This window comes from Citrobacter sp. Cpo032, assembly GCF_030332975.1.
GTDB classification, from domain to species: Bacteria; Pseudomonadota; Gammaproteobacteria; order Enterobacterales; family Enterobacteriaceae; genus Citrobacter; species Citrobacter portucalensis.
Genome location: NZ_JAOWGU010000049.1, coordinates 225,517 through 279,485 on the forward strand (window position 1 = coordinate 225,517; position 53,969 = coordinate 279,485).

General features: G+C 49.2%; 70 protein-coding genes and 3 pseudogenes (2 of these 73 only partly in view). 50 read left to right on the top strand and 23 right to left on the bottom strand.

Annotated elements, in window-relative coordinates:
• Nucleotides 1-218 carry the end of a DUF968 domain-containing protein gene (locus OGY33_RS19555; protein WP_046670521.1) on the top strand. Its footprint begins 823 nt before the window's first position, so the window shows 218 of its 1,041 coding nt (coding positions 824-1,041); the start codon falls outside the window, past its left edge; its stop codon occupies nt 216-218.
• Between the two features lie 13 nt (nt 219-231).
• Nucleotides 232-846, top strand: a complete 615-nt coding sequence (locus OGY33_RS19560) for a hypothetical protein (protein WP_044700635.1) — start codon at nt 232-234, stop codon at nt 844-846.
• A gap of 752 nt (nt 847-1,598) precedes the next feature.
• On the opposite strand, the gene OGY33_RS19565 is transcribed toward OGY33_RS19560, so the two are convergent.
• Nucleotides 1,599-1,973 (bottom strand): FlxA-like family protein, encoded by a 375-nt coding sequence (locus OGY33_RS19565; protein ID WP_044700589.1) that lies wholly within the window; start codon nt 1,971-1,973, stop codon nt 1,599-1,601.
• Nucleotides 1,974-2,117: 144 nt separating this feature from the next.
• On the opposite strand from OGY33_RS19565, the gene OGY33_RS19570 reads away from it, so the two are divergent.
• The 5 genes from OGY33_RS19570 to OGY33_RS19590 all read left to right on the top strand — a co-directional run bounded on the left by OGY33_RS19570 (nt 2,118) and on the right by OGY33_RS19590 (nt 3,997).
• Nucleotides 2,118-2,306, top strand: a complete 189-nt coding sequence (locus OGY33_RS19570) for a hypothetical protein (protein ID WP_044700587.1) — start codon at nt 2,118-2,120, stop codon at nt 2,304-2,306.
• A 153-nt stretch (nt 2,307-2,459) separates the two neighbouring features.
• Entirely contained in the window at nt 2,460-2,738 is a 279-nt protein-coding gene (locus OGY33_RS19575; protein ID WP_003832349.1) for a phage holin, read from the top strand.
• Entirely contained in the window at nt 2,710-3,258 is a 549-nt protein-coding gene (locus OGY33_RS19580) for a lysozyme (RefSeq protein WP_046670524.1), read from the top strand. Before OGY33_RS19575 ends, OGY33_RS19580 begins: the two co-directional genes overlap by 29 nt.
• Nucleotides 3,255-3,770 (top strand): DUF2514 domain-containing protein, encoded by a 516-nt coding sequence (locus OGY33_RS19585; RefSeq protein ID WP_044700581.1) that lies wholly within the window; start codon nt 3,255-3,257, stop codon nt 3,768-3,770. The genes OGY33_RS19580 and OGY33_RS19585 overlap by 4 nt, the downstream gene beginning before the upstream one ends.
• The gene (locus OGY33_RS19590; RefSeq protein ID WP_000990801.1) at nt 3,767-3,997 is read left to right on the top strand and encodes a hypothetical protein; all 231 of its coding nucleotides are present in this window, start codon (nt 3,767-3,769) and stop codon (nt 3,995-3,997) included. Before OGY33_RS19585 ends, OGY33_RS19590 begins: the two co-directional genes overlap by 4 nt.
• Nucleotides 3,998-4,072: 75 nt before the next feature.
• On the opposite strand, the gene OGY33_RS19595 is transcribed toward OGY33_RS19590, so the two are convergent.
• A complete protein-coding gene (locus OGY33_RS19595; protein ID WP_213083834.1) occupies nt 4,073-4,246 on the bottom strand; it encodes a YnfU family zinc-binding protein in 174 nt (57 codons plus the stop codon).
• Between the two features lie 141 nt (nt 4,247-4,387).
• On the opposite strand from OGY33_RS19595, the gene OGY33_RS19600 reads away from it, so the two are divergent.
• The 6 genes and pseudogenes from OGY33_RS19600 to OGY33_RS19625 all read left to right on the top strand — a co-directional run bounded on the left by OGY33_RS19600 (nt 4,388) and on the right by OGY33_RS19625 (nt 6,250).
• Nucleotides 4,388-4,585, top strand: coding sequence for a hypothetical protein (locus OGY33_RS19600; protein ID WP_044700634.1), 198 nt, complete (start codon nt 4,388-4,390; stop codon nt 4,583-4,585).
• Nucleotides 4,586-4,613: 28 nt separating this feature from the next.
• A pseudogene (locus OGY33_RS19605) lies at nt 4,614-4,778 on the top strand (DUF2514 family protein); the annotation flags it as partial.
• A gap of 378 nt (nt 4,779-5,156) precedes the next feature.
• Nucleotides 5,157-5,369 carry a cold shock protein CspG gene (gene cspG, locus OGY33_RS19610; protein WP_000066494.1) on the top strand — a complete coding sequence of 71 codons (213 nt, stop codon included), beginning with the start codon at nt 5,157-5,159 and terminating at the stop codon, nt 5,367-5,369.
• Between the two features lie 10 nt (nt 5,370-5,379).
• Entirely contained in the window at nt 5,380-5,568 is a 189-nt protein-coding gene (ymcF, locus tag OGY33_RS19615) for a cold shock small protein YmcF (RefSeq protein ID WP_057069020.1), read from the top strand.
• A gap of 73 nt (nt 5,569-5,641) precedes the next feature.
• Nucleotides 5,642-5,872, top strand: a complete 231-nt coding sequence (locus tag OGY33_RS19620) for a hypothetical protein (RefSeq protein WP_000756041.1) — start codon at nt 5,642-5,644, stop codon at nt 5,870-5,872.
• Nucleotides 5,873-6,076: 204 nt separating this feature from the next.
• Nucleotides 6,077-6,250, top strand: coding sequence for a GnsA/GnsB family addiction module toxin (locus tag OGY33_RS19625; protein ID WP_001100119.1), 174 nt, complete (start codon nt 6,077-6,079; stop codon nt 6,248-6,250).
• A gap of 372 nt (nt 6,251-6,622) precedes the next feature.
• Here the strand turns inward: OGY33_RS19625 and OGY33_RS19630 are convergent, their stop codons facing one another.
• Complete coding sequence (locus OGY33_RS19630; RefSeq protein WP_044700576.1) at nt 6,623-7,162, bottom strand: cytochrome b; 540 nt, start codon at nt 7,160-7,162, stop codon at nt 6,623-6,625.
• Between the two features lie 275 nt (nt 7,163-7,437).
• On the opposite strand from OGY33_RS19630, the gene OGY33_RS19635 reads away from it, so the two are divergent.
• From OGY33_RS19635 to OGY33_RS19715, 17 genes are all read left to right on the top strand, one after another.
• On the top strand, nt 7,438-7,800 hold the full coding sequence (locus OGY33_RS19635) for an HNH endonuclease (protein ID WP_047715729.1): 363 nt from the start codon (nt 7,438-7,440) through the stop codon (nt 7,798-7,800).
• A 233-nt stretch (nt 7,801-8,033) separates the two neighbouring features.
• Nucleotides 8,034-8,531, top strand: coding sequence for a phage terminase small subunit P27 family (locus tag OGY33_RS19640; RefSeq protein ID WP_003832359.1), 498 nt, complete (start codon nt 8,034-8,036; stop codon nt 8,529-8,531).
• Nucleotides 8,528-9,340, top strand: coding sequence for a phage major capsid protein (locus tag OGY33_RS19645; protein ID WP_286572176.1), 813 nt, complete (start codon nt 8,528-8,530; stop codon nt 9,338-9,340). Before OGY33_RS19640 ends, OGY33_RS19645 begins: the two co-directional genes overlap by 4 nt.
• 97 nt (nt 9,341-9,437) lie before the next feature.
• Nucleotides 9,438-9,749 (top strand): hypothetical protein, encoded by a 312-nt coding sequence (locus OGY33_RS19650; protein WP_286572178.1) that lies wholly within the window; start codon nt 9,438-9,440, stop codon nt 9,747-9,749.
• On the top strand, nt 9,737-9,889 hold the full coding sequence (locus OGY33_RS19655; RefSeq protein WP_286572180.1) for a hypothetical protein: 153 nt from the start codon (nt 9,737-9,739) through the stop codon (nt 9,887-9,889). The genes OGY33_RS19650 and OGY33_RS19655 overlap by 13 nt, the downstream gene beginning before the upstream one ends.
• A gap of 907 nt (nt 9,890-10,796) precedes the next feature.
• Nucleotides 10,797-11,381, top strand: a complete 585-nt coding sequence (locus OGY33_RS19660) for a DUF4376 domain-containing protein (RefSeq protein ID WP_044700540.1) — start codon at nt 10,797-10,799, stop codon at nt 11,379-11,381.
• Nucleotides 11,382-11,616: 235 nt separating this feature from the next.
• Nucleotides 11,617-12,345: a MerR family transcriptional regulator gene (locus tag OGY33_RS19665; protein ID WP_044700539.1), complete on the top strand. Its 729-nt coding sequence runs from the start codon at nt 11,617-11,619 to the stop codon at nt 12,343-12,345.
• 203 nt (nt 12,346-12,548) lie between these two features.
• A complete protein-coding gene (locus OGY33_RS19670) occupies nt 12,549-12,983 on the top strand; it encodes a nuclear transport factor 2 family protein (RefSeq protein ID WP_044700535.1) in 435 nt (144 codons plus the stop codon).
• Nucleotides 12,980-13,699: an SDR family NAD(P)-dependent oxidoreductase gene (locus OGY33_RS19675; protein ID WP_191238608.1), complete on the top strand. Its 720-nt coding sequence runs from the start codon at nt 12,980-12,982 to the stop codon at nt 13,697-13,699. The genes OGY33_RS19670 and OGY33_RS19675 overlap by 4 nt, the downstream gene beginning before the upstream one ends.
• Nucleotides 13,696-14,952, top strand: coding sequence for an NAD(P)/FAD-dependent oxidoreductase (locus OGY33_RS24615; protein WP_044700531.1), 1,257 nt, complete (start codon nt 13,696-13,698; stop codon nt 14,950-14,952). Before OGY33_RS19675 ends, OGY33_RS24615 begins: the two co-directional genes overlap by 4 nt.
• A gap of 1 nt (nt 14,953) precedes the next feature.
• Complete coding sequence (locus OGY33_RS19685) at nt 14,954-15,676, top strand: DUF1365 domain-containing protein (protein ID WP_044700528.1); 723 nt, start codon at nt 14,954-14,956, stop codon at nt 15,674-15,676.
• Nucleotides 15,673-16,893: an SAM-dependent methyltransferase gene (locus tag OGY33_RS19690; RefSeq protein ID WP_044700526.1), complete on the top strand. Its 1,221-nt coding sequence runs from the start codon at nt 15,673-15,675 to the stop codon at nt 16,891-16,893. Before OGY33_RS19685 ends, OGY33_RS19690 begins: the two co-directional genes overlap by 4 nt.
• On the top strand, nt 16,890-17,375 hold the full coding sequence (locus OGY33_RS19695) for a DUF2878 domain-containing protein (RefSeq protein WP_044700524.1): 486 nt from the start codon (nt 16,890-16,892) through the stop codon (nt 17,373-17,375). The genes OGY33_RS19690 and OGY33_RS19695 overlap by 4 nt, the downstream gene beginning before the upstream one ends.
• Nucleotides 17,372-17,899, top strand: a complete 528-nt coding sequence (locus tag OGY33_RS19700) for a chalcone isomerase family protein (RefSeq protein WP_044700522.1) — start codon at nt 17,372-17,374, stop codon at nt 17,897-17,899. The genes OGY33_RS19695 and OGY33_RS19700 overlap by 4 nt, the downstream gene beginning before the upstream one ends.
• Nucleotides 17,896-18,426 (top strand): DUF3833 domain-containing protein, encoded by a 531-nt coding sequence (locus OGY33_RS19705; protein ID WP_044700520.1) that lies wholly within the window; start codon nt 17,896-17,898, stop codon nt 18,424-18,426. Before OGY33_RS19700 ends, OGY33_RS19705 begins: the two co-directional genes overlap by 4 nt.
• A gap of 13 nt (nt 18,427-18,439) precedes the next feature.
• Nucleotides 18,440-19,399, top strand: a complete 960-nt coding sequence (locus OGY33_RS19710) for a YbgA family protein (RefSeq protein WP_046670535.1) — start codon at nt 18,440-18,442, stop codon at nt 19,397-19,399.
• A gap of 182 nt (nt 19,400-19,581) precedes the next feature.
• On the top strand, nt 19,582-19,818 hold the full coding sequence (locus OGY33_RS19715; protein WP_044702835.1) for a hypothetical protein: 237 nt from the start codon (nt 19,582-19,584) through the stop codon (nt 19,816-19,818).
• A gap of 304 nt (nt 19,819-20,122) precedes the next feature.
• Here the strand turns inward: OGY33_RS19715 and OGY33_RS19720 are convergent, their stop codons facing one another.
• From OGY33_RS19720 to rluE, 7 genes are all read right to left on the bottom strand, one after another.
• Complete coding sequence (locus OGY33_RS19720; protein ID WP_044702837.1) at nt 20,123-20,791, bottom strand: SOS response-associated peptidase; 669 nt, start codon at nt 20,789-20,791, stop codon at nt 20,123-20,125.
• 467 nt (nt 20,792-21,258) lie between these two features.
• Nucleotides 21,259-22,629, bottom strand: coding sequence for an adenylosuccinate lyase (gene purB / locus OGY33_RS19725; RefSeq protein ID WP_003832400.1), 1,371 nt, complete (start codon nt 22,627-22,629; stop codon nt 21,259-21,261).
• Between the two features lie 3 nt (nt 22,630-22,632).
• Nucleotides 22,633-23,274, bottom strand: a complete 642-nt coding sequence (gene hflD, locus OGY33_RS19730; RefSeq protein ID WP_191238607.1) for a high frequency lysogenization protein HflD — start codon at nt 23,272-23,274, stop codon at nt 22,633-22,635.
• A gap of 34 nt (nt 23,275-23,308) precedes the next feature.
• On the bottom strand, nt 23,309-24,415 hold the full coding sequence (gene mnmA, locus OGY33_RS19735) for a tRNA 2-thiouridine(34) synthase MnmA (RefSeq protein WP_003832402.1): 1,107 nt from the start codon (nt 24,413-24,415) through the stop codon (nt 23,309-23,311).
• A 53-nt stretch (nt 24,416-24,468) separates the two neighbouring features.
• Nucleotides 24,469-24,930, bottom strand: a complete 462-nt coding sequence (locus OGY33_RS19740) for an NUDIX hydrolase (RefSeq protein ID WP_008784446.1) — start codon at nt 24,928-24,930, stop codon at nt 24,469-24,471.
• 9 nt (nt 24,931-24,939) lie between these two features.
• On the bottom strand, nt 24,940-25,869 hold the full coding sequence (locus tag OGY33_RS19745; RefSeq protein WP_149608228.1) for a hypothetical protein: 930 nt from the start codon (nt 25,867-25,869) through the stop codon (nt 24,940-24,942).
• Nucleotides 25,870-25,913: 44 nt separating this feature from the next.
• On the bottom strand, nt 25,914-26,537 hold the full coding sequence (gene rluE, locus OGY33_RS19750) for a 23S rRNA pseudouridine(2457) synthase RluE (RefSeq protein WP_003832405.1): 624 nt from the start codon (nt 26,535-26,537) through the stop codon (nt 25,914-25,916).
• Between the two features lie 202 nt (nt 26,538-26,739).
• Between rluE and icd the strand changes: the two genes are divergently transcribed.
• From icd to OGY33_RS19765, 3 genes are all read left to right on the top strand, one after another.
• On the top strand, nt 26,740-27,990 hold the full coding sequence (gene icd, locus OGY33_RS19755; RefSeq protein WP_088902426.1) for an NADP-dependent isocitrate dehydrogenase: 1,251 nt from the start codon (nt 26,740-26,742) through the stop codon (nt 27,988-27,990).
• Nucleotides 27,991-28,511: 521 nt separating this feature from the next.
• On the top strand, nt 28,512-28,997 hold the full coding sequence (locus tag OGY33_RS19760) for an outer membrane beta-barrel protein (protein ID WP_262411182.1): 486 nt from the start codon (nt 28,512-28,514) through the stop codon (nt 28,995-28,997).
• 10 nt (nt 28,998-29,007) lie between these two features.
• Nucleotides 29,008-29,262, top strand: a complete 255-nt coding sequence (locus OGY33_RS19765) for a hypothetical protein (protein WP_003832408.1) — start codon at nt 29,008-29,010, stop codon at nt 29,260-29,262.
• A 60-nt stretch (nt 29,263-29,322) separates the two neighbouring features.
• Here the strand turns inward: OGY33_RS19765 and OGY33_RS19770 are convergent.
• Nucleotides 29,323-29,442 (bottom strand): annotated as a pseudogene (locus OGY33_RS19770) (cytochrome b); the annotation flags it as partial.
• Nucleotides 29,443-29,530: 88 nt separating this feature from the next.
• The gene (locus tag OGY33_RS19775) at nt 29,531-29,803 is read right to left on the bottom strand and encodes a hypothetical protein (RefSeq protein ID WP_003832409.1); all 273 of its coding nucleotides are present in this window, start codon (nt 29,801-29,803) and stop codon (nt 29,531-29,533) included.
• A gap of 240 nt (nt 29,804-30,043) precedes the next feature.
• On the opposite strand from OGY33_RS19775, the gene pdeG reads away from it, so the two are divergent.
• Together pdeG and OGY33_RS19785 are read left to right on the top strand one after the other, a co-directional pair.
• Complete coding sequence (gene pdeG, locus OGY33_RS19780; protein WP_191238605.1) at nt 30,044-31,567, top strand: cyclic di-3',5'-guanosine monophosphate phosphodiesterase PdeG; 1,524 nt, start codon at nt 30,044-30,046, stop codon at nt 31,565-31,567.
• Between the two features lie 169 nt (nt 31,568-31,736).
• A complete protein-coding gene (locus OGY33_RS19785; protein ID WP_191238604.1) occupies nt 31,737-31,934 on the top strand; it encodes a hypothetical protein in 198 nt (65 codons plus the stop codon).
• Nucleotides 31,935-31,965: 31 nt separating this feature from the next.
• Here the strand turns inward: OGY33_RS19785 and waaZ are convergent, their stop codons facing one another.
• Together waaZ and OGY33_RS19795 are read right to left on the bottom strand one after the other, a co-directional pair.
• Nucleotides 31,966-32,742 carry a 3-deoxy-D-manno-oct-2-ulosonate III transferase WaaZ gene (gene waaZ / locus OGY33_RS19790; RefSeq protein ID WP_191238603.1) on the bottom strand — a complete coding sequence of 259 codons (777 nt, stop codon included), beginning with the start codon at nt 32,740-32,742 and terminating at the stop codon, nt 31,966-31,968.
• A 359-nt stretch (nt 32,743-33,101) separates the two neighbouring features.
• Nucleotides 33,102-35,189: a TonB-dependent receptor gene (locus tag OGY33_RS19795; RefSeq protein ID WP_191238602.1), complete on the bottom strand. Its 2,088-nt coding sequence runs from the start codon at nt 35,187-35,189 to the stop codon at nt 33,102-33,104.
• A 396-nt stretch (nt 35,190-35,585) separates the two neighbouring features.
• On the opposite strand from OGY33_RS19795, the gene OGY33_RS19800 reads away from it, so the two are divergent.
• The 11 genes from OGY33_RS19800 (at nt 35,586) to OGY33_RS19850 (ending at nt 43,981) form a co-directional block, all read left to right on the top strand.
• Complete coding sequence (locus OGY33_RS19800) at nt 35,586-37,208, top strand: ABC transporter substrate-binding protein (RefSeq protein WP_191238601.1); 1,623 nt, start codon at nt 35,586-35,588, stop codon at nt 37,206-37,208.
• Nucleotides 37,208-38,182: an ABC transporter permease gene (locus OGY33_RS19805; protein WP_103014571.1), complete on the top strand. Its 975-nt coding sequence runs from the start codon at nt 37,208-37,210 to the stop codon at nt 38,180-38,182. Before OGY33_RS19800 ends, OGY33_RS19805 begins: the two co-directional genes overlap by 1 nt.
• On the top strand, nt 38,172-38,984 hold the full coding sequence (locus tag OGY33_RS19810) for an ABC transporter permease (RefSeq protein ID WP_048214386.1): 813 nt from the start codon (nt 38,172-38,174) through the stop codon (nt 38,982-38,984). Before OGY33_RS19805 ends, OGY33_RS19810 begins: the two co-directional genes overlap by 11 nt.
• A complete protein-coding gene (locus OGY33_RS19815; RefSeq protein ID WP_103014572.1) occupies nt 38,978-39,772 on the top strand; it encodes an ATP-binding cassette domain-containing protein in 795 nt (264 codons plus the stop codon). The genes OGY33_RS19810 and OGY33_RS19815 overlap by 7 nt, the downstream gene beginning before the upstream one ends.
• Complete coding sequence (locus OGY33_RS19820; RefSeq protein ID WP_048214384.1) at nt 39,756-40,343, top strand: ATP-binding cassette domain-containing protein; 588 nt, start codon at nt 39,756-39,758, stop codon at nt 40,341-40,343. The genes OGY33_RS19815 and OGY33_RS19820 overlap by 17 nt, the downstream gene beginning before the upstream one ends.
• Nucleotides 40,344-40,374: 31 nt before the next feature.
• Nucleotides 40,375-40,890 carry a phospholipase D family nuclease gene (locus OGY33_RS19825; RefSeq protein WP_048226834.1) on the top strand — a complete coding sequence of 172 codons (516 nt, stop codon included), beginning with the start codon at nt 40,375-40,377 and terminating at the stop codon, nt 40,888-40,890.
• Between the two features lie 77 nt (nt 40,891-40,967).
• On the top strand, nt 40,968-41,618 hold the full coding sequence (gene zinT, locus OGY33_RS19830; RefSeq protein ID WP_048226832.1) for a metal-binding protein ZinT: 651 nt from the start codon (nt 40,968-40,970) through the stop codon (nt 41,616-41,618).
• A 139-nt stretch (nt 41,619-41,757) separates the two neighbouring features.
• Complete coding sequence (leuE, locus tag OGY33_RS19835; protein WP_048227040.1) at nt 41,758-42,396, top strand: leucine efflux protein LeuE; 639 nt, start codon at nt 41,758-41,760, stop codon at nt 42,394-42,396.
• A 173-nt stretch (nt 42,397-42,569) separates the two neighbouring features.
• Nucleotides 42,570-42,932, top strand: coding sequence for a DUF1971 domain-containing protein YeaR (yeaR, locus tag OGY33_RS19840; RefSeq protein WP_003030735.1), 363 nt, complete (start codon nt 42,570-42,572; stop codon nt 42,930-42,932).
• Between the two features lie 3 nt (nt 42,933-42,935).
• On the top strand, nt 42,936-43,118 hold the full coding sequence (locus OGY33_RS19845) for a DUF1869 domain-containing protein (protein ID WP_003832433.1): 183 nt from the start codon (nt 42,936-42,938) through the stop codon (nt 43,116-43,118).
• Nucleotides 43,119-43,336: 218 nt separating this feature from the next.
• A complete protein-coding gene (locus OGY33_RS19850; protein WP_191238600.1) occupies nt 43,337-43,981 on the top strand; it encodes a hypothetical protein in 645 nt (214 codons plus the stop codon).
• Between the two features lie 52 nt (nt 43,982-44,033).
• On the opposite strand, the gene fdhF is transcribed toward OGY33_RS19850, so the two are convergent.
• The gene (fdhF, locus tag OGY33_RS19855) at nt 44,034-46,181 is read right to left on the bottom strand and encodes a formate dehydrogenase subunit alpha (RefSeq protein ID WP_191238599.1); all 2,148 of its coding nucleotides are present in this window, start codon (nt 46,179-46,181) and stop codon (nt 44,034-44,036) included.
• 361 nt (nt 46,182-46,542) lie between these two features.
• Here fdhF and OGY33_RS19860 point away from each other — a divergent pair, with 361 nt between their 5' ends.
• Nucleotides 46,543-46,791: a GlsB/YeaQ/YmgE family stress response membrane protein gene (locus tag OGY33_RS19860; protein WP_003832440.1), complete on the top strand. Its 249-nt coding sequence runs from the start codon at nt 46,543-46,545 to the stop codon at nt 46,789-46,791.
• A 48-nt stretch (nt 46,792-46,839) separates the two neighbouring features.
• On the opposite strand, the gene yoaJ is transcribed toward OGY33_RS19860, so the two are convergent.
• The 3 genes from yoaJ to OGY33_RS19875 are packed head-to-tail and all read right to left on the bottom strand — an operon-like array spanning nt 46,840 to nt 48,088.
• A complete protein-coding gene (gene yoaJ / locus OGY33_RS19865; protein WP_095533175.1) occupies nt 46,840-46,914 on the bottom strand; it encodes a protein YoaJ in 75 nt (24 codons plus the stop codon).
• A gap of 2 nt (nt 46,915-46,916) precedes the next feature.
• A complete protein-coding gene (locus OGY33_RS19870) occupies nt 46,917-47,015 on the bottom strand; it encodes a YoaK family small membrane protein (protein WP_032941789.1) in 99 nt (32 codons plus the stop codon).
• 47 nt (nt 47,016-47,062) lie between these two features.
• A complete protein-coding gene (locus OGY33_RS19875) occupies nt 47,063-48,088 on the bottom strand; it encodes a sensor domain-containing diguanylate cyclase (protein WP_136391771.1) in 1,026 nt (341 codons plus the stop codon).
• 186 nt (nt 48,089-48,274) lie between these two features.
• Here OGY33_RS19875 and OGY33_RS19880 point away from each other — a divergent pair, with 186 nt between their 5' ends.
• Nucleotides 48,275-48,523: a putative hemolysin gene (locus tag OGY33_RS19880; RefSeq protein ID WP_048214378.1), complete on the top strand. Its 249-nt coding sequence runs from the start codon at nt 48,275-48,277 to the stop codon at nt 48,521-48,523.
• Between the two features lie 7 nt (nt 48,524-48,530).
• On the opposite strand, the gene OGY33_RS19885 is transcribed toward OGY33_RS19880, so the two are convergent.
• A complete protein-coding gene (locus OGY33_RS19885; RefSeq protein ID WP_008784512.1) occupies nt 48,531-48,878 on the bottom strand; it encodes a DUF488 domain-containing protein in 348 nt (115 codons plus the stop codon).
• Between the two features lie 198 nt (nt 48,879-49,076).
• Between OGY33_RS19885 and OGY33_RS19890 the strand changes: the two genes are divergently transcribed.
• A complete protein-coding gene (locus tag OGY33_RS19890) occupies nt 49,077-49,784 on the top strand; it encodes a CTP synthase C-terminal region-related (seleno)protein (RefSeq protein WP_048214377.1) in 708 nt (235 codons plus the stop codon).
• Nucleotides 49,785-49,821: 37 nt separating this feature from the next.
• On the opposite strand, the gene OGY33_RS19895 is transcribed toward OGY33_RS19890, so the two are convergent.
• Nucleotides 49,822-51,009 carry a CynX/NimT family MFS transporter gene (locus OGY33_RS19895; protein WP_048214376.1) on the bottom strand — a complete coding sequence of 396 codons (1,188 nt, stop codon included), beginning with the start codon at nt 51,007-51,009 and terminating at the stop codon, nt 49,822-49,824.
• Nucleotides 51,010-51,108: 99 nt separating this feature from the next.
• Here OGY33_RS19895 and OGY33_RS19900 point away from each other — a divergent pair.
• A pseudogene (locus tag OGY33_RS19900) lies at nt 51,109-51,907 on the top strand (AraC family transcriptional regulator).
• Here OGY33_RS19900 and OGY33_RS19905 read toward each other — a convergent pair.
• The 3 genes from OGY33_RS19905 to dgcJ all read right to left on the bottom strand — a co-directional run.
• Nucleotides 51,884-52,330, bottom strand: a complete 447-nt coding sequence (locus OGY33_RS19905; protein ID WP_003832453.1) for a DUF441 domain-containing protein — start codon at nt 52,328-52,330, stop codon at nt 51,884-51,886. The pseudogene OGY33_RS19900 and the gene OGY33_RS19905 overlap by 24 nt on opposite strands.
• A gap of 137 nt (nt 52,331-52,467) precedes the next feature.
• Nucleotides 52,468-52,971 carry a YbaK/prolyl-tRNA synthetase associated domain-containing protein gene (locus tag OGY33_RS19910; protein ID WP_191238598.1) on the bottom strand — a complete coding sequence of 168 codons (504 nt, stop codon included), beginning with the start codon at nt 52,969-52,971 and terminating at the stop codon, nt 52,468-52,470.
• Nucleotides 52,972-53,015: 44 nt separating this feature from the next.
• A protein-coding gene (gene dgcJ / locus OGY33_RS19915) for a diguanylate cyclase DgcJ (protein ID WP_103014578.1) crosses the window boundary here: on the bottom strand, nt 53,016-53,969 show its 3' portion. The gene runs 537 nt beyond the window's last position; only the last 954 of its 1,491 coding nucleotides appear in the window; the start codon falls outside the window, past its right edge; the stop codon is at nt 53,016-53,018.

The following is a 53,969-nucleotide window of genomic DNA, read 5'->3' on the forward strand; positions in this document are numbered from 1 at the left end:
GCTGCGGTAAACCATCAGATGACCCACACCATTTAATTGGCTGGGGGCAGGGAGGAATGGCAACAAAGGCGCATGATATTTTTGCGATCCCCCTGTGCCGCCAGTGCCATACAGAACTACATAACGACCCGGTGAAGTTTGAGCAAAAAAATGTTCCTCAGCCGGTAATGATAATCAGAGTGCTGGATCGGGCTTATGGGCTCGGCGTTCTGGCGTAAGGAGATGAACAGGATGACACCACGTCAACGCCGCAATCATTTTGAAGCACTTGGTAAAGCCGCATCAGCGCCGCGTAAAAGCTGGCTGGGTAAATGTATCCTTCTTACGGGGATCCAGTCCGGATGGATTAAATCCTTGCTCACTACCTGGGGGGAAGGGGTGGGAGGAAAAACAGCACCACGTATGCCGCGAGGACACGCGTGCTGGAATGTGCTTAAGGGACGGAACTGGTCAGATAAGGCGTTAGAACGCTTCACCGCAGCGTTGAACCAGGCTCGTGAAGAGGGATTCCGTGGACAGCAGGCGATGAACAGGGCACATAGCATTCTCTGGCCACAGTCAACTGCCAGTGTGATTGATGAAGCTCTGCATAATGATGATGTCGATTTTGTTGAACAATGCGTATTGCAGGCGCTGGATATAAACGATCCGGTTTATGTTGTTGGTCTTCAGTATTACACCACCCGAAAAAAAATATCAGACATAACCCGGGAGCTGCAGGCGATTGCGCCATGGTTAACCGACGGGGAGGCGAGAAAGCGTGTGCGATGGTGCCTGGAAATATTCAGAGCAAAAACATTCCTTGCGGTTCGTAACCAGATGAGAGCTGGGTTAGAGGATGGTTAGTCATACCAAAAGAGGAGCTGACCGGGAGACTAATGAGTCTGTAATTCGAAACAAAAACCCCGGTCAGTAGCCGGGGGAACTGGCTATTACTGACGATTCTGTTTAAACCGCTCATAAATCTTAATACAGATAATAGCAACGGCGTAGAAGGGCCACAGAATGGAGGTTATCACCGTATCAGCCAGGTCAAATTCGAGGCCGTGTACTCTATCCCCACGAACTAACAAAGCAAACATTGCGATGAAACCCGCGATATATATGGCCAAGTAGTGATAAAGGCTCATGATAATTCCATTTATTAGGTTTTGCCCTGAGTCTACGTGCGATAACCACACAATTAAAATTGGTATTACAGATCAATTTTCATTTATCGATCGTTCAAAACGATCGTTTTGCAACAAGTAGCTCATTGATTGAACGATATTTGTACAAAATGGCAGCGGGAATTAGCTATAAGTGCTTTATGACGTAAAAACGTTTGAAAACGGGCCAACAAAGTGAATAATTAATTCATGCTTGGCAGAGCTGCGCCACGATGGCAGCGACGAAAAGCGAACAATTTGAATATAACGAAAACCCCGCCAGCGCGGGGTTTTTGCTTTCCGGCGATACGACAGGGGTATTCGCGAGGTGTATTACACCAGTACCCCTGTCATATCGCCGAGCTGAAATCGTTAACTTGAAAACAAGTTCTCACAATGCTCAATGCTTTGTCGTTTCTAGCTCAGAGGAAAAATGAGAGGGGGCAACTGCTAAACGTAGACATCAATATTTTTAGTATTATTCCCTGCAACGTTCGAACTTGATTTGTCACTTACCGTAGGTAATGCTTCCGATACCATTTGGTTTTTTTCTGCTTCTTGTTTTTGTAATTGAGCAATTTTTGCGTATATAGACTCGATTTGCCTTTGAATCATCTCCATCTGCTGTTTAAGCAGTTTTGCCTCATCTTCGGAGGTTACTTCATTTATTTTTGAACCCATGGCGCTGAGTTCTTTTGTCAACTCTCCAATTTGTTTTTTCAGGTTTTGAATTTGTTGTGAAACAGAGTTGCCAGTACTTGAAGATGTTTGTTTTACTGTGCTTTGCAGTATGTCCTGACCCAAAGTGCTAACGGTCATGCTCATGGTGGTTCCTCCGGCCTTACATTTATTACCCATTATCGTCATCTTTCGAAATTACTTTATTAGCAAAGGTTAAGTTGTGGTTTCCTGCACCACAGCATTATTTGTGCCGCTCTATACTATCTGCTGAGTATCGCGGAGGAGCTTATGAAAGAGGGCTATTACTGGATTCAGCATGTTGGCATTGTACAGGTGGCGTACTACACGAATGACACTGTTGATGATCTGGAGACGGGTAAAACAATCACAGGTGTCTGGCATCTGACCAGAGGCGATGACATTTGCCATAACGGTGAAGCAGAGGTGTTAGAAGGTCCTCTCTCTCCACCATTGTAAACAACTGTACTTACTTCGAGGCTGCCGCATGGCGGCCTTTTTCATTTCAGGCTCACGGGAATCATCCGCTACGTGCTTTGTTGATAAATCCAGCCCGTGAAGCCTGACCCTTTAATCACACACAGCGCCATCCGAAGAATCGGAGGTGAGGCTATGACCAGAATGAGCACCATTTACAGCAGACTTTCATATGGAACAGGAACCACGCTGACCGGTTGCGGTGTATCAGCGAAGGCATATGCCGAAACAGCTAAAACAGCAAAAGAGGTGTCCTGGATGTTGGCCGACAGAATTGCAGGGTTAAGCCTGAGTGACTGGGCAATTATTGTCGGTATTGCATGCACCGTTATCACCTGTGCTGTGAACTGGTATTACAGGAAAAAGGAAAGGGAGGACCGGCTTAATGGCAATGTCACCAAAGCTGAAGAATAAACTGAGCGCAGCGGTCGTTGGTCTGATTCTTGCGGGAGCCTCCGCGCCAGTTATTCTCGATCAGTTTCTGGATGAGAAAGAGGGTAATAGTCTGACGGCGTATCGCGACGGCGGAGGGCTCTGGACGATTTGCCGTGGCGCCACGATGGTTGATGGTAAGCCAGTAGTTCAGGACATGAGGCTTTCTGCTGAGAAATGTGCCCAGGTAAACGCCATAGAACGCGACAAGGCGCTGGCATGGGTTGAACGAAATATAAAAGTTCCGTTGAGTGAGCAGCAGAAGGCAGGTATCGCTTCTTTCTGTCCTTACAACATTGGTCCAGGCAAATGCTTCCCGTCAACGTTCTACCAGCGTATCAACGCCGGAGATACAAAAGGGGCATGTGAGGCGATCCGCTGGTGGATTAAAGACGGTGGCCGCGATTGTCGTCTGACCAAAGGCCAGAAGAATGGTTGCTATGGACAGGTTGAACGACGAGACCAGGAAAGTGCACTGGCGTGCTGGGGGATAGACCAGTGAGCCTGCGCTATCAGTTTATTGCCATTTCTCTGCTGGTGGCCATCGCATTCATCGCGGGTAGTGTATGGAGCAGCCGCGGCTGGGAAAAAAAGTGGGCGGAACGTGACAGCGCGGAATCATCGCGAACAGCGAACGCGCAGACCGCCGCCCGCATGATTGAGCAAGGGCGCATAATTGCCCGTGATGAGGCTGTAAAAGATGCACAAGCACAAGCCGCTAAATCTGCTGCCACTGCTGCTGGCCTGTCTGCCACTGTTAACCAGCTGCGTACCGAAGCAACAAAGCTTGCCACCCGCCTGGACGCCGCAAAGCACACCGCAGATCTTGCCACTGCCGTCAGAAGCAAAACAGCCGGAGCCGACGCCGCAGTGCTCGCCGACATGCTCGGACGCCTTGCAGAAGAAGCTCGATATTATGCTGAGCGATCTGACGAAAGCTACCGGGCAGGAATGACGTGTGAGCGCATTTACGACTCAGTGAGGCAGTCAAACAACAACAGGGTTAGAAGATGAACGCAGAAAACCTAAGTGAAGCGTATTACCTCAATAACGATATAAAAGAACTACAACTTCAGAAAAGCATACTGGAAAGTGGTGCCGGACTTGGTGTGACAATCCAGTCTACCTATCAGGATAACGCCTTTCTTGATGCCATACGCCCGCATGCAGTGGCTGAACTTGATCGCCGCATTGTGGAGAAGAAAAAAAACCTCTCCACTCTGGGTGTTACATTCTCTTAAATGAGAACAACAATAAAAGGTTATGTCTGCTTTGCCACATTCTGAGAGTATGAGTTTTATTTGGTAGTCAATCAGTTACTTTATTGGTTTGCTTTCCGATGGAAGATAGATGTTTCCACAGAAGGGGCAAATTAACGTTATATTGTTTTTTATTCTCGACAGACTGTGCTTTGACTGGCGGGAGCAATGAGGACAAGTACTTTTCACATGGCGTAAAGTACGCATCTTGATATCTTTGAGTATCGACATGTTTATTGTCCTGGTGGGCGGTTAACAACCATACACCACATGTTGGCTAATAGCTTCTTTTATAACCGTTACGATGTAGTCGTTAGCCATAATCAATCAAGCCTCGCAATAGCGGGGCTTTTTAACAACTGAGGAATGAGCATTACAGTAGTTCTTACAGCTAAGCAGATTGAAGACCTGGCTGCCTTCGCAAAAGAAGATGGCCAGCCACAATACACCATCACTACCGGAACAATCCCTGAGTTCGAAGCGGATGATGGCGAGGTTATCCCTGAGTACACCGGGCTGATTGCCTATTCCAAGTCGCTAGAGCATAGCGTTCTACAGCTCGATAACTAACGAATCAACAAAACTTTCCATCCGCCATGACACCACAATGCTCGTAGACATGCCAGGAAGCCTGACAGAAGAAGCTCGATACCATGCTGAACGCGCTGATGAAAACTACCGGGCAGGAATGACATGTGAGCGGATTTATGAGTCCGTAAAAATACTAACAATGAACCGTAGAGGAAAAATAATAGCTCTATAAATTAAGATGTTGACGGTTTTCGTGGATAAAATTGTGAATTTTTACTATGAAGGAAATACGACTCTTCCTTGAGTCAAAATCCCTGACAACTTAGGGTGATAGATAAAGGTCTTACGCAGCATGACATAATTTTCGATTTAAGCTATTTAAATTAATTTTTATGATCAAAACCCACTGAGATTTACTTACAAAACTAAACCTTGCTATGTTTGGTTAATCATGCGTTAATGAATGTCTGGTTTGTAACGAATTTATCTGAAGCAGTCGCTGTAATAATTTTATTCCTTGTTCCTGTTGAGATTTCCTTGTTAGCTTTTCTCTCTAATAATTTTTTTCGGACCATTCTGCCCAAGGGCTTACTCAATAAAGGTAATGTTTATGTCTAATAAAATGACTGGTTTAGTTAAATGGTTTAATCCTGAAAAAGGTTTTGGTTTTATCACTCCAAAAGATGGTAGTAAAGATGTGTTTGTTCACTTCTCTGCTATCCAGAGTAATGATTTCAAGACGCTGAATGAGAATCAGGAAGTTGAATTTAGTGTTGAACAGGGACCTAAAGGCCCCACGGCAGTTAATGTCGTGGCTGTATAAGGTAACTGTTATTACTAATAATATTCACTTCAGATGTCCGTGTTGCCACGGATCTCAGTACCGAACGTCAAACTTTGATGTTACTGAAAAAAATCCTTTCGGAGCAAAATGTATTTTTTGCAAATCAACAATGATTACATTTGATAATATTGCACTGTACATTCGTTCTGGTCAGTCTTCGTTAGAATTCAGAAAATAAATTTCAGGCTCCTTATGGAGCCTTTTTTGTATGCTGAACCGACAATCTCTGTAAGAGACATCACGGTAAAATTATGAAAAAAGTCATCGTTTTTTTTAATGCAGAACCTGCAGTTGTTGTAACCGTAATGAAAGGTATTACTACGATAATGCGTGAGTTTCCCAATGGGGAAAAAGCACACCTACCCGTGATGTCAGCGGGATTTCCATCTCTGACAGGAGACCATAAAATAGTTTATGTAGCCTCTGATCGTGATGTCAGTTCAGAAGAGATCCTCGAGGCAGCATCGAAGCTTTTGAAATGAGATCTGGTTGTTTCGTGACCGACCCGGATTTTAGTACAGTGGTTTGTGTGGTCGCGAGCTCTTTTGTATGAAGATTGTACTGCAAACTATTGATAATTGAGTCTTTCTATTCTATCTTTTAAACATATCAGCGCTTATACAAGTGCTCTACGGGGAATGTAACATGCTTGGCGTTGATACGTTAGAGATCAAGAGAGGTAAACAATGAACGTCGAAGATTTAAAAAGAAAAACTGAAGCGGATATTTCTGAATTCATCACAAAAAAAATTATTGAACTCAAAAAAAAGACAGGAAAAGAAGTTTCCGATATCCAGTTTAATGCTCGTGAAAAAATGACTGGGCTTGAAAGCTATGATATTAAAATCACATTAATCTAATTGTTATAAGATTCAGTTCGAGTGAAAAAGCATTATCTTGAAAGGTAATGCTTTTTTATTTCTGTCATAAAATTTAGAACGTTGTCAAAGCCTTCACTTCTAACCACAGATTTTCTGCTTACCTTTTAACGGGTCCTCCTTGACGATTCTGACCATCGAGGGGCAGCAGCGGCGCGGGATTTGGAGCATTTTTGATTCTTCACGCAACCATTTCAGCATTTGATGCTGATGACGGAACACTATCCCCGAATACACTGGGTTTGTTGCATTCTCTGATTCAAAAGAACACGGTGTGCTTCAACTTGGCTGAGCAGGCATTACAGCAGACATTCACTGAGTGCCTGCTGTAATGTTAAACATTAAAATTTGTATTTATTTCTTATCGTTACAATCAGGGATCATCCTCAAAAGAGTGTTATCTTTCTGGACGTAGTGATGGAATAACGCTGCACCAGCATGCGCTGCGATTAAAAAATATCCGATGTTTGCCAGTGTTTCGTGAGTATCTTTGATAAGTGATTTTGTTTCCCCGTCAGGAGTAACGAACGATGCAACGTTAAAACCTAATAAACTCCAGTCCTTTCCACCGTAAGCCATAATTGCAATACCTAATAATGGTAGAGCCAAAAAAGAAATGTACAGCAGGATATGCATTATTTTAGCAGCCATCATCTGCCAGGCTGGTGGGGGGGGAGTGATAGCTGGATCATGATACTTATGTTTAATAATTAATCGTATTATCATTAAAAACCAGACAAACACCCCAACATTGTAATGTGTTTCTTTCATGAGAAGGTAGGTGTTACTGCCTTTGGGAAACCAGCCACGAAGCTCCATAGCTGCATAGGTTATCGCTATTAATATCAGGGTTAGCCAGTGTAAGCGAATCTGAAGTTTTGAGAATTTGACCATTATTCTTGCCTCAAACGGTGTATTACATCGACCATAAATCATGAAGCTTAACAAATCCTTATTTTTGTTGAGAGATTAAGAGTTTGTTATTCCAGCGATCTCACTTGAATGTTTTGATAATAATTCTCATTTTTATTTCTTTCTGATAATCCTTGATGTTACGGGGCAAGAACCACGCTGATTCTCGCTATTTATGAGAACTTTCAATCAACTACTGGTTCATTTTTACTTTCCGCCTATTACACAATTTGTATCCAACAAACAGGACTATGCCGATGCCAGCACGTGCTAAACGCCCATGCCGACACAAAGGGTGTGCGGCAATCACCAACGATGTCAGCGGATATTGTGACCAACACCGAAAGCAGCATGCTGGTGACGGCTGGCGGAATTATCAGTCAGGAAAGAGCAGACAAGAACGTGGATATGGGCGGCTCTGGGAAATTAAACGAGCGCGTATCCTTCAGCGTGATAAATACCTGTGTCAGAACCATCGCCGGCAGAAGATAGCGAAGAAAGCGGAAAGCGTTGACCACATCATTCCAAAAGCTCATGGCGGTACTGATGACGATTCCAACCTTGAGTCGTTGTGCTGGGAATGCCACAGAGCAAAGACAGCAAGAGATCGTATTCGATGAGTTATGCCCATTACATATACTGTGGGCTGAGTGGCTATTTTTCGAATTCCTGTTCGCACAATGCGAGCAGTTGTAGTCGCCGCAATCTGAATTACGATTTTCATCTCGATTAAATCAGACGGATGTCTGGGGAAGGGGGGATCAAATCCCTGACTCCTTTCGCACTTCAGGACTGCCCGCTTCCTCGCATTTTTATACCCGCGAAAAATGAAATTTAACCAGGAGTGTCGCTTATGGCTGGAACGGCGGGGCGTTCCGGGCGTCGCCCCAAGCCAACGGCGCGCAAGGAGCTGGCAGGGAACCCCGGCAAACGAGCCCTGAATAAAGAGGAACCTGTATTCACACCGATTAAAGGTGTGGCACCACCTGACTGGTTTTCTGAGGATGATGGTCTGCCAATGGCGGCCGTCATGTGGGAACTGACCACGAAAGAATTATGTGGACAGGGATTACTGTGTGTTACCGATCTTGCCGTACTTGAGCGCTGGTGTGTTGCATATGAGTTCTGGCGCAGGGCGGTTAAAAATATCGCCAGAGAAGGGCTGACTATTACTGGTGCTATGGGGGGGAAGATAAAAAACCCTGAGCTAACCGCAAAGAAAGAGCAGGAATCGGAGATGAGCTCTACCGGCTCCATGCTTGGCCTTGATCCCAGCAGTCGACAACGCCTAATCGGCCTTGCCGGACAGAAGAAAACCTCTAACCCATTCCTGAAGATGATCAACTCATGAGCCGGAAATCGTACCCCAACGTAAACGCCGCGAATCAATACGCCCGCAACGTTGTGCGGGGGAAAATTCCGGCGTGCCAGTTTGTCATTCAGGCCTGCCAGCGTCATATCGATGACATGGCGGCTGAAAAGAGTAAGAAATTTCGTTACCGCTTCGATAAAGACATGGCAGAAAAGGCCGCGAAATTTATCCAGTTGTTGCCACATACAAAAGGAGAGTGGGCATTCAAGCGGATGCCGATCACTCTGGAGGCATGGCAACTGTTTATTGTGTGCTGCGCCTTTGGCTGGGTCCAGAAAGGGTCGAAGCTTCGACGATTTCGCGAGGTTTACACGGAGATACCGCGTAAAAATGGGAAATCAGCTATTTCGGCAGGTGTGGCGCTGTACTGTTTTACCTGTGATAACGAGTTTGGCGCTGAAGTATATTCCGGGGCCACAACTGAAAAACAGGCGTGGGAAGTATTCAGACCAGCTCGTCTGATGTGTAACGGTAACAAGGTCTACCCGGAAATGGCCCAGGGGATCCTGAAGGGATTTCAGATTCAGCGTACCAGCGCTATCCCGGCAAACCTCGGTGACGCAGGCAAAGAGTCGGAAATTTACTTCGCTGACTTTAATGATGTGGTTATCGGTGAAGACGGCAACATGAAGGTGTCGTTCTCGCAGGAAGCCTCCTACCAGGACGGGGATGGCAATCTGGTTTCCGCGTTCTCCCGTAACCAGTCGTTGATCCGCGTGGTGACGGAGCACGATATCGGCTTCCGTCATCCGGAAGGTCTTGTTCTCGGGACAAAAGTGCTGTTTTAACCGGTCCTGCACTCTGTGCGACCACGGTCGCACAGCGTAAAAGCACGTAATTCCCCAGGCCCGCAGCAGCGGGTTTTTTCTTTTCAGGAGCAAAACGATGACGACGAAAGCGGCAAAAGCAGCGGCAGCGGCGGCTGCAGCCGGTGATGTGAAAAAGCCGGATGAACTGACGCCGGAAAATACAGTGGACGGGGATGGCGGTCAGAATACTGCAGCGGGTTCAGGTGATACAGGTGTTGATCTGACCGGAAGTGAAACAAACGGGGCCACGGGCCTGACGGGAGCAGAAGTGGCGCGGAAAGCGGTTTTTTTCCTGGGACCCTATCATCGTTATTCACGCGGTGATACGGCCTGTTTTGATGCTGAGTATCCATCCTGGTGCAGAACCGCGAGAAGGTGGAGTCGCTGACCGCCGCCCTGACCGGTACGCAGACCGCGCATGAGCAGGCCGAAATCAGGGTAAATAACCTGAACGGCGATCTTCTCAGCCTGACTTCGGCTTTTGAAGGTCTGATTATTAAGGTAGGACAGAGCGGAAAGACGCCCTGAATGCCCGGAACAGCGCACAGGCTGCTGCTGCCAGTGAGAAAGAAAGTGGACAGGCAAGGGATGAAGCACAGCTCCTTGCTGAACAGGCAAGGAGTGCAGCCTCAAAAGCCGCCGCTGAGACCATTAAAGAGATACAGGAAAGTGAAGACCTCAGTGGTCCGCCAGGCCCGCAGGGGCCAGAAGGTGCAAAAGGTGAAAAGGGTGATACCGGATTAACGGGGGCAACAGGACCAACTGGCCCTGTGGGTCCGCAGGGACCGGCAGGCGCAAAAGGCGAAAAAGGGGACAAGGGTGATTCCGGGTTAACGGGGGCAACAGGACCAACTGGCCCTGTAGGTCCGCAGGGGCCGGCAGGGGCAAAAGGTGACAAGGGTGATACCGGATTAACGGGACCCACAGGACCAACTGGCCCTGTGGGTCCGCAGGGACTGGCAGGCGCAAAAGGCGAAAAAGGGGACAAGGGAGATATCGGATTAACGGGGGCAACAGGACCAACTGGACCTGTAGGTCCACAGGGGCCGGCGGGTGCAAAAGGTGACAAGGGTGATATCGGGTTAACGGGAGCAACAGGACCAACTGGCCCTGTAGGGCCTCAGGGACCAGCAGGCGTACCAGCAGGTGCTCTTCATGCTGTAGGTACGTTTGCGCTGGCATATATGCCAGCGCCTGGAGGGAGAGGTACTAATCCAGGTACAAGTTATTCGGGGGGAAGTTTAATAGCGTGTGGAATTATCAGCAACAGCGACGCTAAAGCGTCGTTTTGTATTACGGGTAGTAGTGGCAAATATACTTTGCCGGGTACATGGCGTTCGTGTGGAATTGCATCGAGTTCTTCTGAAGGTCTGGCTGGGACTAATTTGGGTTACTATGCAGGCATTTTTCAGCGAATCTCATAAAAGGAGATTGTATGAACATTGAGGTCATTCAGGCTCCTGAGTGGGCGAATAAAGAACATACAGCGATTAATTGTAGTGTTAAATTTGCAGAGTTTGATGAGTTTCTGCCGTTCACTGCATGCCCGAATGATTTTGAGGAGCATGGGCGCCGTATCTACAGCGAGCTTGAATCAGGAAAGTATGGACCTGTCGCCCCTTTTATTGTGACTGACAAGATGGTGGAGGATTTACGAAATCAGAAACTGGCTGAAATCAGCAACTGGCGGGACGTTCAGGAAAACGCCAACATTATTTTTGAACTGGACAATCGCCGGTGGGATGGAGGCAAAGTATCGCAGGAGCGTCTTGCACCCGTGGTTATGGCTGGTAGAACAGGAAAGTTACCTGAGGGATTTTTCTGGACCGATGCGGATAACCACGACGTTCCCGTAAATTTTGCGTTCCTGCAACAACTGGAGGCAGCGATGATGCAGGCAATGGTAGTGCACGGCTTCAGTATTCACGAACGGCAGAGGCAGATGAAATCGGAGGTAGCGTTACTTACAGATGTTAATGCCATTGCTGAATATCCAGTTGGCTGGAGTGAGAGGAAGTAATGTGCTGGTTCACCTTTCTAAATGTCTAAATTGTATTAACTTAGATCTGACATGACACAGCTATGGCACAGACCTGAACCTAGTCTGATAGGCAGGTCTGTGCCAGAAGCGGACCTGTCGTGGTTTGAAAAGCCTCCTCGTGAAGTGGCCAGCTTTTATCGACCATTTCAGTTAGAGTTTATTCCGGCGTAGTTCGTAGTATATTGAGAGTATTCTTTGTTATCAGGTGTTCTGTATGTCCTATTCCATCGGTGAATTTGCGCGGGTTTGCGGAATAACCCCCACGACGCTGCGTGCCTGGCAACGTCGTTATGGACTTCTCAAACCACAGCGTACAGATGGTGGGCACCGGCTGTATAGCGATGACGATATCCAGCTGGCGCTTAAAATTCTCGACTGGGTGAAAAAAGGTGTACCGATAAGCCAGGTAAAACCGCTGCTGGCCCGCCCTGATGCGCGGCGAACGAATAACTGGCTATCTCTGCAAGAGAGTATGCTGCAGCGCCTGAACGAAGGGAAAATTGAATCTCTGCGCCAGCTTATTTATGACGCTGGCCGCGAGTATCCTCGCCCTGAACTGGTGAGTGAGGTATTGCGCCCTCTGCGAAGCCAGGTCTCGGCCAACGTGCCGGCTATCATGACGCTGCGTGAAATCCTCGATGGTATTATCATCTCTTACACCTCGTTTTGCCTGGAAAGGGATAAGCGTGCGCCGGGTGATAACTACCTGATTACAGGCTGGCATCTTACCGACCCCTGCGAGATCTGGCTTGAAGCGCTTGGTCGCACTGGACAAGGACATCGCATTGATGTGCTTCCTGTAGCGCCCGCGATGCTCGCGCCTGAAATTTTCCCCGAGCGAAAATGGCTGTTGGTTACGTCCGGCAAACTCACCGCAGCACGTAAAAAACAGATAGACCTCTGGCAACAACAGGTCAACTTCCTCGAAGTGATCCCGCTTTAATCTTCAGTCATTACCGTTCCTGTGAGTCGATTAGCCACTGCCTTAGTGGATCCCAGATAATCTCGCTCAAAAAAATAAAACTTAATTCATTGAATTAAATGTGTTTATAAAAATTACCCAGCCAAAACTTGGACAAAACAAAGTGTTTGTGTAAGTTTTAATTATGCCACATACGTGTTGTGGTCCACATAAGGGTAAGAGCTATGCGCGCGCAGCCATCCGTTATTAACAGGTTTGTGGATTACTACGCCAGTCTGGATCGCCAGCCCGCCGCCGCACTTGCCGGGTTGTACGACGAGCACGCGGTACTTGTCGATCCCTTCGGGGAACATAACGGGCTGTTTGCCATCCAGCGCTATTTCTCGCATCTGCTGGGGAATGTGAACACCTGCCGTTTTGCCATTGGTCCTCCGCTGTGTGAGAGCGGACGGTTTGCCGTGACGTGGACCATGTACTGGTCGCATCCGCGTATTGCTGGCGGAGAATTACGATCCTTGCCGGGATGTTCAATGGTCGGGACGCATAACGAGAAGATTGTTCGCCAGCGTGATTATTACGATGCCGGAGAGATGCTTTATGAGCATCTGCCGCTGTTGGGCTGGGCCGTCCGCGGCGTTAAAAGGAGGGTGCGCGCATGATGACAGTCCTCATTACTGGCGCAAGTTCCGGGATTGGTGCCGGGCTCGCAAAGTCATGGGCCGATGACGGCTGTCACGTGATTGCCTGTGGCCGCAATCCAGAAAGGCTGGAACAGCTGCGCCAATCCCACGCCAATGTCACAGTACGCCTGTTCGATATGACAGACAAAGACGCCTGTCGCCAGGAGCTGGCGGACTGCAAACCCGAACTGGTTATTCTCTGCGCCGGAACCTGCGAATATCTCGACCACGGCAGGATAGATGCCGAGAAGGTTGAACGGGTGATGGCGACGAATTATCTGGGCCCCATCAACTGCCTGGAAGCGCTTCAGACGCAGCTAACCTCCGGTAGCCGCGTGGTGCTGGTCAGTTCGATGGCCCACTGGATGCCGTTTCCTCGGGCTGAAGCCTATGGCGCGTCTAAAGCGGCGCTAACCTGGTTTGCTAACAGTTTGCGTCTGGACTGGGAGCCGAAAGGTGTCGCCGTGACTGTCGTTTCGCCAGGATTTGTCGATACCCCGCTTACCCGTAAAAACGATTTTCCTATGCCCGGTCAGGTAAGTGTAGAGCAGGCGGTGAAGGCGATTCGTCATGGCCTGGCGAAAGGGAAAAACCATATTGCCTTTCCGTCGGGTTTTGGCGTGTTGCTGCGTGTGTTGGGCGGGCTACCTGAGCGTCTCCAGCGCGCGTTACTGCGCAGGATGGTGCGTTCATGAAAATAGCTATCATTGGCAGTGGGATTGCCGGATTAACCTGCGCCTGGCGTCTGGCCGGACACCATCAGGTGACGCTTTTTGAAGCGGCGTCGACCCCTGGCGGCCATACTGCGACAGTGGATGTGGCGACTCCGCACGGGAGTTTCGCGATTGATAGCGGCTTTATCGTCTATAACGACCGAACCTATCCGCGTTTTATGGGCTTGCTGAGCGAACTCGGCATTCAGGGGCAAAAAACGCAGATGAGCTTCTCGGTGCATAATCCGCAAAGCGGTATGGAGTATAGCGGTCATACGCTGACTTCATTGTTTGCCCAACGTCGAAACCTGGTCAACCCCGCATATTGGGGAATGCTGAAAGAGATTGTCCGTTTTAATCGTCTGGCGAAACAGGCATTAAATGAGACCGATGTGAACGCGACGCTTCAGACTTTCCTCGACCAGCACCACTTCAGTGTGTTCTTTGCGCGGCATTATATTTTGCCGATGGGCGCGGCCATATGGTCATCTTCACTTCAGGAGATGCGCCGTTTTCCACTGGCGCTGTTCTTACGGTTCTTTGAGCACCATGGCTTGTTGGATATCTGGCATCGACCGCAATGGTATGTGGTGCCGGGCGGATCGCGCGAATACATTCGTGTCATGCTGGCGAAGCTGGGCGATCGTCTGAAATTGCACCTCAATTCACCTGTTCAGCAGGTTATTCGCTACGACAGCGGCGTCAAAATACAATTGGCAGGATCAATACAGACATTTGATCAGGTGATCTTCGCCTGCCATTCCTCGCAGGCTCTGGCTGTACTTGAGGATGCGACCCCTGCAGAACGCGACGTGCTGGGCGCAATTGACTGGCAACGTAACGAGGTTGTGTTGCACTGCGATCGCCGCTGGTTACCGGTATGCGAACGCGCTTGGGCAAGCTGGAATTACCGCCTGAGTGAGCAAGATAGGGCCCGCGCTTGCGTCACCTATAACATGAATATTCTCCAGGGATTACCTGAAGGAAGCCCGCTATTTTGCGTGACCCTCAATCCGGACATCCCCATCGACGACCGCTTCGTCTGGCGACGCTTTGTTTACGAGCATCCGTTGTTTAACCCTGAAAGCTGGCGGGCGCAGGCGCGTCGCGCTGAGATCAACGGTCAGCATCGGAGCTGGTTCTGCGGTGCTTACTGGTACAACGGTTTTCACGAAGATGGCGTACGCAGTGCGCTGGATGTGGTACACGGCATTGCTGCAGGAGAGGGGAGCTAAGATGAACAGCTGCCTGTACCACGGCGTATTACGCCACCGACGCCTTCAGCCGACCACGCACCAGTTTACTTATCAGGTGTTTATGGCTTGGCTCGATCTGGACGAGCTCGCTCAGCTTCCGGGCGTGGGCGTGAAACGTAATCGCTTCGCTGCAACTACTTTTCATGATGCCGATTACCCGCTGGGAACCCCGTTAAAAGAGAACGTACTGAATCAGCTTGCCAGCCTGACAGGCGAGCGTCCTGAAGGTCGCGTGATGCTCCTGACGCAGTTGCGCTATTTCGGTTTTCATTTTAATCCGGTCAATTTTTACTACTGCTATGACCGCGCGCAGATCCTGCGCTGGGTGCTGGCGGAGGTCCGCAATACGCCGTGGAATGAGCGTCATTACTACGCCGTAGATGCGCAGGAAAAGCGACCACTGGAAAAAGCGTTCCATGTATCGCCGTTTAATCCGATGGATATGGTCTATCACTGGCGATTTAACTCGCCGGGTAAAACGCTGCATATGCATATCGAAAACCATCAGGCAGAGAAAATTTCTGATGCCACCCTGATGCTCAAACGCGAGCCGTTGACGCCGGCAAGTTTACGCACGTTGCTGCGACGACTGCCGATGATGACGCTGAAAACGGTGTCAGCGATTTATTGGCAGGCGCTACGACTGTGGCTCAAGCGAGTCCCTCTCTACAATCATCCCGTGAGCAGGAGTGAACGATCATGATCGATCCCACCTTTGCGCTTGAACCCGATATTCCGCGCAACCTGCGTGTTGCGCGTTGGTTCCTTTTTCGTATGCTGAGCGGCCTTCGTCAGGGTTCAGTCACGGTGCGGGAAGGGGCCCAGGTCTTTCATTTTGGTGATGTTTCGGCTGAATTACGCGCCGACGTACATATTGTTTCGCCCACGGTGTATTGGCGGGTGTTGACGGGGGGAAGTCTTGCAGCGGCAGAGTCCTGGATGGATGGAGAGTGGGAAACGCAGCAGCTCACTACGTTATTGCAAATATTTGCGCTCAACAGCACCCTGCTGGGGCGGCTGGAAAGTGGATTTCGCCTGCTTGGCCGACCCGTTGAGCGTTTACGTCATTGGACGCGCCGCAACCATCGGCAACAGGCAAAAGAAAACATTGCCGCGCATTACGATCTCGGCAATGCCTTTTACGCGCACTTTCTGGATGAGGATTTACTCTATTCCAGCGCCTTGTTCACCTGCCCCGAGCAGTCGTTAGCGCAGGCTCAGCAGGCCAAAATGGCGCGACTTTGCGAACAGCTGGCGCTGACCGCGAATGATCATCTGTTGGAAATTGGGACCGGCTGGGGAGCGATGGCGGAATACGCCGCGCGTCATTACGGATGTCGGGTGACCACCACGACCCTGTCGCAGGAGCAGTTTGCCTGGGCGAAAGCGCGCATTGCCCGCGCTGGTTTACAGGAGAGAGTCACCGTATTGCTCTGCGACTACCGCGACCTGACCGGGGAATTCGACAAACTGGTATCAGTTGAAATGATCGAAGCGGTGGGGCAGCGCTATCTGCCGACGTTTTTCCGTACGTGTCAGGCGCGCCTGCGCCCTGGGGGCAAAATGGCGCTTCAGGCGATTACCATTCAGGATCAGCGCTTTCGCGATTACAGCAAAAGCGTCGATTTTATTCAGCGCTATATCTTTCCGGGAGGTTTTTTACCCAGCATCACCGCGATGAGTGGGCTGATGACAAAGCACACTGACTTTGTGGTTCGCAACCTGTTCGATATGGGGCCCGACTACGCCCGGACCCTTGCGCACTGGCGACAAGGATTTGTTCACTGTTGGCATGAAATTGAAAAGCTGGGCTTTGATGAGCGTTTTCGCCGTATGTGGTTGTACTACTTCGGTTACTGCGAAGCAGGTTTTAACGCCCGTACAATCAGTGTGGTGCAACTGACGGCGGAGCGTCCATGAACCGCCATTTACAGGTCTTTCTCCTGGCTGTCGGGTTCGATTTGTACTGGTTCATGGTGGTGTTATTTCGTGAGCGCGGTCTGGTGTTATGGCTTGGTCTGGCTATTCTGGCCTGCTTCATGTTGCCTGCTGCGCAACGACTGTGCGCGTTAATGCTGACAGCTGCGGGCAGTGGTCTGGATGCGTTGTGGGCGCTGACCGGGTTGATCGATTTTCGCGGCGAAGCATTGTTGCCGTTATGGATGCTTGCGCTCTGGCTCATGTTCGCCGTCATGTGGACGCACCTCACCTGCTCGACCTCTTTGCCAGGATGGCTGCTGGTAATAATGGCCACCGGTGGAGGACCGATCGCTTATCTGATAGGAGAGCGTTTGGGTGCCATTACTTTTCTGGAGCCGACATTTATCGTGCTCGGTTTAATGGCGACGGGCTGGCTGGTGTTGATGCTGTTTTTTCATATTTTTATGGGGAAACACCAATGAAACTTGCCTTACTGATACTGCTGGGAGTAATGGCGATTGCGCCGTTTGCAGGTGCCACAGACTGGTTAAGCTGGCGGAAAGTCGGTGATGCTACGCTCACCTGGGGGCCATTCACGATCTATAACTCACAATTACGCACCCCGGATGGGCGCTATCGTGGGTTGAAAGAGGATCAGGCACTGATTATCACCTATCAGCGCAATATTGAACGGCAAGAACTGGTGGATGCTACCCGCGAACAGTGGCGAGCGCAGGGTATTTTGGCACGGGAGGCGCAGAGTGAGTCCTGGCTTCGCATGTTGGGTGAGCTATGGCCTGACGTTGCGCCGGGTACGCAACTGGTTTTTGTCTTCCAGGATAAGCAGGGGCAATTTTGGTATCGCTTGTCAGTGGCACAAAGGCATTTCATCCCGCTTGGCCCACCACAGTCGGCGGCGTTCAGCGAAAACTTTCTCGCTATCTGGCTGGGTTCCCGTACGCAATATCCTGAGCTGCGGCAGCAGCTCACTGGAGGTAATAAATGAAACGTTTATTAGCCCTAAGCTTACCGCTGATGATGCAACTTTCTGGCTGTAGCGCCGAAATTACCGAGTATCGCCAGCAGCAGCCGACGCTGGATATCTTTCAGTATTTTCAGGGAGAAACGCAAGCATGGGGGATGGTTCAGGATCGCAGCGGTAAACAGCTTCGTCGTTTCCATGTCGATATTAACGGCGATGTGGTGGGGGACACATTGACCCTCAATGAACGCTTTGTGTACGACGATGGAGAGAAGCAGCAGCGTGTGTGGCATATCCGTAAAATCAGCGCCGATCGTTACGAAGGTACTGCTGGCGATATTGAAGGCGTGGCGAAGGGGCAAACAGCGGGCAACGCGTTCAACTGGCATTACAGTATGAATGTGAAAGCCAGCGGCAGAACCTGGTTGCTGAATTTTGATGACTGGATGTACCTGCAGGATGCTAACCATTTGTTTAATAAAACTGAGATGAAGAAATTTGGCCTCACCGTCGGCACGGTGACGCTCTTCTTCTCCCGTAAAACGCACTAGCGAGGAAGACGCCATGAAAACGCAACCCATCGTTGGGATCAGCGGCTGTTTAACGGGGTCTGCCGTCCGATTTGACGGCGGGCATAAGCGGGCAGAGTTTGCGATGGTGAAACTGGCCCGTTGGGTGACTTTCCAGCCTGTTTGTCCGGAGATGGCGATAGGCTTGCCTGTCCCACGACCGGCGTTGCGCCTCGTACAAACAACTATCGGGGATATTCGCATGCGTTTTAGCCACGCACCTCACGAAGACGTTACCGACAAAATGGCTGACTTTTGTCTGAGCTATCTGTCAGGGTTGGACACACTGTCGGGTTTTATCGTCTGTGCCAAATCCCCCAGCTGTGGCATGGAACGAGTGCGTTTATATGATGAAAAAGGTAATCGCGGGCGCAAAGACGGGGTGGGAGTTTTTACAGCCGCGCTGATGGAGAAATATCCGTGGCTGCCGGTTGAAGAGGATGGACGGCTGCACGATCCGGTTCTGCGTGAAAACTTCGTCGAACGGGTTTTCGCGCTACATGAGCTCCATACGCTGTGCAAAAATGGCCTGACGCGGCGGGCGCTACTGAATTTTCATAGCCGTTATAAACTGCAATTGCTGGCTCACCATCAGGCCGGATACCGGGAAATTGGCCCATTTGTCGCATCACTGCATGAATGGGACGATCTGGAGGCTTTCTTTGCGGTCTACCGCGATAAATTAATGACAATCCTGAAGAAACCTGCCTCACGTAAAAACCACACTAACGTGCTGATGCACATTCAGGGGTACTTCCGTAATCAATTAACAATGCGCCAGCGCGGCGAGTTGCGCGAGGTTATCCTCAATTATCGCGCAGGGATACTGCCTATCCTGGCCCCGATGACGCTGCTTAAACATTATCTGGTGGAATACCCGGACGACTACCTGCTGACGCAGAATTACTTTGATCCCTATCCGCAGGATTTAGCATTGCGACTGAATGTTAATTAATCATGCCTGATAAGCTGAACCGAGCAGCATGATAATTAATGTCGTGTTCGCCCCCTTTAATTTCCGTTTAACGCTCACAGCGGACCTTCAGCTCAGTGACCTGGTCCGCTTCGTGCCAGGAGCGGACGTTGCTAACATCGTGATATATTAATTCATGGATGGCAGTCCATGGGGATAAAATTATGAAGCACGAGCTGTGGACAAATGAAGCTGGTTTAGATTTGTTTTGTCTTGCCGGTCCACTGGGAGACTCTGCTCGGAAATTGCTGGATCTGGACTACAGATTAGTGTGGACATGTGATGCAGACTCGCACCTTGAAGCAATGAAAAAATATTATACGTTCCGTAATTGGGGTGAATATCAAACTGATTTCCCTGAACAGGATAGTAAGACCTACAAAGAAATGGGATGGGAGTAAAAAGCACAAAATCCACAACCTAGCCGCTCTTATTCTCATGTCTCTACGACGTCCGCTCCTCGCTCATAGCGGACCTCATCGGCAGTAAAAGCTTTATCATCGAGGTTTGCCAGTAGTGGTAGCGTGTTGAATGTGCCGGCGGCAAAACTTGGATTTTTGGCGAAAACGCTTCTCTAAAACTAAAATCAAAATTTAGATAATCAATGAGTTGTAAAAGATAACCACTAAATGTTATTGAAAGTAAAAGCGTGATAATTTCAATTATATCAAATGGTTGCTATGATATTGGCGATATAATGCTGCGTCATATTTGCTGGATTAACTGTGAGCCCTGATTTTTCACATTCCCAACGGCACGTGTCACGGCGTGCCATATAAATTTATCAGCCGGCATGGAACCGTCGGTCGCAATTTCCGCAGCTTCTTTCCCTCCAATGTCCTGCCTCATCCACTCGCGAGCAGCATCTGGTGACAGTACCAACGGTCGCCTGTCGTGAATATCTACCAGTCCTTTATCGGCAGTAGCCGTCACTATCAGAAAACCTTCTGCTTCATCTCCACGTTCAAATGGTGTGCTGCCAATTGCCGCCATGAATATTGGCTGACCATCGGCTTGATGAATGAAGTAGGGTTGCTTCTTGTCACCTACCTTTTTCCACTCAAACCAGCCATCGGCAAAGCAAATTGCGCGACCATGTTGCCAGAGTGGTTTAAACATTCTGCTGTTAGCCGCAGTTTCAGAGCGTGCGTTAATTAGCGGTGGTTTATCCCACCACCCGGGGGCGTATCCCCAGATAACTGGATCAAGATGAAGTTTCTCGTCACGTTCGCTCAGCAGCAGAACTTTGGTGCCTGGCGCCACGTTGAATCGCCCGATCGGTTCAGGGTCATATGGGATATCACGTTCAGCTTCTTCAGCGAGCAGGGCGAGATAGTCCTCACGTGTCATTGACTGTGAAAAGCGTCCACACATAGAAACCTCCAGCCAACTGTCAGACTGAAAGTATAGGATATTGAGTAGAACGATAGGATTTGAAGCTCCACACCACCAATATTCCATTATGGCTTTTAGCTTCTCGAGGTTGCTAAATGGCAGATAGACCACTACCCATTTTTACTTTTTTGGGGCAAATTTGGGGGCAAAAATTAGCTTGGGGCATGATTTGGGGCGATGAAATGACTCATATTGCCCGCAATTGTCTAAGATGGTTTTTTATTAACTAATTGATTTTATGATAATTAACTGTATTTGCTAATTTTACAAAATCAATTTTATAGTCTAACGCTGATTATGTGGCTGTGGGGATAAACATTTAATAAACCGGGCAAAGGGATAATCTCGTGGGCAATAAAAAAGCCGGAAACGCTGATGCATTCCGGCTTACTACGATATGAACGAAATACCGGAACAGGTGCAAGCGCGCTCCGGCATCAAACAGATTACTTCAGTTCATCAACCATGGTGATGGCACGACCAATATAATTGGCAGGCGTCATTGCTTTCAGGCGAGTTTTCTCTTCTTCCGGCAGCGCCAGACCGTCGATAAACTGCTTCATACCTTCGGCGTCAACGCGCTTACCGCGGGTCAGCTCTTTCAGCTTTTCGTACGGCTTCTCAATACCGTAGCGACGCATCACGGTCTGAATCGGCTCTGCCAGAACTTCCCAGTTATGGTCCAGTTCATCCAGCAGATGATCGCGGTTCACTTCCAGTTTGCTCACGCCTTTCAGTGTGGACTGATACGCGATCAGCGCATAGCCAATGCCTACGCCCAGGTTACGCAGAACGGTAGAGTCAGTCAGGTCACGCTGCCAACGGGAGACCGGCAGTTTGCTTGCCAGATGCTGCAGTACCGCGTTAGACAGACCCAGGTTACCCTCGGAGTTTTCGAAATCAATGGGGTTAACTTTGTGCGGCATGGTGGAAGAGCCGATTTCACCCGCAATGGTTTTCTGTTTGAAATGGTTCAGCGCCACGTAACCCCAGACATCGCGGTCAAAGTCGATCAGGATAGTGTTGAAACGGGCGATGCAGTCAAACAGCTCGGCAATGTAGTCGTGCGGCTCAATCTGCGTGGTGTACGGGTTCCACTGGATGCCCAGCGAGGTGACAAACTCTTCGCTGAACTGATGCCAGTCAACTTCCGGGTAAGCGGCGATGTGGGCGTTATAGTTACCGACTGCACCATTGATCTTACCAAGAATTTCAACCTGGTTGAGCTGACGATACTGACGCTCCATACGGTAAGCCACGTTAGCCATTTCTTTGCCTAGCGTAGACGGGGTGGCTGGCTGACCGTGGGTACGGGAGAGCAGAGGAATATCGCGATACTGTACAGACAGATCTTTCACCGCGTCGATAAGCTTACGCCAGTACGGCAGAACCACTTCGTCGCGTGCGGTTTTCAGCATCAGCGCGTGAGACAGGTTGTTGATGTCTTCTGAGGTACACGCAAAGTGGATAAATTCGGAAACGGCATGCAGTTCCGGGATATCCGCCACTTTCTCTTTCAGGAAATACTCAACTGCCTTCACATCATGGTTGGTCGTACGCTCAATGGTTTTGATGCGCGCAGCATCTTCTTCATTGAAGTTAGCGACGATCGCATCAAGGAAACCGATTGCGTCGGCAGCAAAAGCAGGAACTTCCTTGATCGCTGCGTGCGCGGCCAGTTTTTGCAGCCAGCGTACTTCAACCTGTACACGGAATTTCAGCAAACCGTATTCGCTGAAAATCCCGCGCAGCGCGCTGACTTTATCGCCGTAGCGTCCATCGACAGGGGAAACGGCGGTCAGTGAGGATAATTCCATAGATCACAACTCCGGGGTTAAATGAGCAAGAATTTGTTTTGCCTGAGTCGTCAGGCGATTACGAGAAAACATGAGTTGCAGACGGCCTCCACCAACCTGATGCCAGAGCACGGCAGCACGGATGCCAGCCAGCAGCGAAGCGCGTACTTTAGCCTGTACCTGTGGGCTCTGAAGGATGGCCGGAGAACCCGTGACCTGAATACGCGGGCCGAGTGGGCTGATGACGTCAACATAAATGCCAGCCATCGCACTCATCAACGTTTCTGACTGCAAATCAAAATGGTCCAGCTGGCGCTGCAAGCCGCTAACACGGTCTCCCAGCGTGTCCATAGCGCCCTTGGCCGCTGACAGCTTACGCTCCAGCACCATCAGGCTTAGCGTATAGCGGGTGAGTTCCGCGTTCAGCCCCTGACGACTGCTGGCGTTCAGCACGCCAAGCAGCGTTTCAAGGCCAAGACGCAGGTTGGCTTCGCTGCCGCCAAACACGCCCAGCGTAGAGCTGGGATTCATGTCGATGACACTGTTCAGTGAAACGTGTAATGCATCGGCATCACAATGCCCCTGGTGCGCCAGTTCCTGCACCAGGCGTGCCGACTGACAAATGCCTGCCAGGGCGAGGGTGATGTCATAATAATTCTTTGCCACGTTCACTGCTTCCTTGTATCAAATGTGTAAGTAATTATACCGGCAGAGGCAATCGTTGTTCGATAATGCCGCCGCCGAGGCACACTTCGCCATTGTAAAAGACAGCCGACTGACCCGGCGTGACCGCCGCGACTGGCTCGTCGAAAATGACTTCAATACGCTCTGCATCCAGTGCCTTAACGGTGCACGGAATGTCGGTCTGACGATAGCGGGTTTTCACCGTACAGCGCATGGTGCCGGTGAACGGTTCGCGATCGACCCAATGCAGCTGTTGCGCCACCAGGCCAACGGACATCAGACGTGGATGTTCATGCCCCTGAGCGACAACCAGAATGTTGTTCTCAACGTCTTTATCCACCACATACCATGGATCTTCTGTCCCTTCTTTCGTTCCGCCAATACCCAGACCTTTACGCTGACCTAAAGTGTGGTACATCAGCCCCTGGTGCTGGCCAATCTCTTCGCCGTCAACGGTGATGATTTTGCCTGGCTGAGCCGGCAGGTAACGACCAAGAAACTCGCGGAACTTACGTTCGCCAATGAAGCAGATGCCGGTGGAGTCTTTTTTCTTGGCCGTGATCAGACCAAGATCTTCGGCAATTTTACGCACCTGTGGTTTTTCCAGTTCACCGACCGGGAACAGGCTTTGTGCGATTTGCTCATGGCCGAGCGTATAGAGGAAATAACTCTGGTCTTTATTGCCATCGAGCCCACGCAGCAGGCGGCTTTTGCCGTCGACATCCGCGCGACGCACGTAGTGACCGGTGGCGATGTAATCGGCACCTAAATCTTCGGCGGCAAACTCAAGGAAGGCTTTAAACTTAATTTCTTTATTGCACAGAATATCCGGGTTTGGCGTACGGCCCGCTTTGTACTCTTCAAGGAACAGTTCAAAGACGTTGTCCCAGTATTCTGCGGCAAAGTTGACGGTATGCAGTTCAATGCCGAGTTTGTCACAGACAGCCTGCGCATCCGCAAGGTCGGCGGCCGCTGTGCAGTATTCCTCGCCATCGTCCTCTTCCCAGTTCTTCATGAACAGGCCTTCTACCTGATAGCCCTGTTGTTGTAACAGCCAGGCAGAAACGGAGGAATCGACACCGCCGGACATGCCGACGATCACTTTTTTTGGGCTTTCAGACATAGGAATACTCACGACATTGAACTTCAAGGCGGCATATTCTAGCACGCAGCCCTTTACTTGACACCCTCTGTAAACGGCCAGTTAAATTCGCCGATCATGGCCAGTGGGTAGCGCTGTCCGCTCTGATAACAGCGAATACTCTCTGCAACCAACGGCGAACGCAGGTTTGGCGCAGAGAAAATCTCTTCTGCGCTGACCCAACGACAGCAATCTATATCGCTGTCATGGGGTTCTGTAGCGCACATATTGGCAAGCTCGATAGAGAAAAGAAAACGCAAAAAGGGCGTTCTGTCTGGCGCAATCCATTGATGCATACGAATGAAATGCTGTGGCTGCGCTTTAATGCCCGTTTCTTCCCACAGTTCGCGTGCTGCGGCTTGCACCAGCGTTTCATCGGCTTCCAGGTGTCCTGCGGGTTGATTCCACAAGGCTTTACCATTGATCGTTTCTTCAACGACTAAGAATTTATCTTCTGCATGCACAATGCAGGCGACCGTGACGTGCGGTTTGAACATGTTTTCCCCTTATTCCTCAGCAAATCCTTCGGTAACATCTGGCCAGCTAATTTCACCGCTGGCCTTGTCGATACTGATATAAGCCACGGGAGGTGACGTTTGTGGGTCGGCCCCTCCACGGCACAATGCGGTTTGATGATCCTCGCGCACGATAATCTCAATGGCCTTTTTAGCATTCCAGCTTTCATAAAAGATACATTCGTGGTCGTGACGTAGCCCAAGGGTGGCGACTCTCGTTGCTTTTTCTGTCGACAGCGGGTTGATGTCGTCGCGATAGTGGTCACCGCTGTTTATAGCCTGTAACTGCGACTTTTTTAACCAACCGCGTATAATTTGGCGATCGGTGGTGTAATAGACCGCTTCCATAAAATCATCGTTGGATTGTTCTTGTACAGAGACGAGGTCGCCGGGCACTAAAAATACGGACGGGCTGCGACACTGTTCGGTTGGCATCGCATAGAACCATGCGCGGGTGTCTCCTGTTACCTGATAGTGGTTTGCGGAGGAGGAGGGTAAGAACCCGCGCTGCGACATCGCTTTATTTGCCCATGTCTGGCAAGACGCGCTTACTGCAAGCGGACTGGATAACGGCGTTAATCCATCTACCGAGACCCAGCCGGTGGCGAAGGCTCCTTTAGCGTCCCGATAACGTACGTAACGATAAGGCTCATCTTTGGAAAGCATGCCCGTGCTTTTGTAGCGCTGTGAACTCCTGAGTACCTCGACGGTGTCGCCATTGACCATGAACGCGGGGAGTTGACACTCTGTTGCTGGTGCAGAATAGAAATGCAGGCGTGAGTCGGTTTTTACTTTGGCAGACTCATAAAGGTAGTTTGCCTCTCCGGCTGCTGTTCCGGCAATTGTCTCACAGTCCAGTTTTGCTGAACAAAACGGTGACACGCCGAGCAGGATGAATGCTGCAAAAAGCTGCTTATCCATTTTTTTTCATTCTTCCCTGTTAACACTCACGTTAAACCGTACGGTTACGATTTCAGTTCCCGCCACTCGCCGTTAGCAAGATTTTCCAGCGTGTAATCCCCCATGGCATAGCGGATGAGGCGCAGCGTAGGAAATCCAACATGCGCTGTCATACGACGTACCTGACGGTTGCGACCTTCATATAAGGTAACTTTCAACCAGCTGGTGGGAATGTTTTTCCGTTCCCGAATCGGTGGATTTCTCGGCCACAGCCATACGGGTTCCTCCACTACTTCAATGCCTGCGGGTAGAGTGGGGCCATCATTGAGCGTTACTCCGTTACGCAGGGCGTCCAGCGCTTCTGCTGTCGGCTCACCTTCAACCTGGACGTAATAAATTTTCCCGGTACGCTTACCGGGTTGCGTTAACCGCGCCTGCAGAGCGCCGTCATTGGTCAGCACCAAAAGCCCTTCGCTGTCCCGGTCGAGTCGGCCCGCCGCATAAATTCCCGGCACGGGAATAAAATCTTTTAACGTGCTTCTGCCAGCCTCGTCAGTAAATTGTGGCAAAACATCGTAGGGTTTATTGAACAAAACCACGCGTTTTGGCTGGTTTTCTTTACGCTGCTTAGTGACTTGTCGTGAGCTGAATCGCTCAACCCGGTGATTTCTAAAAGAAGTTTTTTGCATGGTATTTTCAGATTATATCAATTGCCGCATTATAGCCTAAGAACGAGTGTCTTTCATGGCGGCGAACAATAGGGTAGTATTGACACGCTCATTACAAATCATTAACAAAAAGTTGCTCTAACGCATCCGTGTAGCAGGACGCAAACGCACATGCAGCGTGATGACAGACGAGCAGAACCAGAAGCGCTCGAAGGAGAGGTGAATGGAAAGCAAAGTAGTTGTTCCGGCGGAAGGTAAGAAGATCACCCTGCAAAACGGCAAACTCAACGTTCCTGAAAATCCGATTATCCCGTTCATTGAAGGCGACGGTATCGGCGTTGATGTAACCCCACCGATGATCAAAGTTGTCGATGCTGCTGTCGAGAAAGCCTATAAAGGCGAGCGTAAAATCTCCTGGATGGAAATCTACACCGGCGAGAAATCCACTCAGGTTTATGGCCAGGACGTCTGGCTGCCTGCTGAAACCTTAGATCTGATTCGTGAATATCGTGTTGCCATTAAAGGCCCTCTGACCACTCCTGTTGGCGGCGGTATTCGCTCTCTGAACGTAGCTCTGCGTCAGGAACTTGACCTGTATGTCTGCCTGCGTCCGGTGCGTTATTATCAGGGCACACCAAGCCCGGTTAAACACCCTGAACTGACCGACATGGTCATCTTCCGCGAAAACTCCGAAGACATCTACGCGGGTATTGAGTGGAAAGCTGACTCTGCCGATGCTGAGAAAGTGATTAAATTCCTGCGCGAAGAGATGGGCGTGAAGAAAATCCGCTTCCCGGAACATTGCGGCATTGGTATCAAACCGTGTTCTGAAGAAGGGACTAAACGTCTGGTACGTGCAGCGATTGAATACGCCATCGCCAACGATCGTGATTCAGTTACCCTGGTACACAAAGGCAACATCATGAAGTTCACCGAAGGCGCGTTCAAAGACTGGGGTTACCAGTTAGCGCGTGAAGAATTCGGTGGTGAACTGATCGACGGCGGTCCATGGGTGAAAATCAAGAACCCGAAAACCGGTAAAGAGATCGTGGTTAAGGACGTTATCGCCGATGCGTTCCTGCAACAGATCCTGCTGCGCCCGGCTGAGTATGACGTGATTGCCTGTATGAACCTGAACGGTGACTACATCTCCGATGCGTTGGCCGCACAGGTTGGTGGTATTGGTATCGCGCCGGGTGCAAACATCGGTGACGAATGCGCTCTGTTCGAAGCAACCCACGGTACTGCACCGAAGTATGCAGGTCAGGATAAAGTGAACCCAGGTTCCATCATTCTGTCTGCTGAAATGATGTTACGCCACATGGGTTGGGTCGAAGCGGCTGACCTGATTGTTAAAGGTATGGAAGGCGCAATCAACGCCAAGACCGTAACCTATGACTTCGAACGTCTGATGGAAGGCGCTAAGCTGCTGAAATGTTCAGAGTTTGGTGACGCGATCATCGAAAACATGTAATCCAGATCTTGGGTTGTATGAGAACGGGAGCCGAGAGGTTCCCGTTTTTTTTACCTGCAAAATGCTTTCCTGGCGCTCATACTATTAAACTCATTTAAATAGCACTGAAGAACAAATTTTTATCTTTGCCATTACAATTTTATTTTTTGATAATAATTTCCATGGCTGTCAATATTTCTTTATTTAACTCTATTCGGGTATGAGAACTAACTATAATTGAGTGGTGTTTGTATCTTATTGATTATTAGATGGGAAATAATCATTTTAAAAACAAGAAAAATATCGGAAATATTTACAAGGAAAAAGCGTTTTAAGATTTTTTATCCTAATTTTAAATTCATTTTTATCAGTGTGTTATAACAGTTGATTATTCTGAATATTAGTAATGTCCAAAAAAGAACATTTTCTCCGATTGATGTTTTTTTACCTTTCTGTTTTTCTGTTGGCAACATGCTTGAGAAATAAAATTCAAAGCATGATTCCTTATTATGTGTGTTACTTACTATTAGTTGATGATGAAAATGGTTATTAAAAAGCTAAGTTTAAAAACAGGTTTAGTGGCTGTTACATTATGTTTTGCTATGACAGTTTATGCAGGAGAAAGCGTAGTCACCGGCGGTTATGTACATACCCGGACAGATGGACAGAACCTTAATGGTTTTAACGCTAAATATGGTTATACCCCAGATGAGAGTGATTTTGGTGTTATGACATCCTTAACCATTTCAGCAAATGACGATAATGATATAGATCGTGGTTATGGTTCTGCATTAGTCGGCGCAAGTTATAAAGTAAATGATGTGGTAAAACCTTATGTAATGGCGGGTATTGGGAGAGGTGCGATCAAAGCTAATGGTGAAACTGACACTTCTACAGGTTTTGCCTATGGCGCTGGTATTCAGTTTACCCCCATTGCAGGTTTCACTGTTGATGCAGGCTATGAAGGTTCTAAGGTCTTTGGCGCACAAGCTAATAGTATTGTAGTCGGCGCCGGCTGGACATTCTAAGGTTATTTATATGAATAAATTAATGATAATATTGGTTGCGTTTTCTGCTGTTTCATTGATGTCTGGTTGTGTATCAGAAGAACAACGCTTAGCAAAGTGCGAAGCGAAGGGAATTAGCCGTGATGTTTGTTATCACGAAGAAAAAGAATATTGGAATAATTACAGTGCTAATATGAGTCGACTGCAGGCCGCTAATACACAAGCGGATGCTTTCAAAGAGGCTATGAGTGATCACAAGAAACATAAGCATCATGATGACGATTAATATTTAAGAACACGCACATACGGTCTTGAGTGCTTATGTTCTTGATATTTTAATCATTTATTAATTATTCAAATGGTTATGCTCAGTCTTCACTCTCAAAAGCGTATTATCCTTCTGTATATAGTGATGAAATAATGCAGCGCCGGCATGGGCTGCAATTAGAAAGTAGCAGATATCGGCGAGCTGACTTCCCCCCAAAGCCAGAGTTTTTTATGATAACCATGGCCTTACTTTGGTTTGAGAAAAACGCTTCGTCTGCTGTGTGCGATCATTCTTTTGATGAAAGTTTGTACGGAAATACATGCAGAGCGTTGGCTGCGATGGGATAAACGCCCAGGCCTTCTGTTCTGGCTTTGATTTCCTCGAAAGAGAGTGAAGGGGAGGGTTCTCGTCCGCCCCACAGATTAATGCCTTCAGGAACATCGTCCCGGCTGTACTCCTCGGCGATCTCGATGGTTCCGCCACTATTCAATTCGATGACAACGCTTTTTCCGTCAACAGGAATCAGGTGCCCGTCATTGTCAGTGATAAAGATTTTCATTTGATTACCTCTTATTAGTGCATTCCTATGATAGCAAAATTGGATGAGGTGCAACGCCGGTTTTGTACTGCAAATTTCAGTAATGATTTTATCAATAAATTAGTAAGTTACGTTGTTATTGAGGAAATGTGACTGGACGCATGGCGACTTTTGTTTCTGTCTACCATGCTCTGTAGAGATAAATTAGAACACGTCAATGCTCATCGCAACGACTGATAGTTTTCGCTACAGGACATGAGAATGCGCAAAGTACTTTTACCGGTAACCGCTGCGGTGTGTCTTTTTTTGATCGGTGTTTTTATTCTTAATATGCAGCTTTGGTATTCATCTTCGACAGAAACCCTTGGAGGAGCCAGATATGCCGCGAAAAATATGGATAACATACTTGATGAAGCTTTCCAGGCAACCCGCACCGCCAGGCATATTGCTGAAAAAAAATGCGATCTGGAGGGACAATACCAACTTGGAACCGAAGCTGCACTTCGCCCTCATTTGCGAACGCTGATCATTATCCGGCAGGGGAGGGTTTGGTGTACGTCATTGCCGGGGAATAGGATTTTACTTAAGCAAATCCCCGTAATTGCTGATACAAATCTGTTGCTGACTCCCGCAAGAAATACGGAAAACGAGATACCTGTTCTGCTGTATCAAACTCGTTTTCAAACCAGTCGTATTATTGTCACTATTAGTGGGGTGCATATTCGAGGGGCTCTGAAAGTTCCGTTAAAGGGAGTAGCATACTCATTGCTGGTGGGTGACAACGTACTTGGTTTATTGGGCGATGTGAAAACCGTTACAACAAGCGCACGTGCGTCTGGTCAAGTTAATTCCGCAAAGTATCCGTTCAGTATTATTTATAATAAACCGCCACTGTTTAGTGCAAAAAGACTGGTTACACAGGGTTCAGGGATTCTGGTTTTTATCCTGTTAATGTCTTTTGCAGCCGCTTATGCCATTGATAAGTATCTGAACAAGAACGATACCCCTGAAGAAACGTTGCGCAGGGCGATAGTAAAAGGAGAGATCGTCCCTTTTTATCAACCTATCGTAAATGGTCGCGAGGGGACGTTACGCGGAGTTGAAGTGCTGGCCCGATGGAAACATCCTAAGGCCGGGTATATCTCTCCTGCTTCCTTCATTCCCGTCGCTGAAAAATCAGGCCTGATAGTGCCACTAACTCAAAGCCTGATGAGGCAGGTCGCGGAAAACATGAACGCCATTGTCAGCAAACTGCCATCCGGCTTCCATGTCGGCATTAACTTCAGCGCATCCCATATCACATCCCCTACATTCGTGCAGGAGTGCCTGCATTACAGGGATAGTTTTAACCGAGATGACCTCAATCTGGTAATCGAAGTTACTGAGCGCGAGCCGTTAGATGTGGATGAAGATCTTGTGCAGAGGCTCAATATCCTGCATGAGAATGGCTTTGTGATTGCGCTGGATGATTTTGGTACGGGCTATTCTGGGCTTTCTTATTTGCATGACCTGCACATTGATTACATTAAAATCGATCAGAGCTTTGTGGGGAGGGTAAATGAGCTTCCCGATTCAACCCGAATTTTGGATTGTGTCCTCGATCTGGCTCGTAAACTATCTTTAAGCATCGTTGCAGAAGGGGTTGAAACGAAGGCCCAGCTTGATTATCTCAACAAAAACAACATTGTTTTCCTACAAGGGTACTATTTCTATAAACCAGTAACCTTCACTGAGTTCGTCATGATTCTGCTGTCAAAGCCTAAAGTGAAGGTTTTTGTCGAATAAATACAAGATAACCTTATTGATGAAAAGGGAGCATAAAATCTGTTTCGGTAGCAAAAATCCGACGATTATCTTTATCGTGAGACAAATCTCAGATTCTGTTATTTAAAATCTATACCCTTATCGATGTGGTGGTTATCTATGTTTTCAAATACAGCAACTGGATAATGGTATGGCAGATATAACATTCGCGATGGAGCGTGATTCAAGTCACAGAGCGGCGAAAAATAAGTTGGATGTGCGAAGCAAAGCGAAGTACACAAATCGCAACCAGCTTGCGATTGCCGCAGTACTATTTTTAGGCGGTATCGTCGGGGTTATTACTTTGGCATTGTACCTAATGGTGCAGGAAGGGGTGTTTTTGTATTGATTGTTTAAATATTCTTATCATTGCTGTATTGCTAGTAGGAGCTGGAACAAGCTACTTCTTCTGTATTGATGAACGGAATAACATCGTAGGGAATAGCAGTTTGTGGGGAAAGATTGTAGATCTTACCGTCATAGTGGCTACTTACATAAGAAAATGACCTTAATATAAAGCTAAGATCAGCGGGGAGAGTCGTGGGTTGGGCGTTAACTTCATTGTAAAACCGTTTACAGCTACCTTTCAAATCTAAACCGGAAAAAATTATTCTTTCAAACTTTAGACTAATGGCTATTTGTAACGCGCTAAATGCGACCGTAGCACTACCAAAATGGCCATGTGTTACATTAGTTGAAAATGCAATTGTTTTCACTTTTCTGAATGCAGAACATTTAATTCGAAGATTCCTGTTAGTCATTGTTTTTATTTTATAGCGAATCTTTCTACCGATACCACCTCTGGATTTGCAAATGTCCTTTAACAGAAAACATGTGTTGAGCAAGTACTCTGCCTCTGTTGAATCAGCTCTTTTAATAACATCTTCACTAATAAAGGTATGCTGAGCATAGGAGGAATACTTATGAAATAAGTCTTTATTGTTTTCATAAAATGAGCCATCACAAACAACATAGATAAAAATAGGGATGTTGTTGTCGATTAAATGACCGGCACTTCCGTTTACGCAAATAAAATTTTTATCGCGCATTCTACTTAATGGAGTGTCCAATGATGATGGTCCGGACAGGTAAATAATGCAATCATCGGAAGTTCTATTTTCCATTATCTTATTTAATATATTGTGTGTGATAATCATTGCTTTTACCATGAATATTATTTTTGCAAATGTTACCACTTTCCTTATGGGCTTTCAAATCAGTAATAATGTTGACTTTTATTATATAAATTTGATGAATGAATTCATAAAAATACGAAAGGTAATTATGACTCATGGTAATTATTCTGAATGAATATAATTCATGGCGTTTATGAATGTACCGTGCTATGGACAAGGCGATTAGGTTTATGTTGGGATAAATGAATTAGGGATGCGGTTAGAAGAAGATGTGAGTCGCCTTTGTAAGGCGACTCTATGAAATCATTCAGGATATTATTCTGAATGATACCGGCTGGATGGGATGCACGTGATAGTTCGACCAACAGGGTCTTATAAAATTAGAACTGATAATTTAAAGATACCCAGTAGTTACGACCAGGGTTTACGTATCCGGTAGTGGATTGCGCCGTTTGATAGTAATCACCTGCGTAAGTACTATTACGCCCCACCTGATACAATTTGACCTCACTAAAGTCTTTATCCAGCACGTTATTAACCGCCGTATTAAGCGTCAGATCTTTGGTCAGCTTATAAGACATCCCCATGTCGACAACGGTCCAGGCTTTTAAATCAGCGCCTTTATCGTCATAGACGGCCTTTTGTACCGCGCTAAGGTTGTCGTAATTTTCGGTAAAGCGTGGGGCTTTGCCGCGATAACGTGCGCTGAGCCAGGCGTTCATATCTTCCGTTGCCTGCCAGTTCAGACGGGCGTTAGCCATATGTTTTGGAGTGTAACTTAATGGCGCGCCTTTATTTTCACCATCTTTTTGCTTGCTCTGAGTGTAGGTGTAGTTGAGAGATAAGGTCAGCACATCCGACCATAGAGGGAAGGTGCTGGCAAATTCAACGCCATCGGTCCTTGCCTTGCCGCTGTTGGTATAGCTGTTGGTATTATCATCGATAGAATATGAGACAATTTTATTTTTGTATTCGGTATAGAAGCCGGTAATGTTGGCGTTAAGCCCGGCGTCGTTCTCGTAATACAGCCCGGTTTCGTAGCTGATACTTTCCTCAGGTTTGAGGTCCGGGTTACCGACCGTATTCACCGTTCCCTGCGCGGTTACACCGCTGATCCCGTTATGCAACTGGCTTAGTGATGGTGCTTTATAACCTGTCGTTACGCCGCCTTTGAGGGTCCATTCGTCGGATGCGTCCCAGACCATATAGGCACGCGGGCTGAGATGACCGCCAAAGACATCGTTATGCTCATAGCGTGTTCCTGCGGTTAAGGCCAGCGAGTCGAGAATATGCCATTCATCTTCCGCATAGGCTGCCCACGTTTTTTGATGGAACGTCTCGCCGGTATTGGCCAGTACCACACCATCTTTCATCCGGGCATCCCAGTATTCTCCGCCAAGGGTTAAGAGGTGCGAATCACCTAATGGCGTCAGCAGCACTGAGTCAAGAATGACGTTGGTGTTCTTTAGTTCACGTGCGTCACCGGCCCGGCCAGCGTTCTCTGGTGTGAGTGCGGAAGTTACCAATTGCCGGCCTTTGTTTTCGGTTTCATTCCAGCCGAGGGAGGATTTCCAGGTGCCGAACGTTAAGGCTGTATCGTGGCCGAGGGTCACTTTGTTACGCTCATAGCGTAGCGTTTTATCATACCCCCCTGTCAGGTTGCCCAACTGCCCGTCATCGTTGTCATAGCGCTGTCTGGCGGAATCGAGATCTAACCACAGCGTATTGTTCTCATTGGTTTTCCAGTCGAAGCGCGTACCGATATTGTAGTTTTCCGATTCGGTAGGATAAGGTACGCGGGTGGAGGAGGTATCGCTGAGGGAGGTGACGCTGGAACCCTGACGCTGGGTTGTGCTCCCCCGAACCTGCATATCCAGTACGCCCGCGATTAACGGGCCACTTGACCAGAAGTTGGCAACGGTACTGTTACCCCATTTATTACTCTCTTGCAGGTTAACGCCGGTATTGATGGAAGTGCTCCATTTATCGGTGCTTTTTTTGGTGATGATATTCACCACGCCACCGATTGCGTCGGACCCATAAAGCGTCGACATCGGGCCGCGGATCACCTCAATATGATCGATCGCCGCCAGCGGGGGCATAAAGCTGGTATTCATGGCAGAGAAACCGTTTGGCGTTACGTCGCTGCTGCCGTTTTGACGAATACCGTCAATCAGGATCAAGGTATAGCTGGCAGGCATGCCACGGATGCTGATCTCCAGACCGCCGGTTTTACCGGTGCTGCTTTCAACATCTACCCCTTCAACAGAACGCAGGGCTTCACCTAAGTCATTATATTTATTGGTTTGTAACTCTTGCTGCGAAATAACAGAGACGCTGGCGGCGGCATTGGTGATTTTCTTTTCATAACCAGAAGCGGTTACCACCATGACATCTTCAGCAAATACCAGGGGGCTGGAAAATCCTAAACAGGACAGAACGACAGAGGCAACAGGTTTTAAACGCATAGTCAAACTTCCTTTGTTAAAAATTCAAAGGCAGTAAGATAATTGATGGAAATGATAATACAAATAATTATCATTACAAATTTACATAACTTGTCACTTCTGGTGTTTTTCTTGAATAAATATACATAAATTGTCATGAGTTTTAGATAAGGAATTAGCAGGAAGGGCCAATAGTCCGCACAGGCAATTATTAGTTCGGGATTAATATTCCTGTGAATAAATGGCGAGGGATTAATCTATTTTCTGAGATTCACATCGTACTCATAACGGAGTATCAGAAAAAAGTATGATAATTTTAGAAAATCGTCATACTTTTCTGCGCCGCATCATTTTTTTCATCATTTCTGTCCGCCATAATCCCTTCCCCAGGAGACTGCTTAACGACGGTAAATCGTTATGCGGCATAAAAATAACGTAAATCTGGATATCATAATGATCAAAGGCAAGCTGGCACTGCTTACGTGCGCATTGACTCTCGCATTAACCTCACCACTTCTTGCCGCGCAAAATGCGAGCGAAGGGCAGACGTTAAAACTGGCAATTGGACCAGAACCAACGGAAGGGTTTGACCCGATGCTGGGCTGGAGTCATGGCAGCTATTTGCTTTTGCATGCACCATTATTAAAACAAAATGCAGATATGAGCTGGGGAAACCTGCTGACGGAAAAAGTAGAGACCAGCGCAGACGGCAAAACCTGGACGTTGACGTTAAAACCTGACCTTAAATTCTCTGATGGTTCCCCGCTAACCGCTGAAGATGTGGTGTTCACCTATAACAAAGCAGCAAAAAGCGGCGGCAAAATCGACATGGGAAACTTCACCCATGCCAGCCTGAAAGATAATCGCACGGTAGAAATTACGCTAAATAGCCCACAGAGCACCTTTGTGAATGTGCTGGGTTCTTTGGGTATTGTTCCGGCGAAACGGTATGACGAAAAAACATTTGCCAAAAATCCGATTGGCGCGGGTCCTTATCGACTGGTGAGTTTTCAGCCGGGACAGCAGTTGATCGTGGAGGCTAACCCCTGGTATGCCGGTAAGAAAAATGATTTCAGTAAGCTGGTGTTTGTCTTCCTTGATGAAGATAACGCTTATGCCGCAGCGCGCAGTGGCCAACTGGGACTCGTACGTATCGCGCCGTCGATGGCGGTTGCTCCTCAGCAGACAAATTTGAAACTTTGGGTACGCGATAGCGTGGAAAACCGGGGCATTGTGTTCCCGATGGTTCCTGCAGGTAAAAAAGACGCCAATGGCTATCCGATTGGGAACGATATCACTGCCGATGTTGCCATCAGGCGCGCCATAAACTATGCCATCGACCGTAAGCAGCTTGCCGATCAGGTCATGGAAGGTCATGCGATTCCTGCATATAGCGCAGTGCAAGGGCTGCCATGGCAGGGGCAATCCGTTGCGTTCAAAGATGGTGATAGCGAAAAAGCACGTACGATTCTGGAAGAAGCCGGCTGGAAGGTAGGTAAAGATGGCGTGCGAGTGAAAGACGGCAAAGAGGCTCGACTGACTTTATGGTACGCCAGCGGTGACAGTACGCGCCGGGATTTAGCTGAGGCCGTACGTGCAATGCTGGAGCCGGTGGGTATTCAGATCTCGCTGCAATCAGGAAGCTGGGAAACGGTTGAGCGTCACATGCATGCGAACCCAACACTATTTGGTTGGGGAAGCCTGGATCCGATGGAGCTTTTCCATCATTACAGTAATCAGGCCGCGGGCGTGGAATATTACAACCCAGGTTATTACAGCAATCCTGTTGTTGAACAGCACCTTAAACAGGCTATCGACGCCCCAGACTGGCAAAAAGCGTTACCTTTCTGGCAACAGGTGGAGTGGGATGGTAAGCAAGGGGCTGGCGTGCAGGGCGATGCTGCCTGGGCATGGCTGTTGAATATTCAGCACACCTACCTGGCAAATCCGTGTATTGATTTAGGCAAAGGCGCACCGGAGATTCACGGTAGCTGGTCACTGCTCAATAATTTGGACGATTGGACCTGGACCTGCCGTTGATGAAGTCTGTTGTGGGCCATTTTCTACGGCTGATAGTGTTATTAGTGCTGGTTGCGGCTGGCACTTTTGTGCTGCTCAGCTTTTCTCCAGTCGATCCGATTCGCGCTTATATCGGCAACGATCTCCTGCATGTGCCGCCGGAGCAATATGCGCGCATTGCTGCTCGCTGGGGATTGGACCAGCCGCTATGGGAGCGTTTTGGTCACTGGTTTGTTCGTGTATTGCAGGGCGATCTCGGCTATTCCATGTTGTTTAATGCGCCGGTTGCCAGCGTGATCAAGGAACGCTTTTCCACCTCGTTTGCGCTGCTTGGTGGCGCGTGGCTACTCTCCGGCATATTGGGAACGGCAATGGGGTTTGTCGCGGGTCGCTACCTGAATCGCTGGCCGGACAAAGCAATCTGTCGCCTCAGCTATCTGCTCTCCTCGTTGCCGACCTTCTGGATTGGCATGTTGCTGCTGGCGTTATTTGCCGTGCGCTGGCCGGTATTTCCGGTCTGCTGCGCGTGGGAGCCGGGCAACAGCAGCGATATGGCGACGCTGACTGAGCGTCTGCGCCATCTGGTACTTCCCGTTTGCGCGCTCAGTTTGCTGGGACTGGGACAAATTACGCTGCATACACGGGAAAGCATCGCCAGCGTGATGAAAAGTGATTTTGTCCGTTTTGCGCGTTCCCAGGGAGATAAAGGCTGGTCACTGTTACGCCATCAGGTTCTGCGTCATGCAATTACGCCTGCGCTGTGTTTGCAGTTTGCCTCACTGGGAGAACTGTTGGGAGGTGCACTATTGGCCGAAAAAGTCTTTGCTTATCCAGGTCTGGGGCAGGCCACTATTGATGCCGGGTTACGCGGCGATCTGCCGTTACTGATGGGGATTGTGTTGTTCAGTACCGTACTGGTGTTCATTGGCAATTCGCTGTCTACTTGGCTTGTCCGTATGTTGAACCGTGCTCTGGAGCGACCTGATGCTCTATAACCCGACGCCGACGCTAATTCGTCTTTTGTTCTCTTTTAGCTGCCTGTTATTCATTGCAGTGTATGGTGCCGCAATGCTGGATAACCCGTTGAGCGTTAATCTGCTTGCCCGTCATCTTCCACCTGATGCGATGTACTGGTTTGGCACCGATAACCTCGGTCGAGATCTGTGGGTCCGTTGTTTTCAGGGTGCACTAACCAGTCTGCAAATTGGTATTGGTGCGGCGTTGTGCAGCGGTTTCATTGCGTTAATGATGGCGGCGGTTTCGCGCATACATCCGCGTCTGGATGTACTTATGCGTCTGATTACTGATGCCATGCTATCGATGCCGCATCTGCTGTTGCTTATTTTGATCTGTTTTACGTTGGGCGGCGGGAAAAACGGGGTAATCATGGCGGTTGCACTAACGCACTGGCCGCGTCTGGCGCTGATCCTGCGTGCTGAAGCGCAGCGCGTGGCCCACAGTGACTATCTGACGTTGACCTGGCGTCTGGGACACGGCCATTTTTACTGCTGGCGGCATCACTATCTACCAGCGTTGTTACCCCAGTGGTTAACCGGGACATTGCTGATGTTTCCCCATGCGGTGTTACACAGCGCGGCGTTAAGCTTCCTCGGTTTTGGACTGGCACCGCATGAACCGTCGCTGGGCCTGCTGCTGGCGGATGCGCTGAGGTTTATCAGTCATGGTGATTGGTGGTTAGTGCTGTTTCCAGGACTGATGCTGTTCAGTCTGGTGATGTTATTCGATCAGCTCGCAAGGGCGGTGCATCGTTTATGGTTACGAGGTGACGCATGTTGAGTTTAAGGCAGGTCTCACTGGACGTGGCGCGTTATCGCTGGTACGGCGCGAAAAACTGGACTTCGCTGTTGCAGGATATCTCTTTCGACGTAGCGCCTGGTCAGATGGTGGCGCTAGTTGGAGGAAGTGGAGAAGGTAAAAGCCTGTTGCTGCAATGTCTGCTCGATCTCTTACCAGACAATTTGCGTTTCAACGGCGTTATTACCCTGGAAGGTAAAACGCTGGACAGTGATGACATTCGCAAATGTCGTGGCAATACCTTCAGCTACGTCCCGCAAGGTATTCAGGCACTTAACCCGCTGCTCTCGATTGAAAAGCATCTGCGCAGGGCATGCCAGCTTTCTGACCAGCAATGGAATGCCGGAAAAATTGAACGATTGCTCCAGCGTAGCCGACTGGAAAGTCGCGTATTAGATGCTTTTCCGCGCCAGCTTTCAGGCGGTATGGCAAAACGTGTTCTGGCTTGTCATGCGTCTCTGAGTCAGGCTCGCTATATTCTGGCGGATGAAATTACCGCCTGGCTTGATGCACCTCTCGCTAATCAACTGCTTGAACAGTTGCGTGAGCAATGTGAGCAAGGGGCTGGCGTTTTATGGGTAACGCATGACCTCACGCTGGCGGCCCGCCATGCGGATCGTATTGTCGCGCTGCATCAGGGAAGGGTGTCGGATAACGTCAGCCGGGAACAGCTGTTGCGCGGAGAGATTAGCGAACACCTGCAACGACAATGGCGGGCGCTGCCTGAAAGAAATCAACTTTTTGGAGAGCGCGATGCTGTGCTGTCGTGATGTAACAATCTGTCAGGGGGAAAAGGTTCTGTGGCAAAATCTGACCTTCTCTCTACGCCCTGGAGAACGTATTGGGATTTGTGCGCCCAGTGGAACGGGCAAAACGACGCTGGGACGCGTGCTGGCGGGCTGGCAGAAACCAACTTCCGGTGACATTCTGATTGATGATCAACCTTTGCCGATGCACCAGTATTGCCCGGTGCAACTGGTGCCACAGCATCCGGAATTAACCTTTAACCCCCGACGCAGCACCGGCGATGCGGTGCATGACGCCTGGCGGCCTGGCGCAGAAATCCTTACCCGCCTGCATATCAAACCGGAATGGTTAACCCGTCGCCCTGGACAGCTTTCTGGTGGTGAACTGGCGCGAATCGCCATACTTCGTGCGCTGGACCCGCGTACCCGTTTTCTTATTGCCGATGAGATTACCGCCCAGCTCGACCCTTCCATTCAAAGAGATATCTGGGTACTGCTGCTCGAAGAATGCCAGCGTCGACCATTAGGCATGCTGATTATCAGCCATCAGCAGGCGCTGCTTGATCAGATCTGCACGCGGACGCTACTCTCTTAGGTCTCTTTCGCATTTCAGGCAAATAACTAACGTGATCGTAAAAACTATCGCTGTGGCTGCGCTAATGTACGGGGCGGGGGCTTTTGCAGCACATGCTTCCATTCAGGTGGGTTTTTCACCGGAAGGGTCGGCTCGGGCTTTAGTGCTGGATTCAATTAACCATGCGCAGTACAGCATCGATATGATGGCTTATTCATTTCAGTCTGCAGATATTGTTCAGGCCCTGGTAAACGCTGAAAAGAGAGGCGTTGTGGTCCGGGCTGTTATCGATAAGAAACGTAACCAGGGCAAGGTTAGCCAGAAGGCCATCGCGTTTGCTGCCGCGAATGGGGTTGATGTGCAACTGGATGGTCACTACCACATCCAGCATGACAAGGTAATGATTATTGATGGCGACACGCTGGAAACCGGTTCGTTCAACTTTGCCAAATCCGCGGAATTTGCCAACTCTGAAAATGTGTTAGTTATTCGTGACGAACCTGCCGTTGTTGCGCAGTATCAGGCCCATTTTGACAGCCGTTGGAAAATCGCGCACCAGAGCGGTTAAATGCTTCACAACGCCGTTGATTTAAATGTGATGTTATATTATAACATTTCACTCGCAAATGATTTGAGGGTGAAATTTTGGCTATTCGTTTTAAGAAACTGACAATCGCTCTGGGGATGCTTTTAGTCAGTAGTTCGGTTCTGGCGCATGGTCATCATTCCCATGGTGCGCCAATGAGTGAAGCAGAACAAAAGGCGTCGGAAGGGGTATTTGATGATAACCAGGTGCAGAACAGGACGCTGACCGACTGGGATGGCATGTGGCAATCTGTTTATCCGTATCTGGTCAGCGGCGAACTTGACCCAGTATTCAAAAAGAAAGCGGAGAAAGATAAAAGCAAAACGGCAGAACAAATCAAAGCGTATTACCGTACAGGCTATGCAACCAACGTAGACACTATCGGTATTGAAAATGGCGTGATGGAGTTTCATACCGGGAATCAGGTTGCATCATGTAAATACGACTACGCCGGATATAAGATCCTGAATTATAAATCAGGCAAGAAAGGTGTACGGTATCTGTTTGAGTGTAAAGCCGCTGACAGCAAAGCGCCTAAATATGTGCAATTTAGCGATCATATTATCGCTCCGCGTAAATCGAGCCACTTCCATATCTTTATGGGAAATACCTCGCAGGCAGCCTTGCTTGAAGAGATGGAAAACTGGCCTACCTATTACCCTTATCAGTTGAAGGGAGAAGAGGTTGTGGATGAGATGCTGCACCATTAATCTGGGCTAACCTTACCTGTACACACCCGTCACCAGTGGCGGGTTTTTTAATTCATAACCTTCTCTTTCCATCACCCGATGCATTCGTTAGCATATTGTATCGCAGCAAGTGCATGTGTTTTTTCAGGAAGAGGTTAACGTGTTCGCAGAGTATGGAGTTCTGAATTACTGGACATATCTGGTGGGAGCTATTTTTATCGTGCTGGTTCCGGGGCCAAATACGATATTTGTGTTGAAGAACAGCGTCGGTCGGGGAGTGAAGGGGGGTTATCTCGCCGCAAGCGGTGTGTTTATCGGTGATGCCGTGTTGATGTTTTTGGCCTATGCCGGTGTTGCCGCATTGATCAAAACAACGCCCGTTTTGTTCAATATCGTTCGCTATCTTGGCGCGTTTTATCTGCTGTACCTTGGTGCGAAGATCCTGTATGCGACACTGAAATCGAAAGCAAGCGATGCTGCGGCCGAGGAAGTCCCGTTTGGCGCTATTTTTAAGCGAGCATTAATTCTAAGCCTGACGAATCCCAAAGCTATTTTGTTTTATGTTTCGTTCTTCGTGCAGTTTATTGATGTCAATGCACCGCACTCAGGGCTGTCATTCTTTATTTTGGCCATTACGCTTGAAGTAGTGAGCTTTTTCTATCTGAGCTTCCTTATTTTCTCCGGCGCGTTCGTGACGCAGTATATTCGCACGAAGAAAAAACTGGCCAAAGTGGGTAATTCCTTAATCGGCCTGATTTTCGTTGGTTTTGCCGCTCGTCTGGCCACGCTTCAGTCGTGATGCTATCGGCCCGCTGGTTGCGGCGGGCCTTCAATATGACGCTTTGCTTTTCATTTATAATTGTAGGGTTATAACCAATAAATGGTATTTTAAATGTATATTTTGAGGCGTACCCTGTGTACAGCAGCGATTCAATAAGACTCGCTGGTTGTCGACTGGAAAAGGGAAGAAAAATGCTTCAAATTCCACAGAATCATATCCATACACGCTCTACACCATTCTGGAACAAAGAAACTGCGCCTGCCGGAATTTTCGAACGCCACCTTGATAAAGGAACTCGTGCCGGGGTTTATCCACGACTTTCGGTTATGCAGGGGGCGGTCAAATATCTCGGATACGCCGATGAACACAGTCCGGAGCCAGTAGAGGTGATGGTTATTGAAGCCGGTCAGTTTGGCGTTTTTCCGCCGGAAAAATGGCATAACATCGAAGTGATGACCGACGACACTTACTTTAATATCGATTTTTTCGTTGCCCCGGAAGTTCTGATGGAGAGTGCAAATCAACGAAAAGTCGTGCGCACCGGCAAGGAGTAAATCATGGGCAAAGCAACCTATACCGTAACCGTGACCAATAACAGTAACGGTGTTTCTGTTGATTATGAAACAGAAGCGCCGATGACATTACTGGTGCCAGATGTGGCAGCTGAAGTGGTCAAAGACTTGGTCAATACCGTTCGTTCGTACGATACCGAGAATGAGCATGAAGTCTGCGGATGGTAGGCGTTAAATACTCTTACTGATTGAATACACAGAATTTTAATGTACTAACCGCACAGTGTTTTGACGGCGCCGTGCGGTTTTTTTATTTGTGTTGAACGTAGTGATGTCCGAAAAAAGATTTCTTAAGAATACCTTAAGAAATTCGCATTGAATGCTAATTGTCGATCATTCACAGGAGTTATGATCGCAAAACAGTAACAATACAGAACATCGCGCTTATGAAACTGAATACCCAAATTACATTCCCCACACTTATTCTAGGACTGGTCATTGTGGCGATCCCGTTCACCGCGAACTGGAATCTTCCGCTGCTTAACGGCACTGTCGTCAGATGGATCGAAAATGGGCAGGCGCTATGGCTACTGTTTGGTGCCGTATTTACCCTTGGCTATATCCGGCCTTTATCACGCCCTGAAGGCGAGAAGCAATTTTGGCTTTGGGCAGCCGTGTGGTGGTTGGTATTGCTGGGGAGAAGCACCAGTTGGGGCCGTGACTATTTCCCGGAGCAGCCTAGACTTCTGTTCAGAGCTATCTCTGTTGTAATGATTTCCATGATTATTCTGCCGGTGCTGTTGTCGAAGCGCTTACGCCTGGATATTGTCCGACGCGTGCGTAATGAACCGCTACCGCTCTGGCTGCTGACGATCACCGCCTGCGCATTTTTGATTTCCGATACGGTAGAGCATCATCGTCTGCTGGCTCCCATCTTCCTGCACAATGTCCAATATGGCGATATGATTGAAGAATTGTACGAACTACCGTTTATGGCTGGCCTGTTTCTGATGAACCTCGGTTTTATGCAGCGGGATATGCAGGAGGAATCTGCCTCCATCAGCTTCAGTGAACCACACCTGGTAAAGTAATGAGATAAAACCTGAGTCTGGGTATCCAGACTCAGGTGGCGAGGGTGGGGAATTACGCAATGGCCTCACATAAGCGTGATTTCATGTCGCTATACGATTGAGCGGCATACTTTTCAGCCCATCTCTGATCGCTAATGTGCTCGATATTTACGGCACAATATTTGGTTTCCGGCGTTTTCGAGATTGGATCGAGGTTATCCTGGGTTAACTCGTTGCATGCACCAATCCACCATTGATAGGTCATATACACCGTTCCGGAATTGATACGCTCGGATACATCCGCACGGCTGATGACCTTACCCCGACGCGAGCTGACCCACACCAGATCACGATGACGGATACCGAGTTTTTCGGCATCATGGGTATTGATTTGCACATATCCTGGTTCATCAGCCAACGCTTGTAACGCTGCGCAGTTACCGGTCATCGAGCGACAGGAGTAATGCCCAACTTCACGCACGGTACACAACACCAGCGGATAATTGTCATCCGGAACTTCTGCGGGCGCTCGCCACGGTGCGGCAAACAGTTTGCCTTTGCCGTTGGCGGTATCAAACTGGCTGTGCGCGTAAAGGTACGGCGTACCAGGACTATCGAGATCGGGGCACGGCCACTGAACATGCCCCATTTCCCCCATTTTCTCATAGGTCACGCCGTAGAACAGCGGGCACAGCTCGCGCATCTCATCCCAGATTTGCTGGTTATTTTGATACTGCATTGGATAGCCCATTTCGCTGGCCAGCAGGCTGATAATCTCCCAGTCACGCTTTACATCACCGGTGGGTTCAATCGCTTTCTCAAAACGCTGGAAGCCACGATCGGCGCAGGTAAAGACACCGCCATGTTCGCCCCATGAGGTGGCCGGCAGGAGGACGTCGGCCATTTCCGCTGTCTTAGTCAAGAAGATATCCTGCACGACGATAAAATCGAGCGCGTTAAACCCTTCGCGAACCAGGCCCAGGTCCGCCTCGGTTTGCAGCGGATCTTCTCCCATGATGTAGTAGGCTTTTATTTTGCCTTCGAGAGCCAGATGTGGAACTTCAGTGATGCGCGTTCCAACCTTGTCATCCATCTGATTAACGTCAATACCCCATGCGCTGGCGAATTTTTCCCTGACGGCGGAATCGGTCACGTCCTGATACCCCGGGAACTGGTTAGGTAGCACCCCCATATCGCACGCTCCCTGCACGTTATTTTGCCCGCGAACGGGACCAACGCCGACGTTAGGGCGACCCAGATTCCCGGTCAACAACGCCAGGCTCGACAAACCGCGAACCACATCAACGGCCTGACCAAACTGGGTGACGCCCATCCCCCACATTACGGTTGCCGATGGTGCTGCGGCAAATGTACGCATTGCCTGACGAACCTGCTGTGCGGGAATGCCGGTCAAATGTTCAACGGCTTCAGGCGCATAGTCCTTAACGGTTTCCCAGTATGTTTCCAACCCTTCCGCATGCTTTTGCACATACTCGCGATCGTAGAGTTGCTCTTCGATAAGAACATGACCAAAGGCATTAACCAGCGCCATGTTGCAACCGTTTTTCAACTGCAAATGTTGGTCAGCAATACGGGCGGTTTCAATACGACGTGGGTCGCAGACAATGATTTTTGCGCCATTCTGGCGAGCTTTAATCACTCGTCGGGCCACGATTGGGTGTGAGTCCGCGCAGTTATAACCAAAGATGAGCAGGCATTTTGAGTTTTCAATCTCGCTGATGGAGTTGCTCATTGCGCCATTGCCCAGCGTTTCCTGTAAACCGGCAACGGAAGGACCGTGACAGACACGGGCACAGCAGTCGACATTATTGGTATTGAGCACCCCACGGGCGAATTTTTGCATCACGTAGTTGGTCTCATTGCCTGTTCCCCGGGAGGAACCTGTCGTCATGATGGCGCGAGGACCATAGGTATTTTTGATTTCAGATAAGCGTTTAGCGGTGTAACGAATGGCTTCATCCCAGCTAACGGGCGTGAATTTGCCACCTTTTTCATAACGGATCATCGGGCGAGTCAGACGGGGAGTCAGAAGGCGGGTGTCGTTAAGAAAGTCCCAACCATAATAGCCTTTCAGGCATAACTGATTTTGGTTCGTTACACCCTCTGCGGCTTCGGCGCGGATGATTTTGTTATTTTCGACAACAAGCTTGAGCTTGCACCCGGCCCCACAGTATGGGCAAACACTGGTGATTTTTTTCATCAATAACAGACCTGTTAAATGCTGAAATAGCGCGAATTGTAGACGCAGCCGCGCGATAAGCACCGCGGACTACGATTTGTCGTAGCGACGGGTTGTTTAAGCATAAAGTGTGCCAGAAGTGAAAACCCAGCAATAACGGGGCTGACGGCAAAAGTGTTAAGCATAATGACTGACGATTCGACATTAATGACGAGGAGCGGCAAAAATTTAGCCTGCCGGTCAGCAGTCATAACCTTATGAAACATCGGAAAAAGATGAAAATATGAAGTGATGACGATCACAAATTTTAATTTTTCAGCGCTATGCTATGCTTTTATACAACGAGTGAATCGTTAATTTAAAAACATAAGTGAGGAAAATTATGGGCATTATTTCATGGGTGGTTTTCGGTCTTATCGCTGGGATTTTGGCAAAATGGATTATGCCGGGTAAAGATGGCGGCGGATTCTTTATGACCATTATCTTAGGGGTTGTCGGTGCGGTAGTGGGTGGCTGGATCAGTACCTTCTTTGGTTTTGGTAAAGTTGATGGTTTCAACTTCGGCAGTTTCGTCGTAGCGGTTATCGGTGCGATTGTGGTGTTGTTTATCTACAGAAAAATCAAAAGCTAAGTAAACATACAGACAATAGGGGCCACTGAGAAGTGGCCTTTATTTTGGTTACCACCACCCCAGTTCCGTGCCCAGAACCACGATGATCGCCACGCCAATCATAATAATCGTTGTTTTTTTCATCGTTATGCTCCCGGCGCAGCGTAGCCGCCAATAAAAAACCAGGATAAGAAAACGACAGCGGAAATGAAAATAATGACAGGGAAAATAATACCGAGTCGCATACGATTATCTACCAGAGTTATTTAAAGACGAGCCAGCATAGCAGGGCTTAATGTACGACAAAAGGGGTTTTATCCTGACGCTTTTTATCCTGATACATTGCGCTGTCTGCAAGATGAAGCGCACAGTTTACATCAGTCTCCAGCGGATCAATTTCCACCACACCCAGGCTGGCACCAGGATAAAACAGATGAATGTCACCCAGGTGGTAGTCACCGCAAATCTGCTGTTGCAGCTGATTTTTCACCTGCTGCAGACGCATAAGCTGATCAAGTTCATCTTCCGCTGACAGGCGAACGACTAAAAATTCGTCGCCGCCCAGTCGACCGAGAATGTCATTATCACTACATTCACGGAGCAGGCGCTGCCCAATCTGGATCAGGAACTGGTCACCAACCTCGTGGCCAAAGCGGTCATTGATCAATTTGAAATCATCCAAATCGATATAGGCGACAACTATCTTCTGCCTGAGGTGACGGGCAAGCGAAAAAAGGGTCTCCACATTTTCAAAAATTGCGCGCCGATTCGGTAACCCTGTCAGGGCATCAGTGTAGGAGTGAGCAATCAGCGCGGCGTTCGCTTCACGTAACTGAGCAACCAGCGACTCTTTTTGAATCGACTGGGCGATCAGACCGGCAAACAGATGTAATACTTGTTCTCCACGTTGGCTCAATGCCTGCTGCTGGCGACTGGTAGCGCAGAGCGTTCCGTAAAACGTTCCGTCGGGAAGATGAACGGGAGTGCTCAGAAAGGTGGTGATGTCCAGTGCGCGAGCGGCGGTACATTCCGGCCAGCGTGCGGGCACGTTGTCACTGTACAGACAGTTTTCCTCAATAGCGCGTTTGCACAGCGTTTCATCCCACGGCACGGATAGCCCTTCGGGGATCTGCATTTGGCGGCTATTACGCGCATACAGAATATGCTGCAGACGGGCATCCAGATCGACCTTGGTCAGGTAGGTCGATTCCATCTCAGTCACCATCTCCAGCATCTCCAGAAGTTGCCGAACCAGACTTTCAACAGACTGCTCCGTGGCTAAGGATTGTGAGACTCTGGCAAGGATCATGTCCGACATGAGATGTAAATGCTCCTGAGTAATGACTGGGCTGACGTTGCCCGCATGATAGAACATCAAGGTGAAAGATGAAACACGCCATCCAGCTCAGAATGTAAACATAAAATGGATAGCTGGCAGGAAAACATGGAGATAGATGGAAAGTCGGGGTAACCTGCCAGGATAAGGTTTTTAACAGGAGTAAATATGAAACTGGCATCTATTGTTTTGCCCGGCTTGCTGGTGCTGGCGGGGTGTACCACGGAACCGGAAGCGCCTGTGCCACCGAAAGTTGGCATGGCGAATCCAGCATCGGTGTATTGCGAACAAAAGGGCGGCTCGTTGATTGCGGTGCAGACTCCGCAAGGTGTTAAGTCTGACTGCAAACTACCCAACGGGGAAGTGATTGATGAATGGTCACTCTGGCGTAGAGATCATCCGGCAACGGCCAAGTAATACGCGGTCAGCATTGACGTAGCCACTCAGCGAGCACCAGCGCGTGGTTTTGCTGGGTATTCTTCGCCGCATACAGTAGCGTTAAGGTTTGCTGCTGGGCAATCTCTGCGAGGCGCTTTCCTTCCTGCTGCTGTTGGGCCAGCTCTGCGCGATATTGCTCGGAAAAGTGTGAAAAATCGATCAGTTCTGCGTGGAATGCTTTGCGCAATTCAGAAGATGGCGTCAGCGTTTTATTCCATTCGTTGAAAGCAAGGTCAGTCTTTTTTATCCCGCGTGGCCACAATCGGTCGACTAACACGCGATAACCATCGCTTTTTTCTGCCGGGTCATACACACGTTTACACTGAATCTTCATCTCTTCATCCGCTCCTTTCAGCTACCGCTCAGGTATTGCTCATCGATTTTATTATGGTTAAATAAGATCGTAAAACGTGACCATTATAGCATTTTGCCCACCCTGACTCCCAATTTAAGGGATTGTGATACCACTAAAAAGTCGGTAGGCTGAGGCTCCTTATGCTGTCCCTTATTGTCAGGACACAAGGAAAGCTTAATGGAAATTTCCCCAATTAAAGATACGCTTCGCATTGCGCTGGTGGGCGATTACAGCCCCGATATTGTGGCGCACCAGGCTATTCCCCTTGCTATCGATGATGCTGCCGCCGTCCTGGAATTGGTGGCTGATTATGACTGGCTAACTACATCTGATATCAACAGCAGTGAGGACTTGATTGGCTATGATGCCATCTGGGTCGTTCCAGGCAGTCCATATCGCCATCTTGAAGGGGCGCTGATAGCGATACGCTACGCGCGTGAAAACAGCATCCCATTCCTGGGTACCTGCGGCGGCTTTCAACATGCAATTCTGGAGTACGCCCGCAACGTGCTGGGTTGGCGCGACGCCGCCCACGCCGAGACTGACACCACGGGTCGGATGGTGATAGCACCATTGACCTGCTCGCTGGTAGAAAAAACGGATGATATTGAGCTGCGGGCCAATACGCTGATTGCCAAAGCCTACGGGCGGGATGTTATCACCGAGGGATATCACTGCAACTATGGCGTATCGGAGGATTTTGCCGCCGAGCTTGAAAGCGGCGATCTTCGGGTGACCGGTTGGGATGAGGCTGGTGATATTCGTGCCATTGAGCTGGTGACGCATCCATTTTATGTTGGCACACTCTTTCAGCATGAACGTGGCGCGCTGGCGGGTAAACCCGTGCCGTTAGTCCAGGCGATGCTGCGCGCCGCGCGCGGATAAAAAAACGGGCAGGTTGTTCACGAACCTGCCCTGTGTATTATGCGCTCGCGATCTCCCGATTACGCCCCGCGCACAAACCAAATACCGCCATCAGCATCGCTAACACGGCGACACCCGCTAATGGAATCAGCCAGCTATCGTTGAGGTCGTGAATTTTCCCCATCAGTGGTGGTCCGCAGGCCGCCAGTAAATATCCGACAGACTGTGCCATGCCGGAGAGGGCAGCAGCCTGATGCGCTGAGCTTGCGCGCAGGCCAATAAAGGTCAAGCCGAGGATCATCGTCGCGCCAGAGCCAAAGCCAAACAGGATGGTCCATAGCAATGCCTGGTCGGGCATTATGGCGAATCCCGCCGCGCCGACGGCGCACATTAATGAAACCAGAGCGGCAATGGCGCGCTGATCCTTAAATCTGTTCAGGACGAGAGGAATCAATAATCCCGGCGCGGCGGTCGCCAGCTGCAGTAAACCATGCAGCGAACCGGCCTGCGCCTCGCTGTAGCCGTGACTGATCAAAATGGCGGGCAGCCAGCCGATGATGACGTAGTAGATAAGCGAATTGATCCCCAGAAACAGTGTCACCTGCCAGGCGAGGCTGGAGCGCCAGATAGCACGGGAATGTAATGCGCGCGAGTTGCTCAAGCTGGCATTGGCCGTCTGGCGGCATTGGGGTAACCAGATGATCAGTGCCAGTAGCGGAAAGGCCATCAGTACCATCAGCGCACCGCGCCAGCCAAACCCGTTCAACGCCAGCGGTACCACAATGGCGGAACCCAGTGCCGCTGCCGCGCCCATGGTCAGCGAGTATGCGCCAGTGAGTTTCGCCACATGCTGAGCAAAATCACGCTTAATCAGTCCGGGTAAAAGCACATTTCCCAAGGCGATTCCGCAACCAATGATCGCGGTGCCGCTAAACAGGAACCCTGGTGAAGGCAGCGAACGTATCACAATACCCGCGCAAATGAGTAGCATAGCGACAAACAGGCTGCGTTCGATACCCCAACGGCGCGCAACGGCAGCAGCCAGAGGTGAAACCAGTGCGAAAGCCAGCAGTGGCAGCGTGGTCAGAAGCCCCGTCTGGGCGGTACTCAGACCGTAGTCGGCGCGAATTGCATCCAGCAACGGGGCTGCACCGGTAAAGGTGACGCGCAATGTGGTGGCAATCATCAGGATCCCCGCGATCAGCAATGCTGCGCTCTTGCCACGGGAGGAAGGTGTATTTGTCATTTTTTTCTCATATAGTCAGGCGAGGCGATACCTTAGCGTTTTTACTCAATGGATGAATCAAGCTAAAATGACAGTTTATCGCTTAAATCGGACATTTTTATGTTAGGACTGAGGCTGGATGGATACGAACCCGATCTTCACCACGATGCGGCGGTGGCGTTTTGTATTCAGGCCCGGGAAGATGAACTTTTCAGTCCGTTGCATCAGCACCGTAAAGGCCAGTTGATTCTGGCATTGCATGGCGCGATCACCTGTGAGGTTGAGAATGCTATGTGGATGGTGCCCCCGCAATATGCGGTGTGGATCCCCGGTGAAATTCCACACAGCAACCACGTTACCGTTGGCGCGCAATTGTGCTTTTTGTTTATTGAGCCGCAGGCCGTCGTGATGCCCGATCGTTGCTGCACGCTGAAAATTGCTCCGTTGTGCCGGGAGCTTATTCTGGCGCTGGCATCTAAAACGGATGCCCAACGGCTGGAGCCGGCAACCCAGCGGCTGACGCAAGTGTTGTTTGATGAACTGCCGCAGCAACCCCAGGAGCAAATGCAGTTGCCGGTTTCCGATCACCCGAAAATTCGCAGAATGGTCGCAACGATGGCGAGAGAGCCTGCACAATGGCAGACGTTGGGACAATGGGCCAGCGTATTTGCGATGAGTGAACGTAACCTTGCTCGCCTGGTCGTCAAAGAAACGGGGTTGAGTTTTCGCCGCTGGCGTCACCAGCTCCAGCTGATTCTGGCGCTGCAGGCGTTAATTGATGGTCGCAATGTACAACAGGTCGCGCAAATGCTCGGGTACGATTCGACCACGGCATTTATCACTATGTTCAAAAAAGGCCTGGGACAGACACCAGGCCGTTATCTGAACGGGCTGGCTACTGCTTCCCAACAATCAATGAGACCAGACCTGCCGCAATAAGCGGCCCCACTGGCACACCACGAAACAGCGCCACGCCCAGTACCGTGCCCACCAGTAAACCAGCAACAAGCTGAGGCTGACTACCCATTAGCGTAACGCCGCGTCCGCCAAGCCAGGAGACAAATACCCCAACGGCAATAGCAACCAGTGATTTCCAGTTCACAAAGGAGTGGATGAGCGTGGAGGGCGGTAGCGTTCCGCTGGCGATCGGCGCCATGACGCCAATGGTCAGAATTATAATCCCGACGGTCAGGCCCTGTTTTTCAATCCAGGGAAAGAAGGTATTCAGTGGGGTAACGCGGACTATGATCAGCACCAGAATTGAAACAGCGACAGTGGTGTTGTGGCTGACAAAGCCCAGAGCTGCCAGTCCGAGCAGGATCAGCAGAGTGACATCAAACATCGTAGTTTCCTTGCCAAAAGAAAAAATAAGCCTGCTTACTGTACGCGTAAATGCGTGACGGAACAGGCTTTTTTTAATGATTATGATTTTTTTGGGCTAACGCACGAAGCGATGTTTTTTACTGCTAACTTGTGCAGTTATTGTTCTCTGCGGAACGGGATTAATTCTGGTTGCGCGATGCGCAGGTAATCTGCGGTATCCATGATCACGGATTTTTCCAGCATTCCGGCATTGAACGCAATTTCATTAAAACGCTCAAACAACAGCGGGTCGGCGACCAGCTTGAGGTTCGGATGAAAACTAAACGGTGGGATAGCACCAAATACGCAGCCAGTCAGTTTATCTACCTCCGCCGGGCTGGCAAGTGACGCTCTCAACCCGCCAATATGGCTGGCCAACAGGCTCAGGTCGGCCTGCTGATCGGCAGAGAGGATCGCCAGAACATGCTGATTGACGCCGTTGCCTTTTACTTTGCAGACCAGCGCTTTTGCACCCTGACCCAGTGCGGTACCGCGAATTTCAGAGACAGCTTCACATTTGCCTACGGCTTCATGGCTGACTACGCGGTAGGTCGCACCGTGTTCTGACAACAGGGAGATTAAACGCTGGTGCGTTGCGTTACCTTTGTTTACTTCCGTCATGACTTACTCCTGGTACAACAATGAAAATCCTGTCAGAAAAGTAATTACGCATCGGTGCGTTTTTTCTGTTTGTTCAGGTAGAGCTGTGCATCAGATGCTTTGTAGGCATCATCAATGGTGTCGTTTGGCTGCATATTATAAATCCCGACAGAGAAGCTGATTGATCTATCTTGCGCAATAATTTGTAAGTTATAGCGAATCCTCTCCAGCAGGCGGGGCGTTAATTCACTGGGGTGATCGATGAGGATAATGCAAAACTCATCGCCACCGAGGCGGATGGCATAGTCACTTTTGCGAATGGACGTTTGAATAGCTTTGGCCAGGAGGGTGATAATGCGATCGCCTTCCTTATGCCCCAACGTATCATTAATAACTTTTAGTTTGTCGCAATCAATGGCGATAAAGGTCACGAGCGTTCCCGTGTTCACCAACTGTTGCAAACGCTGCTCAAGCGCTGGCGTTAAAATTTTACGGTTGTAGAGCCCTGTCATCGCATCACTGACGTTTTCCCGTGTGACGTTGTGATACAAGCGAAAATGCGTTCTAACCATATTCAGCAGCAATATCGTTGCCAGTAGATAGAAGGCGAATATCTTCCAGGACGAGACAATAAAGTACATAACATCAAGTGAGAGGGTGATACGTATACCGCCAGGTATGTCCTTCTCATAGTGAACGTAGCGGAATAGATTGGTCTCACTTTGGTGAACGTGGATCTCTTTACCTGAGCTGATATCAGAGAGCGTCACGTTAAGATAGCGCCAGACCAGAGGACGATCGCTGGTATAGAAAATATTCTTTAAATTCTCTTTGTTGATGTCCACCATCACCACGCCTTTTAGCTTACCGGCATAGTAGACCGGGGTTAAAAAGCTCATCACCTTTTTCTCGGTCAGGTTATCCTCATAAATGCTGGAAATCACCGTGCGGCCGGTGAAAATACCGTCAATATCATTCTGATCGATGCCCAGCGAGCCTTTTTGCAAAAATGTCCAGTT

Coding starts and splice junctions, on each gene's coding strand:
- OGY33_RS19560 (WP_044700635.1), top strand. CDS start 232: ATGACACCACGTCAACGCCGCAATCATTTTGAAGCACTTGGTAAAGCC.
- OGY33_RS19565 (WP_044700589.1), bottom strand. CDS start 1,973: ATGAGCATGACCGTTAGCACTTTGGGTCAGGACATACTGCAAAGCACA.
- OGY33_RS19570 (WP_044700587.1), top strand. CDS start 2,118: ATGAAAGAGGGCTATTACTGGATTCAGCATGTTGGCATTGTACAGGTG.
- OGY33_RS19575 (WP_003832349.1), top strand. CDS start 2,460: ATGACCAGAATGAGCACCATTTACAGCAGACTTTCATATGGAACAGGA.
- OGY33_RS19580 (WP_046670524.1), top strand. CDS start 2,710: ATGGCAATGTCACCAAAGCTGAAGAATAAACTGAGCGCAGCGGTCGTT.
- OGY33_RS19590 (WP_000990801.1), top strand. CDS start 3,767: ATGAACGCAGAAAACCTAAGTGAAGCGTATTACCTCAATAACGATATA.
- OGY33_RS19595 (WP_213083834.1), bottom strand. CDS start 4,246: ATGTCGATACTCAAAGATATCAAGATGCGTACTTTACGCCATGTGAAA.
- cspG (WP_000066494.1), top strand. CDS start 5,157: ATGTCTAATAAAATGACTGGTTTAGTTAAATGGTTTAATCCTGAAAAA.
- OGY33_RS19620 (WP_000756041.1), top strand. CDS start 5,642: ATGAAAAAAGTCATCGTTTTTTTTAATGCAGAACCTGCAGTTGTTGTA.
- OGY33_RS19625 (WP_001100119.1), top strand. CDS start 6,077: ATGAACGTCGAAGATTTAAAAAGAAAAACTGAAGCGGATATTTCTGAA.
- OGY33_RS19630 (WP_044700576.1), bottom strand. CDS start 7,162: ATGGTCAAATTCTCAAAACTTCAGATTCGCTTACACTGGCTAACCCTG.
- OGY33_RS19635 (WP_047715729.1), top strand. CDS start 7,438: ATGCCAGCACGTGCTAAACGCCCATGCCGACACAAAGGGTGTGCGGCA.
- OGY33_RS19640 (WP_003832359.1), top strand. CDS start 8,034: ATGGCTGGAACGGCGGGGCGTTCCGGGCGTCGCCCCAAGCCAACGGCG.
- OGY33_RS19645 (WP_286572176.1), top strand. CDS start 8,528: ATGAGCCGGAAATCGTACCCCAACGTAAACGCCGCGAATCAATACGCC.
- OGY33_RS19650 (WP_286572178.1), top strand. CDS start 9,438: ATGACGACGAAAGCGGCAAAAGCAGCGGCAGCGGCGGCTGCAGCCGGT.
- OGY33_RS19660 (WP_044700540.1), top strand. CDS start 10,797: ATGAACATTGAGGTCATTCAGGCTCCTGAGTGGGCGAATAAAGAACAT.
- OGY33_RS19665 (WP_044700539.1), top strand. CDS start 11,617: ATGTCCTATTCCATCGGTGAATTTGCGCGGGTTTGCGGAATAACCCCC.
- OGY33_RS19670 (WP_044700535.1), top strand. CDS start 12,549: ATGCGCGCGCAGCCATCCGTTATTAACAGGTTTGTGGATTACTACGCC.
- OGY33_RS19675 (WP_191238608.1), top strand. CDS start 12,980: ATGATGACAGTCCTCATTACTGGCGCAAGTTCCGGGATTGGTGCCGGG.
- OGY33_RS24615 (WP_044700531.1), top strand. CDS start 13,696: ATGAAAATAGCTATCATTGGCAGTGGGATTGCCGGATTAACCTGCGCC.
- OGY33_RS19685 (WP_044700528.1), top strand. CDS start 14,954: ATGAACAGCTGCCTGTACCACGGCGTATTACGCCACCGACGCCTTCAG.
- OGY33_RS19690 (WP_044700526.1), top strand. CDS start 15,673: ATGATCGATCCCACCTTTGCGCTTGAACCCGATATTCCGCGCAACCTG.
- OGY33_RS19695 (WP_044700524.1), top strand. CDS start 16,890: ATGAACCGCCATTTACAGGTCTTTCTCCTGGCTGTCGGGTTCGATTTG.
- OGY33_RS19700 (WP_044700522.1), top strand. CDS start 17,372: ATGAAACTTGCCTTACTGATACTGCTGGGAGTAATGGCGATTGCGCCG.
- OGY33_RS19705 (WP_044700520.1), top strand. CDS start 17,896: ATGAAACGTTTATTAGCCCTAAGCTTACCGCTGATGATGCAACTTTCT.
- OGY33_RS19710 (WP_046670535.1), top strand. CDS start 18,440: ATGAAAACGCAACCCATCGTTGGGATCAGCGGCTGTTTAACGGGGTCT.
- OGY33_RS19715 (WP_044702835.1), top strand. CDS start 19,582: ATGAAGCACGAGCTGTGGACAAATGAAGCTGGTTTAGATTTGTTTTGT.
- OGY33_RS19720 (WP_044702837.1), bottom strand. CDS start 20,791: ATGTGTGGACGCTTTTCACAGTCAATGACACGTGAGGACTATCTCGCC.
- purB (WP_003832400.1), bottom strand. CDS start 22,629: ATGGAATTATCCTCACTGACCGCCGTTTCCCCTGTCGATGGACGCTAC.
- mnmA (WP_003832402.1), bottom strand. CDS start 24,415: ATGTCTGAAAGCCCAAAAAAAGTGATCGTCGGCATGTCCGGCGGTGTC.
- OGY33_RS19740 (WP_008784446.1), bottom strand. CDS start 24,930: ATGTTCAAACCGCACGTCACGGTCGCCTGCATTGTGCATGCAGAAGAT.
- OGY33_RS19745 (WP_149608228.1), bottom strand. CDS start 25,869: ATGGATAAGCAGCTTTTTGCAGCATTCATCCTGCTCGGCGTGTCACCG.
- rluE (WP_003832405.1), bottom strand. CDS start 26,537: ATGCAAAAAACTTCTTTTAGAAATCACCGGGTTGAGCGATTCAGCTCA.
- icd (WP_088902426.1), top strand. CDS start 26,740: ATGGAAAGCAAAGTAGTTGTTCCGGCGGAAGGTAAGAAGATCACCCTG.
- OGY33_RS19760 (WP_262411182.1), top strand. CDS start 28,512: ATGGTTATTAAAAAGCTAAGTTTAAAAACAGGTTTAGTGGCTGTTACA.
- OGY33_RS19765 (WP_003832408.1), top strand. CDS start 29,008: ATGAATAAATTAATGATAATATTGGTTGCGTTTTCTGCTGTTTCATTG.
- OGY33_RS19775 (WP_003832409.1), bottom strand. CDS start 29,803: ATGAAAATCTTTATCACTGACAATGACGGGCACCTGATTCCTGTTGAC.
- pdeG (WP_191238605.1), top strand. CDS start 30,044: ATGCGCAAAGTACTTTTACCGGTAACCGCTGCGGTGTGTCTTTTTTTG.
- OGY33_RS19785 (WP_191238604.1), top strand. CDS start 31,737: ATGGCAGATATAACATTCGCGATGGAGCGTGATTCAAGTCACAGAGCG.
- waaZ (WP_191238603.1), bottom strand. CDS start 32,742: ATGATTATCACACACAATATATTAAATAAGATAATGGAAAATAGAACT.
- OGY33_RS19795 (WP_191238602.1), bottom strand. CDS start 35,189: ATGCGTTTAAAACCTGTTGCCTCTGTCGTTCTGTCCTGTTTAGGATTT.
- OGY33_RS19800 (WP_191238601.1), top strand. CDS start 35,586: ATGCGGCATAAAAATAACGTAAATCTGGATATCATAATGATCAAAGGC.
- OGY33_RS19805 (WP_103014571.1), top strand. CDS start 37,208: ATGAAGTCTGTTGTGGGCCATTTTCTACGGCTGATAGTGTTATTAGTG.
- OGY33_RS19810 (WP_048214386.1), top strand. CDS start 38,172: ATGCTCTATAACCCGACGCCGACGCTAATTCGTCTTTTGTTCTCTTTT.
- OGY33_RS19815 (WP_103014572.1), top strand. CDS start 38,978: ATGTTGAGTTTAAGGCAGGTCTCACTGGACGTGGCGCGTTATCGCTGG.
- OGY33_RS19820 (WP_048214384.1), top strand. CDS start 39,756: ATGCTGTGCTGTCGTGATGTAACAATCTGTCAGGGGGAAAAGGTTCTG.
- yeaR (WP_003030735.1), top strand. CDS start 42,570: ATGCTTCAAATTCCACAGAATCATATCCATACACGCTCTACACCATTC.
- OGY33_RS19845 (WP_003832433.1), top strand. CDS start 42,936: ATGGGCAAAGCAACCTATACCGTAACCGTGACCAATAACAGTAACGGT.
- OGY33_RS19850 (WP_191238600.1), top strand. CDS start 43,337: ATGAAACTGAATACCCAAATTACATTCCCCACACTTATTCTAGGACTG.
- fdhF (WP_191238599.1), bottom strand. CDS start 46,181: ATGAAAAAAATCACCAGTGTTTGCCCATACTGTGGGGCCGGGTGCAAG.
- OGY33_RS19860 (WP_003832440.1), top strand. CDS start 46,543: ATGGGCATTATTTCATGGGTGGTTTTCGGTCTTATCGCTGGGATTTTG.
- OGY33_RS19870 (WP_032941789.1), bottom strand. CDS start 47,015: ATGCGACTCGGTATTATTTTCCCTGTCATTATTTTCATTTCCGCTGTC.
- OGY33_RS19875 (WP_136391771.1), bottom strand. CDS start 48,088: ATGTCGGACATGATCCTTGCCAGAGTCTCACAATCCTTAGCCACGGAG.
- OGY33_RS19880 (WP_048214378.1), top strand. CDS start 48,275: ATGAAACTGGCATCTATTGTTTTGCCCGGCTTGCTGGTGCTGGCGGGG.
- OGY33_RS19885 (WP_008784512.1), bottom strand. CDS start 48,878: ATGAAGATTCAGTGTAAACGTGTGTATGACCCGGCAGAAAAAAGCGAT.
- OGY33_RS19890 (WP_048214377.1), top strand. CDS start 49,077: ATGGAAATTTCCCCAATTAAAGATACGCTTCGCATTGCGCTGGTGGGC.
- OGY33_RS19895 (WP_048214376.1), bottom strand. CDS start 51,009: ATGACAAATACACCTTCCTCCCGTGGCAAGAGCGCAGCATTGCTGATC.
- OGY33_RS19905 (WP_003832453.1), bottom strand. CDS start 52,330: ATGTTTGATGTCACTCTGCTGATCCTGCTCGGACTGGCAGCTCTGGGC.
- OGY33_RS19910 (WP_191238598.1), bottom strand. CDS start 52,971: ATGACGGAAGTAAACAAAGGTAACGCAACGCACCAGCGTTTAATCTCC.